Origin of the sequence: Providencia sp. SP181, assembly GCF_050446505.1 — a bacterium.
In the GTDB taxonomy this organism is placed as follows: Bacteria; Pseudomonadota; Gammaproteobacteria; order Enterobacterales; family Enterobacteriaceae; genus Providencia; species Providencia vermicola.
This window is the reverse complement of sequence record NZ_JBBPXM010000002.1, coordinates 288,357-346,027: the sequence shown is the minus strand read 5'-3', so window position 1 is coordinate 346,027 and position 57,671 is coordinate 288,357. Positions and strand designations below refer to the sequence as shown.

Annotated in this window: 59 protein-coding genes, 1 tRNA gene and 2 pseudogenes; 33 read left to right on the top strand and 29 right to left on the bottom strand. The window is 37.8% G+C overall.

Translation table 11 applies throughout. The features are described 5' to 3' along the window. Window positions 1–196: 196 nt before the first annotated feature. Window positions 197–1,096 carry a lipid kinase YegS gene (gene yegS, locus AABS66_RS04935; RefSeq protein WP_206086493.1) on the top strand — a complete coding sequence of 300 codons (900 nt, stop codon included), beginning with the start codon at window positions 197–199 and terminating at the stop codon, window positions 1,094–1,096. A gap of 49 nt (window positions 1,097–1,145) precedes the next feature. Here yegS and thiD read toward each other — a convergent pair whose 3' ends face one another. The 3 genes from thiD to AABS66_RS04920 form a co-directional block, all read right to left on the bottom strand. After that, window positions 1,146–1,943, bottom strand: a complete 798-nt coding sequence (gene thiD, locus AABS66_RS04930; RefSeq protein ID WP_206086490.1) for a bifunctional hydroxymethylpyrimidine kinase/phosphomethylpyrimidine kinase — start codon at window positions 1,941–1,943, stop codon at window positions 1,146–1,148. A 183-nt stretch (window positions 1,944–2,126) separates the two neighbouring features. Next, complete coding sequence (locus AABS66_RS04925; RefSeq protein ID WP_206086488.1) at window positions 2,127–2,993, bottom strand: YjjW family glycine radical enzyme activase; 867 nt, start codon at window positions 2,991–2,993, stop codon at window positions 2,127–2,129. Then, entirely contained in the window at window positions 2,965–4,521 is a 1,557-nt protein-coding gene (locus AABS66_RS04920) for a YjjI family glycine radical enzyme (RefSeq protein WP_430224622.1), read from the bottom strand. The genes AABS66_RS04925 and AABS66_RS04920 overlap by 29 nt, the downstream gene beginning before the upstream one ends. A gap of 574 nt (window positions 4,522–5,095) precedes the next feature. Here AABS66_RS04920 and pagP point away from each other — a divergent pair. Beyond that, window positions 5,096–5,671, top strand: coding sequence for a lipid IV(A) palmitoyltransferase PagP (pagP, locus tag AABS66_RS04915; protein ID WP_206086485.1), 576 nt, complete (start codon window positions 5,096–5,098; stop codon window positions 5,669–5,671). A 62-nt stretch (window positions 5,672–5,733) separates the two neighbouring features. On the opposite strand, the gene AABS66_RS04910 is transcribed toward pagP, so the two are convergent. Further along, window positions 5,734–7,107 (bottom strand): amino acid permease, encoded by a 1,374-nt coding sequence (locus AABS66_RS04910; RefSeq protein WP_206086483.1) that lies wholly within the window; start codon window positions 7,105–7,107, stop codon window positions 5,734–5,736. Window positions 7,108–7,338: 231 nt separating this feature from the next. Then, window positions 7,339–7,470, bottom strand: a complete 132-nt coding sequence (gene mgrB, locus AABS66_RS04905; RefSeq protein WP_371007564.1) for a PhoP/PhoQ regulator MgrB — start codon at window positions 7,468–7,470, stop codon at window positions 7,339–7,341. Between the two features lie 349 nt (window positions 7,471–7,819). Here mgrB and AABS66_RS04900 point away from each other — a divergent pair, with 349 nt between their 5' ends. After that, entirely contained in the window at window positions 7,820–8,203 is a 384-nt protein-coding gene (locus AABS66_RS04900; RefSeq protein ID WP_206086481.1) for a helix-turn-helix domain-containing protein, read from the top strand. Window positions 8,204–8,429: 226 nt separating this feature from the next. Further along, window positions 8,430–9,242: a sugar-phosphatase gene (gene yidA / locus AABS66_RS04895; protein WP_206086479.1), complete on the top strand. Its 813-nt coding sequence runs from the start codon at window positions 8,430–8,432 to the stop codon at window positions 9,240–9,242. Between the two features lie 47 nt (window positions 9,243–9,289). On the opposite strand, the gene yddG is transcribed toward yidA, so the two are convergent. Then, window positions 9,290–10,186, bottom strand: a complete 897-nt coding sequence (yddG, locus tag AABS66_RS04890) for an aromatic amino acid DMT transporter YddG (protein WP_206086477.1) — start codon at window positions 10,184–10,186, stop codon at window positions 9,290–9,292. A gap of 162 nt (window positions 10,187–10,348) precedes the next feature. Continuing rightward, entirely contained in the window at window positions 10,349–11,809 is a 1,461-nt protein-coding gene (locus AABS66_RS04885) for an alanine/glycine:cation symporter family protein (RefSeq protein WP_206086469.1), read from the bottom strand. Between the two features lie 598 nt (window positions 11,810–12,407). Between AABS66_RS04885 and AABS66_RS04880 the strand changes: the two genes are divergently transcribed. Together AABS66_RS04880 and AABS66_RS04875 are read left to right on the top strand one after the other, a co-directional pair. Then, window positions 12,408–12,659: a DinI-like family protein gene (locus AABS66_RS04880; protein WP_206086467.1), complete on the top strand. Its 252-nt coding sequence runs from the start codon at window positions 12,408–12,410 to the stop codon at window positions 12,657–12,659. 357 nt (window positions 12,660–13,016) lie between these two features. Beyond that, a complete protein-coding gene (locus AABS66_RS04875; protein WP_241016902.1) occupies window positions 13,017–13,388 on the top strand; it encodes a hypothetical protein in 372 nt (123 codons plus the stop codon). A 57-nt stretch (window positions 13,389–13,445) separates the two neighbouring features. On the opposite strand, the gene AABS66_RS04870 is transcribed toward AABS66_RS04875, so the two are convergent. Next, a complete protein-coding gene (locus tag AABS66_RS04870) occupies window positions 13,446–13,817 on the bottom strand; it encodes a hypothetical protein (RefSeq protein WP_430224621.1) in 372 nt (123 codons plus the stop codon). A gap of 278 nt (window positions 13,818–14,095) precedes the next feature. Between AABS66_RS04870 and AABS66_RS04865 the strand changes: the two genes are divergently transcribed. Together AABS66_RS04865 and AABS66_RS04860 are read left to right on the top strand one after the other, a co-directional pair. Further along, a complete protein-coding gene (locus AABS66_RS04865; RefSeq protein WP_206086463.1) occupies window positions 14,096–14,320 on the top strand; it encodes a HEAT repeat domain-containing protein in 225 nt (74 codons plus the stop codon). A gap of 165 nt (window positions 14,321–14,485) precedes the next feature. Further along, window positions 14,486–14,836, top strand: a complete 351-nt coding sequence (locus tag AABS66_RS04860; RefSeq protein ID WP_206086461.1) for a hypothetical protein — start codon at window positions 14,486–14,488, stop codon at window positions 14,834–14,836. 54 nt (window positions 14,837–14,890) lie between these two features. Here the strand turns inward: AABS66_RS04860 and AABS66_RS04855 are convergent, their stop codons facing one another. Further along, window positions 14,891–15,394 (bottom strand): DUF1543 domain-containing protein, encoded by a 504-nt coding sequence (locus tag AABS66_RS04855; RefSeq protein WP_430224620.1) that lies wholly within the window; start codon window positions 15,392–15,394, stop codon window positions 14,891–14,893. A gap of 269 nt (window positions 15,395–15,663) precedes the next feature. Here AABS66_RS04855 and AABS66_RS04850 point away from each other — a divergent pair, with 269 nt between their 5' ends. Beyond that, window positions 15,664–16,815, top strand: a complete 1,152-nt coding sequence (locus AABS66_RS04850; protein ID WP_430224619.1) for a pyridoxal phosphate-dependent aminotransferase — start codon at window positions 15,664–15,666, stop codon at window positions 16,813–16,815. Between the two features lie 61 nt (window positions 16,816–16,876). Here AABS66_RS04850 and AABS66_RS04845 read toward each other — a convergent pair whose 3' ends face one another. Further along, the gene (locus AABS66_RS04845; protein ID WP_206086451.1) at window positions 16,877–17,221 is read right to left on the bottom strand and encodes a DMT family protein; all 345 of its coding nucleotides are present in this window, start codon (window positions 17,219–17,221) and stop codon (window positions 16,877–16,879) included. A 127-nt stretch (window positions 17,222–17,348) separates the two neighbouring features. Here AABS66_RS04845 and AABS66_RS04840 point away from each other — a divergent pair, with 127 nt between their 5' ends. Next, on the top strand, window positions 17,349–17,840 hold the full coding sequence (locus AABS66_RS04840; RefSeq protein WP_206086449.1) for an N-acetyltransferase: 492 nt from the start codon (window positions 17,349–17,351) through the stop codon (window positions 17,838–17,840). A gap of 87 nt (window positions 17,841–17,927) precedes the next feature. After that, the gene (locus AABS66_RS04835; RefSeq protein WP_206086447.1) at window positions 17,928–18,710 is read left to right on the top strand and encodes a class I SAM-dependent methyltransferase; all 783 of its coding nucleotides are present in this window, start codon (window positions 17,928–17,930) and stop codon (window positions 18,708–18,710) included. Between the two features lie 54 nt (window positions 18,711–18,764). Here AABS66_RS04835 and AABS66_RS04830 read toward each other — a convergent pair whose 3' ends face one another. Both AABS66_RS04830 and AABS66_RS04825 read right to left on the bottom strand, forming a co-directional pair. Further along, a complete protein-coding gene (locus tag AABS66_RS04830; RefSeq protein ID WP_206086441.1) occupies window positions 18,765–19,166 on the bottom strand; it encodes a hypothetical protein in 402 nt (133 codons plus the stop codon). 98 nt (window positions 19,167–19,264) lie between these two features. After that, window positions 19,265–19,603: a GlpM family protein gene (locus tag AABS66_RS04825; RefSeq protein ID WP_206086439.1), complete on the bottom strand. Its 339-nt coding sequence runs from the start codon at window positions 19,601–19,603 to the stop codon at window positions 19,265–19,267. Between the two features lie 369 nt (window positions 19,604–19,972). On the opposite strand from AABS66_RS04825, the gene AABS66_RS04820 reads away from it, so the two are divergent. Then, on the top strand, window positions 19,973–21,640 hold the full coding sequence (locus tag AABS66_RS04820; protein ID WP_206086437.1) for a methyl-accepting chemotaxis protein: 1,668 nt from the start codon (window positions 19,973–19,975) through the stop codon (window positions 21,638–21,640). A gap of 157 nt (window positions 21,641–21,797) precedes the next feature. Then, window positions 21,798–22,640, top strand: coding sequence for an MBL fold metallo-hydrolase (locus tag AABS66_RS04815; protein WP_206086435.1), 843 nt, complete (start codon window positions 21,798–21,800; stop codon window positions 22,638–22,640). A 98-nt stretch (window positions 22,641–22,738) separates the two neighbouring features. Here the strand turns inward: AABS66_RS04815 and AABS66_RS04810 are convergent, their stop codons facing one another. Then, complete coding sequence (locus AABS66_RS04810; RefSeq protein ID WP_206086433.1) at window positions 22,739–23,128, bottom strand: nuclear transport factor 2 family protein; 390 nt, start codon at window positions 23,126–23,128, stop codon at window positions 22,739–22,741. Between the two features lie 641 nt (window positions 23,129–23,769). On the opposite strand from AABS66_RS04810, the gene nqrE reads away from it, so the two are divergent. The 6 genes from nqrE to AABS66_RS04780 all read left to right on the top strand — a co-directional run bounded on the left by nqrE (window position 23,770) and on the right by AABS66_RS04780 (window position 28,215). Next, window positions 23,770–24,369, top strand: a complete 600-nt coding sequence (gene nqrE, locus AABS66_RS04805; protein ID WP_206086428.1) for an NADH:ubiquinone reductase (Na(+)-transporting) subunit E — start codon at window positions 23,770–23,772, stop codon at window positions 24,367–24,369. A 589-nt stretch (window positions 24,370–24,958) separates the two neighbouring features. Next, window positions 24,959–25,168: a hypothetical protein gene (locus tag AABS66_RS04800; RefSeq protein ID WP_206086420.1), complete on the top strand. Its 210-nt coding sequence runs from the start codon at window positions 24,959–24,961 to the stop codon at window positions 25,166–25,168. Window positions 25,169–25,907: 739 nt separating this feature from the next. Then, window positions 25,908–26,231 carry a helix-turn-helix domain-containing protein gene (locus AABS66_RS04795; protein WP_206086416.1) on the top strand — a complete coding sequence of 108 codons (324 nt, stop codon included), beginning with the start codon at window positions 25,908–25,910 and terminating at the stop codon, window positions 26,229–26,231. 46 nt (window positions 26,232–26,277) lie between these two features. Continuing rightward, the gene (locus AABS66_RS04790; protein ID WP_206086415.1) at window positions 26,278–26,496 is read left to right on the top strand and encodes a helix-turn-helix domain-containing protein; all 219 of its coding nucleotides are present in this window, start codon (window positions 26,278–26,280) and stop codon (window positions 26,494–26,496) included. Between the two features lie 201 nt (window positions 26,497–26,697). After that, on the top strand, window positions 26,698–27,675 hold the full coding sequence (gene aes / locus AABS66_RS04785) for an acetyl esterase (protein WP_430224618.1): 978 nt from the start codon (window positions 26,698–26,700) through the stop codon (window positions 27,673–27,675). Between the two features lie 90 nt (window positions 27,676–27,765). After that, entirely contained in the window at window positions 27,766–28,215 is a 450-nt protein-coding gene (locus AABS66_RS04780) for a GNAT family N-acetyltransferase (protein WP_206086413.1), read from the top strand. Window positions 28,216–28,438: 223 nt separating this feature from the next. Here the strand turns inward: AABS66_RS04780 and AABS66_RS04775 are convergent, their stop codons facing one another. The 10 genes and pseudogenes from AABS66_RS04775 to icd form a co-directional block, all read right to left on the bottom strand. Beyond that, the gene (locus AABS66_RS04775; protein WP_430224617.1) at window positions 28,439–28,747 is read right to left on the bottom strand and encodes a GNAT family N-acetyltransferase; all 309 of its coding nucleotides are present in this window, start codon (window positions 28,745–28,747) and stop codon (window positions 28,439–28,441) included. 16 nt (window positions 28,748–28,763) lie between these two features. Further along, a pseudogene (locus AABS66_RS04770) lies at window positions 28,764–28,844 on the bottom strand (hypothetical protein); the annotation flags it as partial. Between the two features lie 175 nt (window positions 28,845–29,019). Next, a complete protein-coding gene (locus tag AABS66_RS04765) occupies window positions 29,020–29,235 on the bottom strand; it encodes a hypothetical protein (RefSeq protein ID WP_430224616.1) in 216 nt (71 codons plus the stop codon). Window positions 29,236–29,311: 76 nt separating this feature from the next. Next, the gene (locus AABS66_RS04760; RefSeq protein WP_117162315.1) at window positions 29,312–29,506 is read right to left on the bottom strand and encodes a hypothetical protein; all 195 of its coding nucleotides are present in this window, start codon (window positions 29,504–29,506) and stop codon (window positions 29,312–29,314) included. A gap of 300 nt (window positions 29,507–29,806) precedes the next feature. Continuing rightward, window positions 29,807–30,217, bottom strand: coding sequence for a phosphate-starvation-inducible protein PsiE (gene psiE / locus AABS66_RS04755; protein WP_206086410.1), 411 nt, complete (start codon window positions 30,215–30,217; stop codon window positions 29,807–29,809). A 60-nt stretch (window positions 30,218–30,277) separates the two neighbouring features. Beyond that, window positions 30,278–30,355, bottom strand: a tRNA-OTHER gene (locus tag AABS66_RS04750). 737 nt (window positions 30,356–31,092) lie between these two features. Then, window positions 31,093–31,215: pseudogene (locus AABS66_RS04745) on the bottom strand (cold-shock protein); the annotation flags it as partial. Beyond that, window positions 31,212–31,424, bottom strand: a complete 213-nt coding sequence (cspE, locus tag AABS66_RS04740; RefSeq protein ID WP_430224615.1) for a transcription antiterminator/RNA stability regulator CspE — start codon at window positions 31,422–31,424, stop codon at window positions 31,212–31,214. The pseudogene AABS66_RS04745 and the gene cspE, both read right to left, overlap by 4 nt. Window positions 31,425–31,804: 380 nt before the next feature. Then, window positions 31,805–32,011, bottom strand: a complete 207-nt coding sequence (locus AABS66_RS04735) for a hypothetical protein (RefSeq protein WP_206086409.1) — start codon at window positions 32,009–32,011, stop codon at window positions 31,805–31,807. Between the two features lie 1,410 nt (window positions 32,012–33,421). Further along, the gene (gene icd / locus AABS66_RS04730; protein ID WP_206086408.1) at window positions 33,422–34,675 is read right to left on the bottom strand and encodes an NADP-dependent isocitrate dehydrogenase; all 1,254 of its coding nucleotides are present in this window, start codon (window positions 34,673–34,675) and stop codon (window positions 33,422–33,424) included. A 531-nt stretch (window positions 34,676–35,206) separates the two neighbouring features. Between icd and AABS66_RS04725 the strand changes: the two genes are divergently transcribed. The 10 genes from AABS66_RS04725 to AABS66_RS04680 all read left to right on the top strand — a co-directional run bounded on the left by AABS66_RS04725 (window position 35,207) and on the right by AABS66_RS04680 (window position 45,046). Then, the gene (locus AABS66_RS04725) at window positions 35,207–35,860 is read left to right on the top strand and encodes a hypothetical protein (protein ID WP_430224614.1); all 654 of its coding nucleotides are present in this window, start codon (window positions 35,207–35,209) and stop codon (window positions 35,858–35,860) included. Between the two features lie 131 nt (window positions 35,861–35,991). Beyond that, window positions 35,992–36,648 carry a 23S rRNA pseudouridine(2457) synthase RluE gene (gene rluE / locus AABS66_RS04720; protein WP_272573251.1) on the top strand — a complete coding sequence of 219 codons (657 nt, stop codon included), beginning with the start codon at window positions 35,992–35,994 and terminating at the stop codon, window positions 36,646–36,648. Continuing rightward, on the top strand, window positions 36,641–37,090 hold the full coding sequence (locus AABS66_RS04715; protein WP_272539445.1) for an NUDIX domain-containing protein: 450 nt from the start codon (window positions 36,641–36,643) through the stop codon (window positions 37,088–37,090). Before rluE ends, AABS66_RS04715 begins: the two co-directional genes overlap by 8 nt. Before the next feature lie 135 nt (window positions 37,091–37,225). After that, on the top strand, window positions 37,226–38,329 hold the full coding sequence (gene mnmA, locus AABS66_RS04710) for a tRNA 2-thiouridine(34) synthase MnmA (protein WP_430224687.1): 1,104 nt from the start codon (window positions 37,226–37,228) through the stop codon (window positions 38,327–38,329). A gap of 2 nt (window positions 38,330–38,331) precedes the next feature. Next, a complete protein-coding gene (gene hflD, locus AABS66_RS04705; protein WP_206086405.1) occupies window positions 38,332–38,958 on the top strand; it encodes a high frequency lysogenization protein HflD in 627 nt (208 codons plus the stop codon). Window positions 38,959–38,975: 17 nt separating this feature from the next. Beyond that, window positions 38,976–40,346, top strand: coding sequence for an adenylosuccinate lyase (gene purB, locus AABS66_RS04700; RefSeq protein WP_206086404.1), 1,371 nt, complete (start codon window positions 38,976–38,978; stop codon window positions 40,344–40,346). A 243-nt stretch (window positions 40,347–40,589) separates the two neighbouring features. Continuing rightward, complete coding sequence (phoP, locus tag AABS66_RS04695; protein ID WP_206086403.1) at window positions 40,590–41,264, top strand: two-component system response regulator PhoP; 675 nt, start codon at window positions 40,590–40,592, stop codon at window positions 41,262–41,264. Window position 41,265: 1 nt separating this feature from the next. After that, window positions 41,266–42,723 (top strand): two-component system sensor histidine kinase PhoQ, encoded by a 1,458-nt coding sequence (gene phoQ / locus AABS66_RS04690; protein ID WP_206086402.1) that lies wholly within the window; start codon window positions 41,266–41,268, stop codon window positions 42,721–42,723. Window positions 42,724–42,977: 254 nt separating this feature from the next. Next, a complete protein-coding gene (locus tag AABS66_RS04685; RefSeq protein WP_206086401.1) occupies window positions 42,978–44,102 on the top strand; it encodes a cupin domain-containing protein in 1,125 nt (374 codons plus the stop codon). Window positions 44,103–44,446: 344 nt separating this feature from the next. After that, window positions 44,447–45,046, top strand: coding sequence for a LysE family translocator (locus tag AABS66_RS04680; RefSeq protein ID WP_430224613.1), 600 nt, complete (start codon window positions 44,447–44,449; stop codon window positions 45,044–45,046). A gap of 53 nt (window positions 45,047–45,099) precedes the next feature. Here AABS66_RS04680 and pepT read toward each other — a convergent pair whose 3' ends face one another. Further along, window positions 45,100–46,335, bottom strand: coding sequence for a peptidase T (gene pepT / locus AABS66_RS04675; RefSeq protein ID WP_206086399.1), 1,236 nt, complete (start codon window positions 46,333–46,335; stop codon window positions 45,100–45,102). A gap of 324 nt (window positions 46,336–46,659) precedes the next feature. On the opposite strand from pepT, the gene AABS66_RS04670 reads away from it, so the two are divergent. Continuing rightward, the gene (locus AABS66_RS04670; protein ID WP_272539437.1) at window positions 46,660–47,370 is read left to right on the top strand and encodes an SDR family oxidoreductase; all 711 of its coding nucleotides are present in this window, start codon (window positions 46,660–46,662) and stop codon (window positions 47,368–47,370) included. Window positions 47,371–47,419: 49 nt separating this feature from the next. On the opposite strand, the gene cobB is transcribed toward AABS66_RS04670, so the two are convergent. Then, a complete protein-coding gene (gene cobB / locus AABS66_RS04665; RefSeq protein ID WP_206086627.1) occupies window positions 47,420–48,253 on the bottom strand; it encodes a Sir2 family NAD+-dependent deacetylase in 834 nt (277 codons plus the stop codon). A 329-nt stretch (window positions 48,254–48,582) separates the two neighbouring features. Between cobB and AABS66_RS04660 the strand changes: the two genes are divergently transcribed. Next, window positions 48,583–49,071 (top strand): TIGR00645 family protein, encoded by a 489-nt coding sequence (locus AABS66_RS04660; RefSeq protein WP_206086397.1) that lies wholly within the window; start codon window positions 48,583–48,585, stop codon window positions 49,069–49,071. 150 nt (window positions 49,072–49,221) lie between these two features. Further along, entirely contained in the window at window positions 49,222–49,767 is a 546-nt protein-coding gene (locus AABS66_RS04655) for a class IV adenylate cyclase (protein ID WP_206086396.1), read from the top strand. Window positions 49,768–49,829: 62 nt separating this feature from the next. Here the strand turns inward: AABS66_RS04655 and lolE are convergent, their stop codons facing one another. The 3 genes from lolE to lolC are packed head-to-tail and all read right to left on the bottom strand — an operon-like array spanning window position 49,830 to window position 52,973. Beyond that, complete coding sequence (gene lolE, locus AABS66_RS04650) at window positions 49,830–51,077, bottom strand: lipoprotein-releasing ABC transporter permease subunit LolE (RefSeq protein WP_430224612.1); 1,248 nt, start codon at window positions 51,075–51,077, stop codon at window positions 49,830–49,832. Beyond that, entirely contained in the window at window positions 51,077–51,778 is a 702-nt protein-coding gene (lolD, locus tag AABS66_RS04645; protein WP_206086394.1) for a lipoprotein-releasing ABC transporter ATP-binding protein LolD, read from the bottom strand. Before lolD ends, lolE begins: the two co-directional genes overlap by 1 nt. Next, complete coding sequence (gene lolC / locus AABS66_RS04640; RefSeq protein ID WP_206086393.1) at window positions 51,771–52,973, bottom strand: lipoprotein-releasing ABC transporter permease subunit LolC; 1,203 nt, start codon at window positions 52,971–52,973, stop codon at window positions 51,771–51,773. Before lolC ends, lolD begins: the two co-directional genes overlap by 8 nt. A gap of 276 nt (window positions 52,974–53,249) precedes the next feature. Between lolC and mfd the strand changes: the two genes are divergently transcribed. Then, window positions 53,250–56,693, top strand: coding sequence for a transcription-repair coupling factor (gene mfd / locus AABS66_RS04635; protein WP_206086392.1), 3,444 nt, complete (start codon window positions 53,250–53,252; stop codon window positions 56,691–56,693). Window positions 56,694–56,744: 51 nt separating this feature from the next. On the opposite strand, the gene umoD is transcribed toward mfd, so the two are convergent. Continuing rightward, complete coding sequence (gene umoD, locus AABS66_RS04630; protein WP_206086391.1) at window positions 56,745–57,338, bottom strand: UmoD family flagellar biogenesis regulator; 594 nt, start codon at window positions 57,336–57,338, stop codon at window positions 56,745–56,747. Window positions 57,339–57,671: the final 333 nt, after the last annotated feature.

Here is a 57,671-nt window from a genome sequence, read left to right as displayed (position 1 = left end):
AAGAACTAGAAAGTCATAAAATAAGACTAGGAACCACCTCCTTGGCTGGCTCAATCTCCCTTGAGCTAGCCATTTCTTTTATCTAAACCTTTTCTCTTCCTGACCCACTCTTCTGTAAAAAAGATAAAACATTTCCTTTCTTAAATGAAATCCCCTTATACTCATTTTAGATAATAAACCCTATGGATGAGTATTTATGATTAAATATCAGTCAGCTATGATTATCCTCAACGGCAAGCAATCAAATAACCCTGATCTGCGTAAAGCCATCGCCCATTTGCGCCAAGAAAATTATTTAATAACAGTGCGGATTCCATGGGAAATACAAGACACTCATGATTTTATTGCCGATGCCATAGCGAATAATATTGCCACTGTCATTGCTGCTGGCGGAGATGGCACAATCAATGCAGTTGCAAGTACACTCATGCAATTTCCTGCTGAAAAGCGCCCTACTTTAGGTATTCTCCCTATGGGCACCGCAAATGATTTTGCAACGAGTGCAAATATTCCCTTAGATATTGAATCTGCACTCTCCCTCGCAGTGAAAGGCAAAGCCGTTTCCATTGATATTGCTCAGGTTAATGAAAAATACTTTTTTATTAATATGGCAACGGGGGGTTTTGGCACACGGATCACCACAGAAACGCCAGAAGCACTTAAATCTGCACTTGGTGGTGCGGCTTATGTGATAAATGGCCTTTTACGCCCAGATACCCTAAAAACAGATATCTGCCGTATTGAATCAGACAATTTTACTTGGGAAGGTGAAACACTGGTTATCGCAATTGGCAATGGGAAACAGGCGGGTGGAGGCCAACAACTTACCCCTCATGCACTCATCAATGATGGCAAACTTGATTTACTGATAGTCCCTTCAAGAGACGTACTACCCGCTTTATTAAGCAATTTATTTTCAACGGATAAAAATGAGCATTTAATTGAAAAGAGCTTAACCTGGGTAAAAATTTCTTCCCCTCACACGATGGTATTAAACCTAGATGGAGAACCGTTATCAGGGGATTCCTTTACCTTTCATGTTCAAACAAATGCCATACAATGCAGACTACCACCACAATGCCACTTGTTAGCCTAAACGGTCTAATATCAGGAAACCTGACTCGAGTTTCCTGATATTCGTTTTGTTACCACCATGCATGGAAATGATGAACAGGCCCGATCCCTTGCCCCACTTCCAAGCTATCAGCTTGTTCTAGCGCAGCTTGCAGATAGGCTTTTGCCTCACTCACCGTCGACTGCCAATCAAGATGACGTGGGCGCAATGCCGCTAATGCCGCAGACAACGTACAGCCCGTACCGTGTGTATTTTTCGTGTTAATACGTACAGAAGTAAAGCGCCACTCCCCTTGTGGGGTAATTAGCCAGTCAGGGCTTTGCGCATCTGTCAGGTGCCCCCCCTTCATCAGAACAGCTTGGCAGCCCTTTTCAAGGAGCTTATAGCCTTGTGCCAACATTTCACCTTCTGTTTGCGCCACTTTTTCATCTAATAATGCCGCTGCTTCGGGTAAATTTGGGGTAATTAATGAGACTAATGGTAATAATTGCTGGCGCAGAGCATCAACCGCCTCTGGCAACAGTAAGGGATCACCACTTTTTGCAACCATCACGGTATCTAACACCACAAACGGAATAGGATATTGTTTCAATGCGTTCGAGACAACCTCCACATTGGCTTGATTAAATAACATGCCAATTTTAGCAGTATCGATGCGCACATCACTGAGAACGGAATCAAGCTGCGCAGCAACAAATTGTGCAGGTAAATCCTGAACAGATTGTACGCCACGCGTATTTTGCGCCACTAATGCTGTCATCACGCTGGTTCCATAAGCCCCAAGTGCCGAGAACGTTTTTAAATCCGCTTGGACACCTGCACCACCTGATGGGTCTGTTCCAGCAATGGTTAACGCATTAATACGCATGAGTGACTCCCCTTTCTAATTAGAAAATACGTCAATATCATCGATGTAAGATATGGTTTATAACAAACAATAAAACCGCGTTAATTGTCTCATAACATTTAACAAATGCCAGCGGTTACTGACTGAAATTTAATGAGTTAGTGAATTAAAACCGTATTTTTATATCAGAAGGGTCAGCTTGTCTTATAAATAAACATTCGGTAAATGAATATTTTCAACACCGCGCGCGCGCAACTGAGCCGCAAACGCCTCCACTTCAGTTTGCGTGGCAGCGAGCCAATTTGCCGCTTCATTTTTAACACCGTGCTGCTGAAATGCGTTAATTTTTATTCGTGTTGCTGATGGCAATGTGTTGATGAATTCCGCCAACACATCGATGTGTTCTTGATAGTCCGTTTGCTGCGGAATATACAATAAGCGCAGTTCGTATAATTTTCCTGCATTTGCTAATAATTGAATTGTTTCAAAAACGCGCTGATTATCTTTCCCTGTTAATCGTAATGCACATTCATCGCTCCAGGCCTTTAAATCCACCATCACTCCATCGGTGTAGTCTATCACCCGTGCCCACCCCGCTTTTGCAAGATGACCATTGGTATCAATAAAACAGGTTAAATGATTTAGTAATGGTGATGCTTTAATGGCTTTAAACAAATCAATAATAAAGGGAAGCTGGGTTGTCGCTTCCCCACCACTGATCGTAACGCCATTTAAAAACATCACATTTTTATTCAAGCTGCTGATGGCCTCGCTCACGCTCAATGGTATTGTCATTGGGCTTGAGTTTTTTGTACAGGTTTGCAGGCACGTATCACAAAGCTGGCAAGCCACATTGTCCCAAATGACTTTACCATCCACCATGGATAGACCACCATGGGGACAGGTAGCGACACAATCCCCACAGTCATCACACAACGCCATGGTGTATGGGTTATGGCAATTTAGGCAACGCAAATTGCAACCTTGCAAGAAAATAACTTGCCGATTACCAGGCCCATCAACACACGAGAAGGGAATGATTTTATTCAGTGTAGCGCATCGATTGCTCATGGCTAATCACTCGCTGTTGCCTTGCCGTAATTTTGCAATTTTTTGTCGCTTCCTCCCCTAACCATGTGGTATTACTTCTCGACCCTTCTATTTTGAATTTTTCAATATCGGACAAACGTACCATATACCCCGTAACGCGCACTAAATCATTGCTAGCCACATTTGCCGTAAACTCACGCATTCCACAGCTAAATGCCCCTTTACACAACTGCAAGAGCGCTTGCGGATTTTGCTTGATAGTTTCATCGATCGTTAAGATGTCGCTGATCCCAGATAGGTAGTGTTTATGATGCGGCGCGACGGCTTGAATGTGTGAAACGGGGTCTGGTTCTTCCCCATAAGGCAACCGCGCTCCTGGCGTGGTGCCAATATCTGAACTGATCCCAGATTGAGCATGCAGCATCGCCCGCTGTTTATAACCATATTTAACGGGGGTCGACTCAACATAATCAGCAAGTTGTTCACTGATTTGATAAGATAACGGCAACGCGGGTGAATTTGGCTCATATTGGCCTTTTCGCCCATCTTTTTCCATTAACAGATTGACGGCTTCTGCTAAACCAAAAATACCAAACATCGGCGCAAAACGCCGTGGCTCAATCAATCCTTCGTGCACAAGGAAGCTAGTTTGGAAGAAGTTAGACTCTTCAAATAAAAACGCACTGCGCGTTTCAATGAGCTCCATTTGTAAATCACAATACTTTTTCAGTTGATTTTGCAGGAAGTCATCTGAGTTTTGGCTGCGTAAAGCCACTTCACGCAGGTTGATTCGCACCAATGTGCTCCCCCCACCCGCAACAGGCAAAGAGTTATAGCAACTGACAATACCATAACCTTGCTCATCGAATGCTGCACTATGCACAAGGTCATTGGCAATATGCGGCTTACTGCATTCACAAATGTTCTCAATGGCTTGTAAAAAAAGCGATTCAGGGGTTCTTTGCGGGTGATAAACAAACGTTAAATTTGGCGCAACCTGCTTTAATTCCGCATCAATACGCAGAATAAGACGACAAATAATGTTGTCATCAGGCCCAATATTCGCGTGCATAAATGCATCAGGTAACGTGCGATCCAACATTACCCAAAAGCGTTTTAATTTCGGATAAAGTTGCTCTTCCGTCAACTCCCCCACATAAGGCATTAAAATTTTATCAAGGTACCCAAGAAAAACGGGGAATCCAGTGACAGAAGGCACATGGTTATAAATAATCATCAAATGATTAAGTGCATCGTCAAAGTCTTCTGCTGGGGCTAACTCTAAGTAGCTGGAGCCCTGTTTAAGAAACTTCACATAATCAGGTAAAACATAACGTGGCTTATAAGGCGCATTCCCTTCATACATGTCGCAAATAACACGCTCATTTAACGCTTCAGTTAAGGGCTTGCTCATTGAAAGATAGGGGATATTGCTTTCCGCCTCAATGGCTAAAAAGTTAGCTTTTTGTCTGGGTGATAATAACTTGTCCGTGGCGATGGCCAAACATTTGGCTTGGTAATCGGTTAAAGGTTCTTGGCGCTTCATCATAGGAGTTCCTTATATGTCTAGGTGCAGTAGCACACCTTGGGCAGTCAATATGCCGCCTATAGACGCATTTCATCCCATTGAGCGCTTTCTTGGTTTGACGCCCGTCATACTTTTTTGAATTGTTTGCACGTTTTTTCTCATAAATGTCTACGGCGTCAAGATTATTAATAACAACACCGTAAAAGCCTAAAATATTTTGAAATTACAATCTATTAGTAACAAGCAATATGTGTAGTAATCGTCATTTCTTATCGAGCCATGATGTAATTGAAGTCTAGAAACTGACCTCCCCCTCAAAATATCGCTCAAGCCCTCCGTGAACACTTTTTAGGAAAGCTATACACTGAAATAATGTGAATTTAGGCTAATATATACCCCATGAATAATTTTACTTGTATAACCTTGTTAGGATAGCCTCACTTAATTATTTTTTCTTAACAATTGAATAAATACTGTCATCTTTTGTGTATCTTAATTAAAATAATTCAGCTAATAATTATTATAAAAATGCTAATCTAACAATCATTAGCGAGCTAATTATCATTTATATCAGCGATAAAGAACTGGATCTTCAATGAGAGTTTATAAAAAAAGACAATGGGTCATCGGTGCCTCAATATTAATGGGTGCTTCCGTCTGCATGTCAACACCTGCATTGGCACAAAACCAATCAACCAATCTTTGGGATACTTTCAAAGGGAATGTCAGTTCCACTTGGGATTCCGATAAGTATGAACTGTATGTTCCTGCGGTCACATGGCACAACCGTGCCATGTATGACAAGAAGAAAACAGATGAATACAACGAACGTCCTTGGGGAATTGGTTTTGGTAAATACCGTTATGATGAAGATAATGACTGGCACGCTATTTATGCAATGGCCTTTAAAGATTCACATAACGACTGGGAGCCAATTGGTGGCTACGCCTACCAAAAAATGTGGATCCCTGGCGATCTTGATGGTTTTCGAATGGGAGCAGGTTTCACGCTAAGTGTCACAGCACGCAAGGACATGTATTACATTCCAATCCCTGCACCGCTTCCTTTAGTTTCGGTGGAATATGACAGGCTTTCACTTCAAGCAACGTATATTCCAGGAACCTACAATAACGGAAACGTCTTGTTTGCATGGTTGCGTTGGCAGTGGTAAAAACCCTGTGATACAAAAAAGGCCAGAGATTTTATCTACTGGCCTTTTTTTAACGTTTAATTCTAGCTTTGTTGGCGTTTCGCGACATCTTGCTTCTTCGCACCAGAGAATTGATAGCCAATCCACAGCACACCAATCCATACCGGGATCATCAGAACAGAAACGCGTAACCCGTCCATCGTTAAAATAATCCCTAGAATTAACAATAAGAAAGCTAAGCACAGGTAGTTACCAAATGGATACCAGATACTCTTAAACTTAGTTGCTACACCTTGTTTATTCATTGCCGCTCTGAATTTCAAGTTCGAAACGCAAATCATAATCCAGTTCAATACTAATGTGGTGACGACTAAAGACATTAATAATTCAAATGCCTTTCCTTCCATCACAAAGCTAATCAGTATCCCACCTGATGTTGCAATACCTGAAACCAGCAATGCCATAATAGGAACCCCACCTTTATTCACTTTAGATAAGAATTTTGGGGCATTATTTTGTTGAGCCAAACCAAATAGCATGCGGCTTGTCGCGTAAGCGCCACTGTTATACACAGAAAGCGCCGCAACCAAGATGACAAAGTTTAAGGTGTTCGCAACCAGCAAGTCACCTAATTCATGGAAAATTAAGACAAATGGACTCGTTTTCCCATCAAGGTCAACCCATGGGTAAAGCGCTAACAGCACTGCAAGTGAACCGATATAGAAAATCAGGATGCGGTAAACAACTTGGTTGATGGCTTTTGGAATGCTTTTTTCAGGGTCTTCCGCTTCTGCCGCCGTGATCCCCACCAGCTCTAAACCACCAAACGAAAACATGATAATGGCAAGTGCCATCAGGAGACCATGAAAATCTTTCGCAAAGAAGCCGCCATATTCCCACAAGTTACTCACTTTAGCTTGTGGCCCACCGTGACCACTTAGCAGGAGGTAACAACCAAAGATAATCATACCGACAACTGCAATCACTTTAATTAATGCAAACCAGAATTCAGTTTCACCGTAAGAACGAACATTAATCAAGTTTACCGCATTAACGGCGATAAAAAATATCACTGCTGATACCCAAATTGGTAGCTCAGGCCACCAATGTTGCATGTATTTCCCTGCCGCAGTTAACTCCGTCATGCCGACAAGAATAAACATAAACCAGTAGTTCCAGCCAGATAAAAAACCCGCAAAACCACCCCAATATTTAAAAGCAAAATGGCTAAAAGAACCTGCAACGGGTTCTTGAACAATCATCTCGCCCAGTTGACGCATAATAAGAAAGGCGATAACGCCACACAATGCATAACCTAAAAGAACAGATGGCCCTGCCATTTGTATGGTTGTTGCAATCCCAAGGAATAAGCCTGTACCAACGGCGCCCCCCAATGCAATCAACTGGATATGCCTATTTTTCAATCCCCGCTTTAGCATTTGCTGCTCTTGCGCCATAACTTTACCCTTTTGTCCTATTACTTGCTTTTTATCGTCCAAAATTATAATAATCGGACAAGTTTATTTGAATTTTCTTATTAAAACCACATTCTTATGATGCTGTTTTTGCATTTAAAATACTTAAAGGTATTTTTGATTTATTGCCTACCTTTATTCATCCATTACGCAACGATACTGAATAATTATTATCGCGCTTCAATATCAAGTATTGTGCATTAAAAAGCAAATTCAAAATGGTAACAAGTCGGTTACACGACAAATTCCAACAATAAAGTTATCCCCACCTTGATCGCACACGTTATCCATAGCAAGTAAGTAAAGAAACAAGCAAACTAACAAAACACTCACGGTGATAACAATGATACGGCTGAACACTGGGCATTCCTTCAGAATAACAAAGATGATTTTTATCTTTCAAATGATTACAATGCTTATGCACTATCATTTTATGACTGTGCATTTTGGCTGCATTGCGGGTAAATTTTCGAATAACGAATAGTACGCCAATTCATTACTTGAAATTTGAGGAAAATAAGCAATTGGCACATCTTTACAATAATTATGCTTATTTTAAGCGCTATCCTTTGTTAACTTATTCTGTTTGTGCTTTTTTTATTCAAAAATTGCTGAATATCGCACAACCAGCCTTTGTCATGGGGAAATGAAGTTGTGTATACTTCTACTACCGTAAAACAAGAAATTATTTGAGATGCCACAAGATAACCACTTAGCACTTGTCTATGCGTTGAGTAAATGGATAGAAGAACATTTGGGTCGAGTCATACATCTAGAAGAGCTCGCAGCCTACTCTGGCTACTCACTTTGGCATATGCAAAAAATATTCAAAGAAGTCACCGGAATTTCCTTAGGAAAATACATTCGCCAGCGCCGTTTAGCAGGGGCTGTTAATTTATTACGTAATAGTAGCCAATCTATCTTTGATATCGCTCTCGATTTTGGTTTTGGTTCCCAATCTCACTTTACCTATATGTTCCGTAAAGAGTATGGCATTACACCCTTTGATTTTAGGCAAAATGACCAAATTCAACTCGATGTAAAACAACCACTGCACTTAACCCGAGAGTATGAGTGAACATGTGTTAATCACATTAATTCTTTGAATTTACTAATTAATGTTCTAACACATTGTCATTTCAACCAAGCATCCAGTTTAATACCTTGAACAGCCGCTGAAATTATGCACTGTTCAAGGACACTTTTGCGTATCCATAACTTAATTTATACCCACTTAGATAATTTACATTCCGAATAATTAGAGTAAGGTACTGTGGTAATGTATTAACTTCAGGAGGCAGTGGATGTCTATCAAACTGGTTGCTATTGATTTAGATGGCACATTACTCAATCCCCAACACCAAATCTCCCCAGCAGTTAAAGATGCCGTCATACAAGCCAGTCAAAAAGGGGTTTATGTTGTACTCGCATCAGGACGCCCTTTTTCAGGGATCGCCCCTTACCTTAAAGAGTTAGGCTTAAATACCGCTAATAACTATTGCATAAGCAATAATGGCAGTGTTATCCATCAAGCTAGCGATGGCAGCCATTTAGTGGAAGTACCGTTAGATTTTGATGATTTTCAGTATTTTGAAGAACTTGCCAGAAATGTAGGTATTCACATGCATGCACTTGCGGACAATACGATGTTCACTGCTAATCGTCATATTAGCCACTACACTGTGATGGATGCCTATCTCACTAATACCCCATTGGTTTATTGTCCTGTCAATGAAATGGACACGTCCCTTGCTTTCACGAAGTTTATGATGATTGACCATCCTGAAACCCTAGAAACAGGTATTAGTTACATTCCTGAAAATGTCTTCGACAATTATGCCTTAACGAGAACCAGCCCTTATTTTCTTGAAATATCTAATAAAGCAGCGAATAAAGGTGCTGCACTTCAGATTATTTGTGAAAAATTAGGCCTTACACCCGATAAAGTCATGAGTATTGGCGATCAAAATAATGATATTCAAATGCTGCAATATGCCAGCGTTTCTGTCGCGATGGAAAATGCGGCTGAGCCCATACGGAGAATGGCAAAATTTGTCACCACAACCAATGAAGAAGATGGTGTGGCGATCGCCATAAATAAATTTATTAATGTGTAATCTCTAAATCAAACAGAAAACAGCCCACCTTTTGAGCTGTTTTCTCTCTATTTAACCTGCTTTTGCCTGGTCGCAAGAAAACAAATAATTGAACCAATTGTTACCATTAATACCCCTTGCCAAAAACCGAGTGTTAATGCAGTACTCAATAAAATGGATGCAAAGGCTGTTGAAATAACGGGTGTGAAATATGAAAGTGTGCCTAAAAAGGCCACATTGCCTTTGATAACAGCGAAAGTCCACAATGCATTCGCCCCACCTGTCGCAATAGCAGCGATAAGGAGAAGCGTCAGGCTATTTGTCGTAAGATTAAATTCACTTGGTGTGCTAAATAAATAAAGAATCCACAGCCCTATTGCCGTCATTATAAAAAATAACACCATTCCATTGTGCCCACCTGAAATACGTTTCGTTACATTGCTATAAAATGACCAGAAGATCGCGCCAATAAAGGCTAGAAAATAACAGAGTGGGTTACTTTGAATATTGGCTAAAATAGACTCAGTGGAAAGTGGCTGATCGCCAGAAATAACCCAGACAAGCCCCATAAACGCAAGAATTAACCCTATAGCAAGTAATACGGTAAAACGCTGGCGATTAAAAAAAACAGCTAAAGCGATAGTAAAACTTGGCCATAGATAATTCACCATTCCTAGCTCAATCGCTTGCTGACGATTATTGGCTAAACCCAGTGCTAGCACAAAACATATTTCATAGCTAACAAACAGTAATGTCCCCCAAAATAAATAACGTTTAGGGTATTGTTTTATCTTTGGAAGGCCCATTGCTAAAACTAAAACAATCGAACCAATGGTATACACTAATGCCGCGCCACCGACAGGGCCGAAGTTTTCGCTAACACTACGGATCAGCCCAACCATGGTGCTCCACAATAGGATAGAAATAACCCCATACAGTGTCGCTGCGTATTGACCTAATTTCATGATTTTCTCTGCCAGTTACCCCAAACAATATGTCCGATAACAAAATGGTTATTCTTTTAAAAAACCTTATAGCTCAACACATTGGAATGCAAGCACTTTTCTTTACATAAAAAAAATTCCTAGGTATTACCCTAAGAATTTTATGATTTAATATCTTATTAATTAACGGGAGCTTTCTTTTTCAACCCATTTTTCAACCTGATCTTTTTCCCAAATCCCTTCTTCAAATTGTTTTTTTAATTCAGGATGTTGGTTGATATCAAATGTGGGAATTTTCCCCGCGGCTAATTGTTGGTTGTAATCTTTGGCTAGTTTAAATGCGATCCCCGATAATAAAAGAATTGCAATGAGGTTTGTCACAGCCATTAACCCCATAGATAAATCAGCTAACTTCCAGATAAATGGCATTTCAGCCAACGCACCAAACATCACCATACCAAGTGCCGCTATACGGAAAATAAATAGCCCCGCAGTATGGTTATTCTCCAAAAAGATCATATTACTTTCTGCGTAAGCATAATTTGCAATGATTGACGTAAAAGCAAAGAAAAATATCGCAATCGCAATAAATGTGCTCCCCCAACTTCCCACCGCTGATGACAATGCTAACTGTGTCAATTCAATGCCATTAATTTTATCAACCCCACTATCTAATACCCCAGACGATAAAATAATAATCGCTGTTGCGCTACAAATCACGATTGTATCCATAAAGACCCCAAGCATTTGAATATATCCTTGGGAAGCTGGATGAGGTGGGTAAGGAGAGGCTGATGCTGCTGCATTTGGTGCTGACCCCATTCCCGCTTCATTAGAAAATAAGCCCCGCTGAATGCCTTGAGTCATCGCTTGGGCGACACCATAACCCACTGCGCCTCCTGCAGCTTCTTGTAGCCCAAAGGCATTACGAATAATCATCATAAACACATCGGGTAAGCGTTCGATATGGTGTCCAACAACCCAGAAAGCTAAAAGCAGGTAAGCGAGCGCCATAATAGGTACAACAAGCTCTGCCACTTTTGCTATTGATTTTAATCCACCAAAAATAATCACACCACTCAGAATAACTAAGCTGATACCGACATAAAGTGGGTTGAAGTCAAAAGCAACTGCGGTCGCTTGAGCGATTGAATTAGCCTGAACGGCATTAAATACTAACCCAAATGCAATAATAAGAAAAACAGAAAAAAGGATACCCATCCAACGTTGATTCAGGCCCTTTTGCATATAATAAGAAGGCCCGCCACGATAGTTTCCTTGGTCATCTTTTGTTTTATACAGCTGTGCTAGTGTACATTCGACAAATGACGTTGCCATTCCAAGTAAAGCCACTACCCACATCCAAAATATCGCACCAGGCCCCCCTGCTGTTAATGCGATAGCGACACCCGTTAAATTTCCTGTTCCAACGCGCGCTGCTAGGCTGGTACATAATGCCTGGAATGAAGAAATCCCAGAACTATCAGATTGTTTACTATTTTTCAGAATACCAAACATATGACTAAAATGCCTAATTTGAATAAAACCTGAACGAATCGTGAAATACAACCCTGCACCGAGTAGCAAATAAATGAGTAGCGAACCCCAAATAATATTCGTTAATGAATTTATAAATTCTATCAAATTACTCTCCTTTTTTATTAAATAAGCTAACGTAACTCGTTAGCAATTAATTTTGCCCCATATCAGCTAAACATTTAAATATAACCACTAAAATAAAAACAAAAATATAATTAATGTAAAATCCAATCTGTCATGAAATTATATTTTTTTATCTTTAATGTAAATTCATTTCTCTTCTCACTGTTCATTAACCGCCAAAAATACAAAAAACCCAATTAAGCCAAATGCAGAAAAAATAAAATAATCAAAAAAATCAAAGGTATAAAAACAAGAGAAAATTACCCGACTTAAAAAATCAATCGTTTGATTTTTAGCTGATTATTTAAACCATTAACTATTTTAGTTAATGGTTAATCTTAATTCATTACATAAAATTAAATTAAATTTATTATTTTAAATATAAAACTTGCTTTTAAATTAAATTAAAAATAAGCAATAACCATTTTTATTTTAAATTTAAAATAGTGCTATTTTATTATTTCATAAAAAAACTCAGCACCTAAAATCACATTATGACAATCAAAAAACGAATATTGCTTATACTTTCTGATAACAATACACTGAACGTAAATTCGCTTTATTGACAAGAGGTTAACATATGGAAATTACGATTAAAGTATCTGATGACTCAATTGAACAGCTCCCTGCTAAAACTTATGATGCGTTTTGTGCAGAGCTAAAAGCGCGTGTTTTAGAGGTCTACCCTAGCAGTAACTTATTGATCACCCATGATAGTGGGCCAACAACTTTCTCAACTAAGGGTTTTCATAACGATAATGAAGCTCATATCGTTTTACATGAGCTTGTTGAAGATGTTTTAAAACACGGCCATTGGCTAAAAAATAATTAATCACCATTATTCACAGCAGCTGACAGTCGCTTTATAGCAACAGTCAGCTTCTTATCTCTTCCCTCCCAACTTTTATCTTCATATCCCTAAAGCCTGATCAAGATCATAGTTAACAAGGTATTTTCACTCTCTTCACTAAAATCGCTTTACCCTTAATCGTTATATGATAAAGTATATAACGTAATTTTCATTTACATTGCTTTTGCTAATTTATAGCGGCCAGTATTTATACTGGCTCTTTTTTATGAAATGGTGCGAAATGCAACACAACATCCCCGTTTTAGTCCTAATCTGCTATAGTAATTTCTAGATATTATTTAGAATAACTATTCATTGAGTGCAAACAGAGGTATGACTATGAAGCGTTTATTACTGGCTCTTTGCCTGTCACCAGCTATAACCATGGCAGCCAATGCCCCTTTAAATATTAGTGAACTGGCCAAGGATTATTGTGAAATAACAGGTCAAGCGCTAAACGAAGCATACAGCACTAACAAAAGCAGTAGTGACCTAACCCTTGAAACAATTGCAAAATTAAAAAATGAAAATGTCGATTTGAAAAAGCTGGAGACAGTTGAGACAGACCTTCGCCAAAACCTCACATCCGCTATTGATGCAATTCGTAGCAATAAATCTCAGTTCAAGAATGACGAAGAGTTTGCTAAATCATTAAATGACTCAATCTCTGCGTGTAAAATTCAAACTGAGTTACTCCTGAACAAGTCGTAATCAGAATAAATCTCATCGAGATAAGAGCGCAACAGTAAAATTGCGCTCTTTTTCATATTAAGGTGCTTTAGCACATAATTTTTCTATTGATAATTTTAGCTCTGATGTTTCACTCACAATCAGTTGAGTATGCTCTGAAATTTTACCTTCTTGCACACTCACGTTGGCAACGAATGGAAGCATCTCATCTTGCGAAGACGTACGATATAGCCCACAAACTCGGTAGCTATTTCCCTCTTTATATTCACTCTTCAAAGCGATTCTGACGTCCTTAAATGTAATCTCGCCTGATTGGTTTAACTTCTTATCTACCAACTGCTTAGCTGTACTTTCAATGTCTGAATCACCAATAGTGCTATAAAAATGATAGGCAAAAACCCCCAGAGCTAACAATAAAACGATCAAGAGCTTTGTTTTTATACGTTTCAACCAGTTATCCTTCATATGATATGTTTGCTTAACTCATTATAATGACATACGTGCCATAACAGTGAACAAAATGAGCCTTTGAGGTCGCTAGTTTGTGACTTCTTGTACGCATTTTATTATTTAATAACCAATAACATTTTTTCATGAAAATCATTTATTTTCATTAGCATTAGTTGTTTTTATATTATTTTATTAATCATTGATAAAAAAAACATTTTAAGTTTTTTCTTATCGATTTATACTTAACACATTCCAATATCTTTATTGCTAATTAATTTATGAAAGAAAAAATCGTTAAAAATTTAGTTGAATTAACTTATGGTACAAACAATGATGTTAAAATCGCAGCAATTAATGCACTCGGTGATTATAAATGTTCTATTGAACAGCAACATGCCATAGACCGCTTATTAAATCTATGCGACGATTACAATAAAGATATTGCTGTTGCATCAATCACCTCACTCAGCAAACTTGCTAAATTCTTTTCAGAAAACCCATAAATTAACGGTAATTTAATTATTTTAACAATTCATCTTCATTATGAAGAAATAATGAATTAAAGTTGTATGAAATATGATTTATTCATTTATATAAGTAAATTAAATTGAATTAATTTATTTAACTGCCAATATAATAATTAATAAATATTCTAAAGGGGATTAAATATGAATATTCTTAAACCGTTAATTATTTCGACAAGTTTATTGGCAGCAAGTTTCTCAACATTCGCATATCATGGTGATGGCTACGGAAATAGTAATGGTTCTTGGCATCGAGGCGGGTACCAAAATCAGCAACAGTATAATAATCGCCCTTGCGATAACTATCGCAATAATAACTATAATAGACACCACCAAGGTATGATGCAATATTCAACGTCAATACAAACAAGTCAACCAGAAGAAGCTCTTAAAAAAATAGTTGCAGATGTTCCTAAAGGTGAAAACGGCAAACAATATATGGTTAAAGTTGCCGTGGTCGAAATCACACCGAATACACCAGTACAAGCCCAGTAATTGAAAACTCAGGGTAGTAAATGCTACCCTGTTAGTTATTTGACCTGATTATTCTTACAGGCCAATAGGCTGATAACCTTGCAACTGTGGGACAAAGTGTTCTCCCTGTTTGTTTTCTGTTAGGTGAATATAAAAATCACCAACTTGCTCTAGGAATACGCAGTCATCCACATCTTTCAAATTATCTTTATGTTGTTGTTCACTGTTAACTAGCAACTTTTTAATTGCCTTTTGTTTTGCATCATCCGCTGTTTTCGCAACAAAAAGATCAAACTCATGTAATTCTGCTAAGCTGTTTGGAGTATACCCGCCGACATTAACAAAATATAATTTATGGCTAGTTTTTGATGGTTCTCGGCTTAGGATCACATCAAAACCATCAGCCCATGTAATAACTGCATAGCCGTCAATATGAATCTTATCTTTATCACCAAACCAAGCTTCTCTCAATGTAGGCCAAGCATCCTCTGGTTTTTCTGCAATAACAAACTGGATATCGTGAACCTCTATATTTGATTTGCCTGCATTACCACCAATGTAAAACATAAATAATTTCATTCTTACTCCAATTTACCACCTTGTTATATAATAAATTATATAACCATTAAAATTCAATTTGCAATCTTCCATTTTGCAGAAAATAACAACCTAAATTTTTATCTATGGTTTTCATCATATTAGCTTTATTAGCATTACTCCTTCTACCCGAGATCACTATCAGCAACATAAAAAGTGAATAAAAAGTCATTTTAACCATATAATTATTTACTTTGAGGTTATTTTGAGTAATCTAATGAGCTCAAGAATAATAATTTCAGGGAATAATTATGGATCGTCGTTCATTTCTAAAATCCACTTCATTAGTAGCAGGTGGATTAGCGCTAAATACATTTATAAATCAAGCTTCTGCTAACACAGCATCGGTAAAACTACCTGATGCTAAGCATCCTTTATTGCTTAATTTCAATGAAAACTCATTAGGGATGTCACCAAAGGCTAAAGATGCAATTATTGCCGCGTTACCTAATTCTTTTCGCTATCCTGACGATGCTAGAGCTGAATTAATCACCAGTATTGGCTCTCTTTATGATTTATCTGATAAACATGTCAGCATCGGTAATGGCTCATCAGAAACCATTCAAGCCACTGTTGCCATGTTGGCAAATAAAGCTAGAAACCAAGGGATCAAAATTCAACTGGTTACCCCTGATCCTACATTTAATTATGCCGAGCTGTACTCACTTCCACTTGGTGTACAAATTACAAAGGTTCCTCTAAAAGCAGATTTATCTTTTGATTTACAAAAAATGGAGCAAGCGGCAAATAATTTTGATGGTTTATCCATGATTTATATCTGTAATCCAAACAACCCGACTGCCATGATTACCCCTCATAGCCAGTTAGATGGCTGGATGAGTAAAGCTCCCGATAACCAATTTTTTATTGTTGATGAGGCTTATGCTGAGTTTGTCGAAGACCCTAGCTTTGTCAGTGCAATAGAATTAGTTAAAAAAGGCCAAAAAAATCTTATTGTTACACGAACATTTTCAAAAATATTTGCGCTAGCGGGATTACGTGTTGGTTATGGAATAGCGATACCAGAGGTTACTACTGCCGTAGATGAATTTTTATCTATTGATAACACAAATACAGCAGGGGCTGTTGCTGCCCTCGCCTCATTAAAAGATAAAACCTTTATCGCAAACAGTCTTAAATCCAATAATTTATCGCGTAAAATTGTCGAAACTGCACTAAAAGAAATTGGACTCGAATATGCCCCATCACAGGCAAACTTTATTTTCCATAAAGTAAAAGGTGATGTAAAAGCCTATAAGCAACGCATGGCAGATGCAAATGTGATGGTAGGAAGAGAATTCCCACCTGCTGTAGGCTGGAACCGTTTAACATTAGGAACTCCTGAAGAAATGGAACAATTCGTCACAGTCCTAAAAGAATTTCACAAAAAAGGTTGGGCATAACATAGCCCCTCCAGCGCTACCAAAATAAAAGGAACAGGTATTGATCTCCCCCTTTTATTTTTTAAAAAGGGCCTTTGAAAATAAAGAAGGCCCCCACAAAAATAAGGGCAAAACCAATAATATGATTAACTGTTATACTCTCTCCTAAATATAAAACTGAAAAGAGCACAAAAACACAAAGAGTGATAACTTCCTGCATTGTTTTCAATTCTGCAGCACTATAAAACTGATGCCCCAACCGGTTTGCAGGTACAGCAAAGCAATATTCAACAAAAGCAATTAGCCAACTAAAAAATACCACCACATATAAAGGTTTCGTCGTAAACTTCAAATGTCCATACCAAGCAAACATCATGAACACATTTGAAATGATAAGTAAAAATACAGGATATAATTTTGCTAGCATGTTAATTTCATAGTAAGAAGATAATTTTCATCATTATGAAATGAAAAAATCACGATTTCAATAAGGTGTAATTAGGCTAATTATTTCATTCTAAAATTTATTTCAGCTAAGACAAATGGAGAGTTAAATGTTTATTCAATATCGCTTAATGGATCTGACAGATAGCCTCAAAGTCGCTCATTTATTACAAGCTAATGCCCCTTCTAACCATGGTGAGCTTCTTGGCGAATTTCCACTTCCTAAGGTTAAGGATATGTTGATGGGAAGCACAGGAACCATTATTGCGGTAGCGGCTCAAGACGTTATCGGTGTGGTTTTTAGCTTTAGGTCGTCATCGGCCACACTACCCCCTTTAGCTTCATTTATTATCGAACAGTTTCCTCACCTAGTTAAAAATAATTGGTTTTATGGGCCTGTTTGTATCAATAAAGAATACAGAGGCAAAGATATCCTCAAAACTTTATATGACAAAGTTTGCGCACTCAATACAGGTAAACCCGTTGCTTTTATTAACACAAAAAATTTACGTTCATTAGCGGCTCACCAGAAATTAGGTATGAGTGTTGTCGCTAACTTTATTTTCGATGAAATAGAATACTATTTAGTTATCGGCAGATAATTTTTTAGTACCATCTAGTACATTTTTATTTTAATTTGCTCACGTTTTGATAAACTAGATACATTATTGTATTAAAGAGTACATTTTATGACAGATTTTCTTACTGTAAACCAAAAGGCATGGGACAAACAGGCAGAGTCGCAACAAGCTTGGTCGACACCTGTGGATTCACAAACTATTCATGATGCTAAACAAGGTCACTGGCAAGTTCACCTTACCCCTACCCCAGTATCAAAAGATTGGCTAGGTGATATTAAAGGGAAAAAAATTCTTTGCCTTGCATCTGGCGGTGGTCAGCAAGCTCCTGTATTAGCAGCTGCGGGTGCTAAAGTTACCGTTTTTGACTTTTCAATAAAACAACTTGAACAGGATATAATGGTCGCAGAACGCGATCATTTAACATTAGAAACTGTACAAGGTGATATGCGTTCGTTATCTATGTTTGCTCGCGAAGAATTTGATATTATTTTCCACCCTATATCTAACCTATATATTCCAGATGTAAATCCTGTATGGCAAGAATGCCATCGTGTATTAAAAACAGAAGGAAAATTATTATCTAGCTTTTTTAACCCCGTAGTTTTTATTGGCGACCGGGATAAAAAATACCATGAGCAAGGCCTTATAAAACCAAGTTATACTATGCCTTTTTCGGAATTAAGCACTTTATCTGAAGAGCAAATTGCATACAAGACTGAACACCAAGAAGCCTTTGTGTTTGGCCATTCTTTAAATGATTTAATTGGTGGACAAATTAAAGCTGGCTTTCATATTGCAGGATTTGAGGAAGATTGGCAGCCACATCCACGTTTTATTGTTGACCGTTATTTACCAACATTCCTATCAACATTAGCGATTAAAATTCGCTAAAAATCCTACATTAGTTAGACTGTTGGCTAATCAATGTTAATTTTCTAAGATAGGCTATTCACCACGGTGGCAATAGCGCTCCCAAACAGATTCAAATTGTTCAGGGGGAATAATATCATCTGTCTTTTCAACAAATGGAATTGAAATCATCACCTTACCCGTTTTATTCTTATGTAGCCTAACAATAAATCGCTTATAGCCATGGGGTAATTCATTTTCAAAACCAAAGACTTCACCGCAATAGTATCCTGTTTCCTCACCTTCATCACTTTTCGTTAGTACATAATATTTTACATTTTTGTACGTTGCTGCCGACGGATATGCCAAGAAGTCTTCAACTGAGCTTCTCACTCTACTATCCGTATCTAATTCTGGGTCAATAGTCACTTCGGTCATGATCCCCGCTATGTATGCACACCCAGCAACAAGTAATAGAACTAAAGATCTTAATAACATTTTATATAGATAATCCATGAGAAAACAGTAAACATCATTATAGTTTATACTTATTGTTTTGCGACCTCAAAGCGAATCAGGCCATTCATTTTTATAATCTACTGAATAAGTTGCCAAATATAAACTAAAATAGCAGCAGTAATTATCCATATTATTGTTGCTAAACTCAAACTACCCCAAGCCGTCATTTTCGTTGCAAATATATAAACTGTAAGTAGATACATAGCATAAGGAATTAATGACCATAACCCAAATAATGCAGTTTTTCTTAATGCCTCAGTGCCTTGCTCCTGCACAACAATCACATGTGCGATAAGCGCAAAAGTTGGAAATAAAGGCACCAATCCAGCAATATAATAAACTTTACTCCGTGAAAATAATGCAATGATAAGTACAGCTACAGCACCAATTAGACATTTTAAGAATAATGAAAACATAAGAGTTCAATTCCTTTTTACATTTAGCTTATTATCCTTTCTTACTATTGAAAAGTTAACAGCATTATCAATTCAAACAATAGCTCATAAATTTTCTTTTCATTTTGTTAACCATTCCAAAAAATAAGTAAACACACTTAGATTTCATTCATTTTTATGAACTAAGTCATATTATTGCATGTAAAGTATCCATCACGAGTGCCGATACATTGAGTTAGTCCCTACGCCTGATGCTTTCGCGTGACTATATATAACATTTTAGTCTATAGGATAATTTTGATTCACTTATCGCTAACAATGTTATGTCTGAAAGTCGTTATTTGTATGTATTCAAAACATACTGCTCGATGGTATGAAAGGAAATAATCAATGATGTCTGATACTTCAAAAAAAATTAAATTTAACTCAGCTAAATTTACCTTCACTGGCCTCAAAACGACGACGTTGGTCTGGTTTATTTCAGGACTGCTGATCACACTACTACTGTCTACTTGCTGGTTTTTCTTTAGCTCGTTAAAACAGTATCAAGCAACACTCAATGACCTGGATATAATTTATAATGAGCAAACTGAATTAAACAATACGTGGCAATCTCTACTTCAAGCACGCAATACCTTAAACCGCGCAAGCTCTCGCCATTTATTGATCATCAATAAAATGAAAACGTCGAATACTGACATCGACAGCCTTATTCAGTTTTACCATCAAAAAATGACACAAACCAATACATATTGGAAAAATTTTTCTGAAAGTTCCATGTATCAAAACAATGCAGCTTTCACCGATTTAGAAAAATCGTATAATACATTATATGCCGCACTGAATGAACTTTCTGTGTTCTTAGTTGAAGGAAAAACCTACGATTTTTTAAATCAACCCACACAATCATTTCAAGATGCATTTGAAAAAAATTACATAAATTATCACCAACAGCTTAATAAAAATTACCATGACATCGCTATTTCAAGCGAAAAGCTTTATCACCAAAGCATAATTGGTCTTATTGTGATCATTACAATAATCTCCATTGTCACGCTATTCATCCGTTTTATTTTGCAATTTTTCTTTATCCGCCCTCTCAACCAAGTTATTGATGGTATCGAAAAAGTCAGCCAAGGTATTCTTTATCATCAATTTGATAATAAAGGTCTTTCTGAAATAAAACTGCTCAAAATGCATGTCTCTAATATGCAAAGTAAGCTTATTGAAATTGTAAAAAATATTTATGACAACACTCACCATATTAAAGTTGAGTTGAATGATATTACGCAAATGAACCATGATTTGTCCATCCGAGCAGACCAGCAAGCCGCAGCAATTGTTGAAACTGCCGCCAGCGTTGAAGAACTCGACTCTTCATTTAAGCTCAATACAGCACATACAAATCAATCTTGTCAGCTTATGTCTGCAACGAGTATCACCATAGATAAGAGCAATGAGCTAATTTCTGATGTCGTCGAGAATATGGATGATATCGTCGACTTCTCTAAAGAAATCAGCAAAATTACATCTACAATTGATAATATTGCCTTCCAAACGAATTTGTTGGCGCTTAATGCAGCTGTTGAAGCCGCTCGAGTGGGTGAACATGGGAAAGGTTTTGCTGTCGTCGCTAATGAGGTTCGCGAGTTATCAATAAGCTGTACGCAAGCATCCAAAGAGATTAAATTACTAATCAATAATTCAAATGATAAAATTAATCATTGTTTCCAACTGGCGGCAGATGCTAACGATAATATTGTCTCTATTGCTCAAGATACCTCTAATATTAACGAAATGATCCAAAGCGTTGCCCTTGCCTCTAATGAGCAAACTCACGGTGTAAGCCAGATCCACCTAGCTATCAACGAATTAGATAACACGACTCAAGCGAATGCTTCAATGACACGTGAATTACAATCTTCACTAAAAGCACTCGAGTCTCAATCCAATTTACTGGAAGAGATAATTTCTATCTTCCACGTTGAAGCCGAAGATACACAACAATCTGACAGTATTGAGCAAAAAAAAGATCTACCAATTAAAAAACTCCACTAAATTAAATTATTAAACCGTTGGGCACTATTCATGGTGCCCATATTTTTATTTTCTTTCGTATTTTTTCTTCTTTATTCATGTTTGACTACCATTGAATATTTCTAACAAATTATCTGATATAACATGTAACGATTATTTCGAATAACGACGAGCCAATATGACAATTAAAATTACCGTTCTTGTTGATAATAACACTCTCATCGACAGTTATTTTTGCGGTGAGCCAGGTGTCTGCTATCACATTGAAGCTGATGACAAAAAAATATTATTTGATACAGGTTACTCTGATATTTTTATTAATAATGCCCATATACTCAATATTGACCTAGCCGATATTACCGACCTTGTACTGTCTCATGGCCACAATGATCACACATGGGGATTAGGTCATTTGATTCAGTATTTTGACCGTCGTAACGTTGAGGAAAACCACCCCAAACAGCTTATTTATCATCCAGATGCATTAAAACCAAAACAGTTTCAATCGAAAGTGATTGGAGCAAACACCCCAAAAAATGTACTCGATGCCTACTTCACTTGTATAGAATCTATAAAGCCATACTATTTATCTGATAACGTTATATTTTTAGGTCAAATACCTCGGAATAATAATTTTGAAGGAAAAGACCCAATCGGTATTATGGTTAATGAAAACCAACAACACGTTGATGACTATGTCCTTGATGACACCGCTCTGGCAGTTACAACAACAGAAGGACTGATTGTAATAACAGGTTGTTCTCATTCAGGTATTTGCAATATTGTTGAATATGCGAAACACGTCACTGGGATAAATAAAATAGTCACTGTAATTGGTGGTTTTCACTTACAACAAGCCTCAGATGATCTTTTAGAACAGACTGGCAACTACTTTACTCAACAGGACTTATTGCACATCCACCCATGCCACTGTACTGACCTTGCAGCAAAGATACACTTAGCTAAGCATGCTCCTGTTAAAGAGGTTGGTGCTGGCTTACAGCTCACTTATTCAAGTTAACTTGATTGCCCAGTAGTAAGCTGGGCATATTCTTGCAGCTAATCTGATGAACAAAAAAATCACCTTTCCATTCAGAAAATTATCTACATATAAATACGTTAAGTTCTTGACCCTAAATCACTGTCGTGTTTATTACCTTGAGTCATCCGCGTAAGCTCCTCGCAACGTACTATTTTATTATCTAAGACAGTAAAACAGGCAAATACTTCATACTCGCTGTAAGAGCCGTCTTTTTTCATTGCCTTTGCAATATGTTGAGTATGAACGCAGTTATCTCCCTCTGCGATAGATTTAATTGTTATCGTAATTGATTCAGTTGCTTCCTCTAACACCTTCATATGCGCAACGAACTCATCAAAGCCAATTTCTTTACCATCGACTATTTGAATGTAATCTCTAGAGAAAAACTGCTCTATAACAGATAGTGATCCGATTTGCGTTCCTAACACAGAGTCTAAAGCTTGTTTAACCAACTGTATTTTTCCCACTATTTACCTCTTGTTTTTTATAAATGCCTTTACTCTGTTATATGTTGTAAACCAACGATTTCAAGGGAACACTTATATTTAATTAAGCATTCTATTAACTTCAGCATTTTATGCTTTTTATAGCCCAAATATTCCCTCCACATTAAATCAGGCTCATGTTATTTCTTTTAGATACATTTTGTTTTTTTAACATTAAAACCATTTAACGCATATTAACACCAATAAATAACCTTATAATTCATACTAGTATATGGATTGATTTTATAAAAATTACTCATGAAAACAAATAAAATACGGAAAAAATCATTTATTTTTAAGCCATTTACTACATTTTTCGCTTTAGATCACAAAATTCATGTGTAATATCATATTCTTCGTAAATTTCACGCTTTTATAAAATAATGTATCTTGCTAATTCTTATGCTTTTATCCATAATCTTAAGCTATAGTATTTACCACTTTCAGTAACTTCATAGACTCAGTTTTTCCAAGTAATCTTGGATAAGTCCTGAAAACGATATCCCTAATTTATTGGGGGGGCAGTTTTATACATATCCCCCCCCTACTTATATAGGAAACATTTAATATAATCGTATGTTTTTACTGTTAAATGTAATCATGACATATATAAAGGAGGATTTGTGCTGGAAAATCATTTAAACATATTTATTCGAGCTGCATTTATTGAAAATATGGCCTTGAGCTTTTTCCTCGGAATGTGTACTTTCCTCGCGGTATCCAAAGAGGTTAAAACCTCGTTTAAATTAGGTCTAACCGTTGTTGTCTTACTCACTATCGCTACGCCCATCAATAACTTGATCTATAACTATGTTCTTCGAGACGGAGCTATAGCTGAAGGTATTGACTTATCATTTTTATCCTTTGTCACATTTATTGCTGTTCTAGCCGCTTTAGTCCAGATCTTAGAAATGTTCCTAGATAAATTTATACCTTCCCTCTATCACTCACTGGGGGTCTTCTTACCACTCTTAACTATTCACTGTGCTATTTTTGGAGCAACCATTTTTATGGTTGAAAGGAACTATACATTCACAGAATCTGTTGTTTATGGTGCTGGTTGTGGGATAGGTTGGATGTTGGCTATTATTGCGCTTGCGGGTCTTCGTGAAAAAATGAAATACTCTGATATTCCAAAAGGATTAAGAGGATTAGGAATAACATTTATTACCGTAGGTTTAATGTCCCTTGGCTTTATGTCTTTTTCAGGTATTTCGCTCTAATTTTGCATTGAATAGCACATTTCTAAAATCATCTCATTCTATAATGTTAAAAAGCCAATAAGGACATTACTTTTTAACATTTAAAACTTGTTTGCTAAGAGGCTACCCCTTTCTTTCGTCCTAGCTTTTTCTCAATCCCCCTACTCTTTCTATCCGATCTGTAACTTCTATCACTTTTTTATTTTTACTCTAAATTGGATTAAAAGATAAATACTGGTATGATTCAATTGCCGACTCAAACGATAGGCACTTTATAACTATAATTATACAGATACATTTCCATTAGATACCCCTGCTTGCAGGGGCTTTTTTATAAAGAACAGTATTCACGTTGAAGTGCTATATTTGCTAATTACATTTTATACAACGAATAATATTGTAAAATTAGTCATATAATTAGATGAGAACATTTCTCTTTTCACTATATCCCTTTAGAACCCCTGTCCCCCTAGATGTCATTTCATCTTTCTTTTCATGCTACTTGTTACATTATTTAACCCTTTGTTAAGGTAATACATGGTTATTTAGCATACAGTAATACCAACTTTATCAAAATCATCAATTGGATATTTACAATTAAGGTGGCACTATGCGATTTAATTTGACCCAAATAAGTATCTTAGAAGAAAACTCCAAAATAATTGGTTTAGACCTCATTCTAAGTGGAGATGATAAATCTACTCACCATTTAAAAATGGATATCAAAGGGTTGGATATGATGAATCTCACATTAAGAGATATTGAGAAACAAGCAATTAAACAGGTTAAACATAATTTTGAACATTGCTCCAATGGATAAACTAGGCACCACATTCACTTTATCCCAATACATCTATCTCATACTGGCTTAGGCCAGACAAAACTCACCTTTTAATCAGAGGGTCATCTGAACCCCACCATCATCTAATACCCTCTAGGTATATGAGTATCTATGATTGAAAAATAATTAGTTAAAATCATCAAGTTTTAAAATGACATACCGATAAACTAAACTATTACGCCCAATTTTGATATAGAGCATCGATACGTTCCGATACAATGAACTCATTCCAAATAAGTAACAAAGCAACTAATACCTATTCTAGAAAATATTTGTAACAAATCTTTTCTACTGGTAAACTTTCATTTCAATATTGTTTTATCTATGTAAAAAATAATAATAAATTTTGTCTCAAATTGATAAAAAAGAATAATAAAAATATTGAATAAATAAAAAACCAAACAAGCATCATAAAATAATAGTTCATATTATTATTTATTAATACATGAAAAATGCTATCGCATATACGCGTGATAAGAGTATTTGCGATAATCACAAAATTCGCTGTATAAAATACATAAAATTAACAAATTGGTTTATAAACTTATTTATCAATATGTTGAGACTACCTTACCACTAAAATCAAACGATTGTTTAATTTCATTTGATAGCTACCACCAATTAAAAATTGGAAAACAAGTATTTAAAACGATTGTACTTGATATAAATATTTGACTAGTTTTTATCTCAGAAAATTCTTAATAAAAAAGAGGTTGATATGAATCGTGCTATTTTAAATAGCAAAGTTAATACCTTAGTGGGAAATTATTTAAGGCAAAAACGGATTGAAAATGATATGACTGGTGCTGAAGTTAGCGAATTACTTCATGTTAGTCAGCAACAAATTTCACGTTATGAAAATGGTATTAATACAATTTCATTCAGTTTAATCCTACTGTTTCTTATCAAATTAAATATCAGTGTAGAATCTTTTTTTGTTTCTTTACTGAAGGAGCTGGAAAATGAAGGTGATATTATAGACTTAGGATTAAGTTTATATTTAAATCCATCATCTAGAGAAAATCAATATCTTTATATATAAAATGCCTCATCAACATCAGGATCAATAACTAAATCAGAACATATAAATGTTAAAAAACAATAAAAATCTTGGCCTATACATACAAAAAAACAGAATAACTAACCATATTTCAATTGAAAAAATGGCAAATTTATTAGACATATCAACAGATTTTTATCTGTCTTATGAAAATGGTGAAAAATCCATTTATGCAGACCATTTATTTTATATCGCTAAAATTTTAAATATCGATATCAGCCAGTTAGTTAACGTTTATTTAGAATAGCTAACTTATAGCATTTAAGCGTCAGAGGTTTATTAAAACCTCTGACCTTCAATAGTAAACCCACTAATAGCTCTTCTCCTCCTATTTTGTGAAAATATATCAATATGCAATAAAAAAACATGTCTTTTAATATTGGATAACGAGGTCACAACTTCGCATTTTATGTCTTCTACAATGTACAGCCTAAAAGTAGGAGAAAAAATGAACCCTAATAACAAAGTAAACGTGCTTAAACTCATTTCGGCAGAAATGAATAAAGTCATTGATTATTACTCAAAAAACACATCTAGCTCACCGCAAAGTACTGATTTAATATCATTACGTGAAGCTTATAATGAAGATAGAAAGTATTGGAATGCAGATGCCCCCATCATGCAATCAACTTATGATATTAACATTCAAACGCCTTATGGTTGTATCCTTACACGCATATTTCAGCCTACAATAACTACACCTGCGACATTATTTTATATCCATGGTGGTGGGTTTATTTTAGGTAATCTTGATACCCATGACAGAATAATGCGGTTACTAGCGCTATATACTGGCTGTACCATCATTGGTGTAGACTATTCTTTATCACCCGAAGCCCGTTACCCTCAAGCAATTGAGGAAATATCTATGGCATATCAGTTTTATGCCCATAATGCCGAGAAGTATAATATTAACATGGATCAGACAGGCTTTGCGGGGGATTCCGCTGGCGCAATGTTATCATTAGCGACAACACTTTGGCTTCGTGATAATAATATTGTAAATCATGAAATTAAAGCTAATTTACTTTGGTACGGACTTTATGGTTTACAAGATTCAGTGAGCCGTCGACTTTATGGCGGTGAGTGGGATGGATTAACACAGAAAGACCTTGAAGGATATGACAGCGCCTATCTTGGTGAGTCAGGAAGTCGCGAAGCACCTTACTACTGTTTATTCAATAACGATTTAACTCATCATATTCCACCTTGCTTTATTGCCAGTGCGGAATTTGACCCACTTTTAGATGATAGCATCGCATTATTCAATACATTAAAAAGCAATAAGATATCCTGCAAATATAAGATGTACCCAGGTACATTACATGCTTTTTTACATTATAGCCGTATGATGAATATTGCTGATGAAGCAATTAGAGATGGTGCTGAGTATTTTAAAAGACTTACCTCTGAAAATAGCCTCTAGAGCTAAATTCTGTCATTCAATTTTCTGTATTGTTTTATTTGATTAATACTTACAAGTAAAATTATCTTACAGAGCAAAACAGAGGTTATTATGCTAATTAGCCTAAAAGCGGTTACAAAAGAAAACTATGAATCCATTTGTCTTTTAGATGTATCTGATGAGCAAGAAAAATATGTTGCTTCAAACACTTGGTCACTGGTTGAAGCCGCTTATAATGAAAATTATACCGTAAGAGCTATTTACTGTGATGATGACCCAGTTGGTTTCTTTATGTGGGTACAAGAAAGCCCAATAAGAATATCAATTTGGCGGTTTATGATTGACCAACATCACCAAAATAAAGGAATAGGTAGACAAGCGCTTAGCCTCGCGCTTACAGAGATAAAACAAACACAATCAATCATAGAGATTGAAATATGTTATAACCCAAACAACCCTGTCGCCAAAAATTTTTATTCCTCATTTGGTTTCAGCGAGGTCGGTATGGATAAAAATAATGAAGATATGCTCGCGTTAATTTACCTTAAAAAAGAGCGATGAATTTTCCCCTTAATCTAGAGAAAAAACCTCTGCAGCAGTAGCCATTATCTCAATATATGCATATCGCCCTCCTGCAAGGTATTCCTATTTATTAAGTTAATAGGTAAACACACACCTATTAAAGTAATTAATCTGTGAGAGTGATATTCGGTAGCTATAGACGAATAAAGGCCGCATTAGTGTTGTGATCCCACTAATTGGACGACTAATTACTGAAGGCTTTTTACTGTCGTAATTCATCTTTCCAATGTATAAATACAGTCATCAAAGATAACTCCTCCAATAGTGTAGTTATCTTTAATAACGTCTGTAAGGATAAACCCATTTTTTCTAGAACGCTAACTGATGCCTTGTTTCCATCCGTAACCACAGCTTGATACCGTGAAATGGCGGATAATTCAGGGAGTGCCAATAAGGCGGCCAATGAATCAGTAGCCAAAGACTTACCTGAGAACTCACACGCTATCATGTAACCAACTTCAGCCACTAGCTCACAGCTTTCTTGAACTATCATTAAACCCGTTAAACCCATCGGAATACCATCAACTAGTCTTAGCCGCGATTGCGCCTTCCATACCTTTAACGATTAAGTCAGCAGCTTCAGTCCAACCCATATGGCGCAGCAATACATAGCCTAATAGTTTATAACTAACTGATATTTATTATTATTAATGATTTATTGTCTTTAGTATGGTAAAAACATATTTTTTAAGCCCTTGATAACATAAACAATTAATTTAGTTTTGATAGCCACTATTTATTAAAATATAAGATATTATTATTGCGCTTAATACTAGTTATTGATTAAAACCTACCCCCCCAACGCCTAGACTCCATTAAATCAATTGCTATCGCATATATAGCAATCATGTGTTTTTCTTGCTCACCTTCTCTCTGCTCCTTCAAAATTGCAGATATGCGCTCTCCTGTGATGTTATGCTTTGACTCATTTAGCAACATAACAGCCCTGCCAACTACTTGGCATATCCGCATATAAATTACATCTTTATCTGTGTCCATAATCACCTCTGTGTATTCACTCAACACTAACACCTTGTTGAAATAATACCCAGATAAGATTTGTATAGTTTTCAATCTAACCAACATTTCTATGCAAAAACTCAATGGACTCATTCAAAAGTTTTTTATATTCATCATCTCCTGATGCCACCATCCTTTCGGTTAACTCGTTCACTAGTGTCGACTTAAATACCATCATATTTCCAAACAACAACTTGACGGTTGCATATCCGATTTCAATCATTATTTCACTTGTTCGGCTATCAGCCATAACTCACACCTCTTTATTGTATGAAGCTTAGACAATTATTATCGAATTTCGTTTGTTTTAAATGCGTTACCACTATGAAGTTAGCCTTTGATAACAAATACCACCTAAAGAATAATAAAAATTCCTTATAGAACATAATTTATAACAAATTATATATTTCCACACCGAAAAATTATTCTTGCTACCGCATTATATTTATAAAAGAAATTTAATTTTTACGCTGTTAACTAAAATAATGCTAAATAAACTATAACTAGTTAAATATTTTTTAAGATAAAAATAGCCATCTTATTACAAATTTTATTCTTTGGGTTTCAGTCTATCAGCATTAGCAATGTACAGGGCAATAATAAGTATTAGTATTGAAACAGAGTAAATAATAAACAGCTGAGGGTCCTTATGTTCAACTATAATAAGCCGAATTACAGCTGTAATTGCAATATAAATAAAATATTGTAATGGAAAATGGTAATTTGACTGAAAGTACTTGATAATCAACGCAACAAATTCAAAATATAGAAAATATATAATAAGCTCATCGACCAGCAAATAAATCGAAATGGAATCACTAGCGGAAAATAGTAGTTTCGATAAAACAATAGTTTCTTTTACTAAAAAAGAAATTAATATAATAGCAAGTAAAATCAGCGCAGCACTGCTAATCCACTGTAACACTCTACATATTAATTTTGATTGACTTAGCCCTGACATGGTAACTCCTCAGGAGTTTAACCTTTCTCATTAAAAATATAGCATCATTAAATATTTAAATGGACCACCATCGAGGCCTCGAACCTCGACTTTTAGTTTTGTCAGGACTAAATACTCTTCCAATTGAGCTAATGGTGGAATAAATTTATTTAGCTAAGTTTATAATATATGCGATAATTAGAATAAATATGATAATCAGTACAATAACAACAAGCATGTTTTGTGAAAAATTCAAAATACTTTGATAAAGATATGACCATTTCATAAATAATACCTTAGAAATCTCACTTACCTTTCAGATAATATTTTTTAAATGCAAGAGTTATGGTAATGAGATACTTTAAATTGCTAACACTCAGAGAATTGTAATTTTTTCAATTAATTACTATAAGAACTGAATTAAGAATGCTACTCGCTTTAAAACATGACATAGAGCATACACTGATTAATAGGATCTTTATTCACAACAACATAACACTTTAGAAAAGCTATTACACTCGATTGGTGTTAGTTTTTTGGGAAAATGTATCCACCACCGAGCTGGCTCCATGATGAACTATCGAACAAATAAATGACACCAAGAACGACGATAATTAGTACAGCCACAATGAGGATTTTTTTATAGATACTTAGAACTCGACTATAAAATGTTTGCTTTTTCATTCGTGTTTCCTTAGGAAAGTGATCCCCTTGGATACCACATCTATTTTTTAGATAAAAGCTTGCGGAGGCAAGATTTGCTACTCATAGCAATGGGGTATAATTATCAAACAAGCATACCACGTCAGCTTAAATAAATACGATTAATGCGATAAAACCTCTTTAAAAAGAGGTTTAAATGTGAATCAAATTATTTATCAGCTAACTTGAGCTTTCATGACGCTTTTACAAAAGATACATTTTGCACCATGTGGATTATTGGCCGAAACATCAAACTGTGAAGTTCTATACTGGGATCCACTACAGCAAGGACATTTAAAATACAAATAAATTTTTATAGTACCACCACGTTTCCAGCTGCTGGGCCTTTCATTCCATTCTCGATGGTAAATGAGACTTGTTGGCCTTCAATTAACGATTTAAAGTCATCGCTCTGAATAGCAGAAAAATGGACAAATACATCTTTACTACCATCTGCTGGAGTAATAAAACCGAAGCCTTTATCGTCGTTAAACCATTTTACTGAACCAGTTAATATATTAGACATAGAAATTCCTTTAATTATTTAATATTTGCCATAAGGCATAATAGAGTTTGTTTTTAATTTTTACTTATGGGAATTAATTAGAAGGAATTCGCGATGAAGTGATATCAGGGATAACGCTAAATGGTGAACAACTTGAAACTGACTAACATAAATAGGTTTGTACTTCCAAAACAGTAAGGGCATTAAGCCACACCCCCCCGACTATAGCAAGTTTTATTTTTCACTCCACTTTAAGATAAATGATTATTTAACGAATTCCTTTTCAATACAAATCTTAAAAAGTAATTACTTTGAAAATAACGACTTTTTCTCTGAGTTAACACCTGTTTCACTAGAATAAATATAAAAAATCTACAATTTTTAATTTTATTACTTATAATTTAGTGTTTCATGCTATTTTTTATGCAATCAGAGCATATCTTAACAATCTTATAGTGTGATTTTTTAGCAGCTTCAATAGCTTGCATAGCATTAAAAAAGTTACCAAGGTAAAATCTATTTGAAGCCATAGGCATATTCTTGCATCCAAGCTTATGTATTTTATAACCACCCTGTGGTTCAACTATAGTCTGAATATAATAATTCATTTATCTCTCCTTTATTTTTCAAAGGTGCTATACCAATATTTTTCCACCATAAATTAGTCCTCGAATCTCAGCGTTGTTAAAACTCATTACTCATTTAGTTTTAGCTAACTGTGGAATAATTTTACATCCAATATACAAGTGCAAATGTAGCCAGAAGTAATACCGTTATAATTAGCACATTTTCTGTAAGTGATAAAATCCGATGATATAATGCAGATAAATTCATAGGTAATTCCTTAGGAAACAATTCCTTTGGATACCACATCTATTTATTAGATAAAAACTTGCGAATGCAAGGTTTGCTTTTTATGGCAATGGGGTATAATGATTTAAACCACTATAACACATTACCTATACTTTTACTTGGTTAATAACCTCTGAATACCAACTTTCATCGCAGAGTGATTTAATTGAAGTAATTATCTAATTGATTTAGCTCACTATTACCATAATAAAAAGATTAAATATCGTAAGTTAACTGTTTTATTCTTACTACTTTTTTATTCATCGTAACTAATCTTTAATATAAATAAAAAACAATTATGGCTCTTTTAATCAGAAAGAAAGCCATAATTCCTAACCATGTCATAGCATATTTAGGATGGAGTAACTTTATAGAAAAAAATTCTTGGCGTACATTATATTTACTAACACTTTGTTTTTGCGATATGCAACGTATCTTAGACTGTTAATTTTATTTTAAATTCAAAACCTAATTAGATATTTATCAACATACTGTTTAAACTAAAATTTCTCAAAGGTTCATGTGCATGATGTGTGCCTAAAAAACACGATCTCCTGTATAAATCTATCCTATAAACAATACATTTTCTGCAATATGTTATCGCCTTATATCTAGCTCACTAAAGATCATATAGTTACACTCCATACAAAAACAACCATCGAAGACTAATCGATAAGGTTATACATTTACAAATATTAACTGGCTATTATTTAAACAAAGGCGTAGATTTAAATGGCTCACTTAATAAGCTAATACTTACAGCGAGCATGCACGACCTGTCTACTCGACAATACATAATAAAACATCAGTAAACCTAGAACGTTTAGATCCCTATCTAACATAGGGGTCTTTTTTATTCTTTAAAGATGCTTTTCCCCATCTTTTCATAAAGAATTATAAAAATTAATAACTCTACACATACACCTATTAATTCTGGAACAATATTTCCTATAATATAATTATTTTCATCACAATAGTAAGCAAGTCCAACACATATAGTTAAAACCAATAAAAGAAAAATAAAAAAATGTTTTTTCTCTATTTTGCTTGGTTTTTTGAGAAAATTTTGATAATTCGTTTTGATAACTTTTTGATAACCGTTTCAAATGTGACAATAAAAAACGGGAACTATTAAGTTCCCGTTCTTAATCACAACACGTAATAAATTACATGTGTGCGATCATTGCATCGCCGAATTCGCTACATTTCAGTAATTTAGCGCCTTCTAACTGACGTTCGAAATCGTAAGTTACAGTCTTAGCCGCGATTGCGCCTTCCATACCTTTAACGATTAGGTCAGCCGCTTCAGTCCAGCCCATATGGCGCAGCATCATTTCAGCAGAAAGGATGATAGAACCAGGGTTTACTTTATCCTGACCTGCGTATTTAGGTGCAGTACCGTGAGTTGCTTCGAATAATGCACACTCAGAACCAATGTTAGCGCCTGGCGCAATACCGATACCACCAACTTGTGCTGCTAATGCATCAGAAATGTAGTCACCGTTTAGGTTCATACACGCTATAACATCATATTCCGCAGGACGCAGCAGGATTTGTTGTAAGAATGCATCTGCAATCACATCTTTAACGATGATATCTTTGCCTGTTTTAGGGTTTTTAATTTTAACCCATGGGCCGCCATCTAATAATTCGCCGCCGAATTCTTCTTGTGCTAATTGGTAACCCCAATCTTTAAACGCACCTTCAGTGAATTTCATAATGTTGCCTTTATGAACTAAAGTCACTGAATCACGACCATTATCAATTGCATATTCAATTGCCGCGCGAACTAAACGCTTTGTTCCTTCTTCTGAACATGGTTTGATACCGATACCACAATCTTGTGGGAAACGGATTTTTGTCACACCCATTTCATCTTGCAGGAATTTAATGACTTTGTCAGCTTCTGCGCTACCTGCTTTCCACTCAATCCCTGCGTAAATATCCTCCGAGTTTTCACGGAAAATAACCATATCGGTCAGTTCGGGCTGTTTAACTGGGCTTGGTGTGCCTTTGTAGTAACGTACTGGACGTAAGCAGATGTACAGGTCAAGTTGTTGACGTAGTGCAACGTTCAAAGAACGAATACCACCACCAACTGGAGTTGTTAAAGGACCTTTAATTGAAACGCGGTAATCACGGATTAAATCGAGAGTTTCTTCTGGTAACCAAACATCTTTACCATAAATTTGTGTAGATTTTTCGCCAGTGTAAATTTCCATCCAAGAAATTTTGCGCTCACCGTTGTAAGCTTTTTTAACTGCCGCATCAACCACTTTTAACATTGCTGGAGTGACATCAACACCAATGCCGTCACCTTCGATATAAGGGATAATTGGGTTGTTCGGAACGTTTAGTTTGCCTTTTGCATCAATGGTAATTTTAGCGCCTTCTGCCGGAACTACTACTTTGCTTTCCATTAACCTCTCCTTTCACTTGCGTATTTTGCTTGTTAATTTTTTGTAAGAGACGTGTCAATACTACTTCAATCTGCGTCGAACGCCAATGATTACTCACCTAAGCTTTAGTATGGATCGCATTAAACGCACTAACACGTGAATAAAAACAGAATAATTCCTTATAAAATCATATCATTACTGAAAAAGATAACTCACTCATACCCTACAAATCATCGAAACCCAATAACACTGCCTTGACGACTTTGAAACTCAATTCACATTAATTTTATCTGGAATAACATTAATAAACATTCGAACTGCTCACATAAATTGAGTTGTTTGTTATTTTTTCCTTTAATAAACAATAACTTTAATTAACAAATCCTCAATTTATTAATTTTATGATTTTAATGTTTTTAATCTCTAGTAAAGGTGAGCAAATAAAGAGCACGAATAAGCTAAGAAATAACTCCCACTAATAAATATCGCAATATAGGCAAATATAAAATGAATATAAAATCATTAATAACCAACTCATAAAAAGGTGATTATATGAAAAAACTTTCTATTTTTATTCAAAAAAAGAAAAATGAATATGCTCAACACCCTTTTTTCTTAAAACCCATCGACCCGCAGCGCCCTACAGCTGAATCTTTAGAGTTTCTGCCTAAAATAGCTTTTTTTATTATGAGCTTTGGTGATTTAAATAAATTTATTTTGCCTTTTACTTTTCCACAAAATACGTTAGAGGCAGCTGTTAATACACACGCACTTGAAGATGAAAATCATTGGCCATGGTATCTCAGTGATTTATGCACATTGAAAATGAATAAGCCACAACCTATAACAGATACTCTAGCGTGGCTGTGGTCACCACAAATGGAAGCCAATCGTAAACTCACTTACCAACTCATTGAAATGTTATCAAACCAGCCTGCAAAAATTCGATTAGTCATCATTGAATCAATAGAAGCCACAGGTCGTGTATTTTTTACTTATTTAAATGAAATTGCACAACATTCCCCTAATGCGTTAGTTTATTGTGGTGATCTTCATTTAAGTCGTGAAAGCGGTCATACCATGGGTAGTGAAGTTGAACTTATTGATACTATTCCTTTTAGTCATCAAGAATATACAATTTGCTTAGGTCTCATTGAGCGGATATTCGATATATTTAGTGAGTTCATTGATGAGATCAGGGAATAATTAATTAAAATATGAGTCATAATGCTTTGTGACTCATATTTCCCTACCCCCTAAGAATATTTTTTTTCGTTGATTTCCATTATACTTTCAGACGTACCTTTTTACTGGCACTACTATCTGGCTAACGACAAATGAATATACCCCCTAAGAAACGGGCTAAATTTGGCTCATCCCCTATAAAACAAAAACACGCCAAATCCACCAAGCATTTAGCAATTTCAGCTAGTCGCCAACCCGCTAAAGTACGCAAAGTTATTCTGTTCAACAAACCCTTTGATGTACTGCCACAATTTACCGATGAACAAGGCCGCCACACCCTAAAAAACTATATTCCTATTACGGATGTTTATGCCGCGGGTCGCCTTGATAGAGATAGCGAAGGCTTGTTAATTCTAACTAACGATGGAAAATTACAAGCGCGTTTAACACAACCCCAGAAAAAAACAGGGAAAATATACTATGCTCAAGTAGAGGGGATCCCTGATGAAAGTGCATTGGTACGATTTCGCCAAGGGCTGACGTTAAATGATGGCCCTACGCTTCCCGCAGGGATTGAGTTAGTCGAAGAACCTAAATGGTTGTGGCCCCGCAATCCGCCAATTAGAGAACGCAGAAATATTCCAACAAGTTGGCTTAAAATTACATTATACGAAGGCCGTAATCGACAAGTGCGTCGTATGACGGCAAATATCGGATTCCCAACGCTGCGCTTAATTCGCTATCAAATGGGTGAATTTAATTTAGGGGATTTATCAGTAGGTGAATGGATGGAGGTCAATGTTGTTTAAACCCAATGTCACTGTCGCAACAATTGTGCATGCTGAAGGCAAATTTCTAGTCGTCGAAGAGTGGATTAATGATAAACCCACTTGGAACCAACCCGCAGGCCACTTAGAGGCTAACGAAACTCTCTTGCAAGCTGCTGAACGTGAGTTACTTGAAGAAACTGGCATACAAGCGACGCCAACTCAATTAATTCAAATCCATCAATGGATTGCACCTGACAGCACTCAATTTATTCGCTTTTTATTTGCTGTCGAACTTGATGCTATTTGTGAAACCCACCCGCAAGATAGCGATATCGCCTGTTGTCACTGGGTCGACGCGCAAGACATTTTAGAAAGTGACTGCTTACGTTCCCCTTTAGTCGCTGAAAGCTTGCGTTGCTTTCAAACTGGAAATAATTATCCACTAGATATTCTTTCAGCTTATGGCTCCCACTATCAATAATCCCCCTTTGCTTGGTGAAATTGTCACCAAGCAATAATATTCTCTCTAACGCTGGTGCAACAAGGGGTCAACATGCTAAAGTATGGGGCTTGATTTTTCCGCAGTGAGACTATTTCCATGTCAAATAACAGTACCATGTCAGATAACAGCCAGAAAAAAGTCATCGTCGGTATGTCCGGTGGTGTTGACTCATCCGTATCCGCCTATTTGCTGCAGCAGCAAGGATATCAGGTGGCTGGCCTGTTTATGAAGAACTGGGAAGAAGATGACGATACGGAATATTGCTCCGCTGCAACTGACCTTGCTGATGCGCAAGCTGTGTGTGACAAACTCGGCATCGAGTTACACACCATCAACTTTGCCGCAGAGTATTGGGACAATGTATTCGAACATTTTTTAACCGAATACAAAGCGGGCCGCACGCCAAACCCTGATATCCTGTGTAACAAAGAAATCAAATTTAAAGCCTTCTTAGAATTTGCTGCTGAAGATTTAGGGGCAGATTATATTGCAACAGGTCACTATGTACGCCGCCGTGATGTCGACGGAAAAAGCCAGTTACTCCGTGGTTTAGATGGTAATAAAGACCAAAGCTATTTCCTGTATACACTCAGCCATGAACAAGTGGCAAAAAGCCTGTTCCCTGTCGGTGAGCTTGAAAAGCCTGAAGTCCGCCGTATTGCTGAAGAAATCGGTTTAATCACCGCAAAGAAAAAAGACTCAACGGGCATTTGCTTTATTGGTGAACGTAAATTCCGCGACTTCCTCGGTCGTTACCTTCCTGCTCAACCAGGTCAGATTGTCACGGTTGATGGTGAAACAATTGGTCAACATGAAGGCCTGATGTATCACACATTAGGCCAACGCAAGGGCTTAGGTATTGGTGGAACGAAAGAAGGTTCAGAAGAACCTTGGTATGTTGTCGATAAAGATGTTGAAAACAATATATTAATTGTTGCACAAGGCCATGAGCATCCACGGTTGATGTCTATCGGCTTGATTGCGCAGCAATTACACTGGGTTGATAGAAAAACGCTAACCCAACCATTGCGCTGTGTGGTCAAAACGCGTTACCGTCAAGGGGATATCCCTTGTACAATTACGCCTATTGATGCAGAGCGAATCGAAGTCACATTTGATTACCCAGTTGCTGCTGTCACCCCAGGGCAATCTGCCGTGTTCTATATTGACGAAGTCTGCCTTGGTGGCGGCATTATTGAAGCGCGTATTCAGGAGTAGTTGTGGCGAAAAATTATTACGACATTACGCTTGCCTTAGCGGGGATCTGCCAAGCAGGTGCTATGGTTCAAAAGCTGGCCCACGAAGGCACATGCCTTGATAGCGATGCCGAAACAATGGTCAATAGCCTGACCAACATGAACCCAAGCTCCACATTAGATGTGTATGGTAATGCCCCTGCAAATCTCAAAACAGGTTTAGGTGCAATGTTAGGCATGCTAACAGGTGGTAACAGTGGTTTATCCGCCGAGATGACGCGTTATATGCTGAGCATGATGGCCCTTGAGCGTCGTCTAAATAAAGACGATGAAGCGATGAATAAGCTTGGGCAACGTATTGAGCAATTCGAGCGCCAAGCGAGCTATTTTGAACCTCTTTCTGAAGGTGTGTTTAATGCATTAGCAGGAATCTATGTTGATGTCGTCAGCCCTGCTGGCCCACGCATTCAAGTAACGGGTTCCCCTGACATTCTGAAAAACACCTTAGTTCAGGCTAAAGTTCGCGCAATTTTGCTGGCGGGTATTCGTTCCGCAGTACTTTGGCAGCAAGTGGGTGGAAGTCGCATCCAACTTATGTTTTCTCGCAATCGTCTGGCAAATCAGGCGAAAGAAATTTTGTCTCACCTTTAAATCTGGAGTTGCTACCAATGGAATTATCCTCACTGACCGCTGTATCCCCGATTGACGGCCGTTACGGTGATAAAGTCAGCGCTTTACGCACTATTTTTAGTGAGTTTGGCTTACTGAAATTTCGCGTGCAAGTTGAAGTTCGCTGGCTGCAAAAACTGGCTGCAACCGCTCAAATCAAAGAAGTTCCTTCATTTGATGCTGACGCAATCGCTTACTTAGATGAAATTGTTGCGAACTTCTGCGAAAAAGACGCAATGCGGATTAAAGAAATTGAACGCACAACCAACCACGATGTTAAAGCCGTTGAGTATTTTCTCAAAGAAAAAGTAGAACATATTCCTGCCCTGCATTCGGTTTCTGAATTCATTCACTTTGCATGTACATCAGAAGATATCAATAACCTTTCTCATGCATTGATGCTCAAAACAGCACGTGAAGAGGTGCTTTTACCTCAATGGCGTCAAATTATTGATAAAATAAAAGCAATGGCGCATGAATACCGCGACCTGCCATTGCTCTCTCGGACTCACGGTCAACCTGCTACGCCATCAACCATTGGTAAAGAGTTTGCCAACGTTGCTTACCGTTTAGAACGTCAATTCCGTCAACTACAACATGTTGAAATTTTAGGTAAAATTAACGGCGCAGTGGGTAACTATAATGCGCATATGGTTGCTTACCCTGAAGTGAACTGGCACGAATTTAGCGAAACGTTTGTGACTTCATTAGGCATTCAGTGGAACCCATTCACTACGCAAATTGAACCACATGATTACATTGCTGAACTCTTTGATTGCGTCGCACGTTTTAACACAATTGTGTTAGATTTCGACCGTGATATTTGGGGATATGTCGCATTAAATCACTTTAAACAAAAAACTATCGCTGGCGAAATCGGCTCTTCTACCATGCCACACAAAGTTAACCCTATCGACTTCGAAAACTCCGAAGGTAACTTGGGTTTAGCAAATGCTGTTTTAGGTCATTTAGCGAGCAAACTGCCTGTTTCCCGCTGGCAACGTGACTTAACGGATTCAACTGTACTACGTAACTTGGGTGTAGGCTTAGGTTATGCCTTAATTGCCTATCAATCTACTATGAAAGGCTTAAACAAGCTGGAAGTTAACGAACAGCACTTACTGGACGAGTTAGACCAAAATTGGGAAGTGTTAGCGGAGCCTATCCAAACTGTTATGCGTCGCTATGGTATCGAAAAACCGTATGAAAAACTGAAAGAATTAACGCGTGGTAAGCGTGTTACCGCTGAAGGCATGAAACAGTTTATTGATGGTTTAGAGTTACCTGAGCATGAAAAAGTGCGCTTAAAAGCAATGACACCCGCTAACTACATTGGTTACGCTGTCACTTTTATTGATGAACTGAAATAATCTTAGTTGATTTATTCAGGCGGCCAATGTGCCGCCTTTTTTATTAGCTCTATTTCTATATTAACCATAAATTCCCCAAAACAGCCTAATCACTCGAAAAAAACCGCTTTTTTTTTGCTTTGTTTGACTTATATTTACTTAATCCCTTGTCGTGGCTGAGATCTCTTTTTACCATGACGTTTCTAGTGCATGATTCATAATTATCTCGGTAGGCACTTTAATTTTTTACTATGAGGGTTTCAGATGCGTATTCTTATCGTCGAAGACAATGCGTTACTTCGTCATCACTTAACAGTTCAACTTAAAGAACTGGGTCATCAGGTTGATTCAGCTGAAGACGCAAAAGAAGCTGACTATTTTTTGCATGAAAGCTGCCCAGACATCGCCGTTGTCGATTTAGGCTTACCCGATGAAGATGGCCTATCAATGATCAAACGTTGGCGCAGTAATCATGTAAATATCCCCCTCCTAGTACTGACCGCCCGCGAAAGTTGGCAAGAAAAAGTCCAAGCATTAAATAGCGGAGCAGATGACTACGTCACCAAACCTTTTCAATTAGAAGAGCTTGTCGCTCGCATGCAAGCACTAATGCGCAGAAACAGCGGGTTAGCCTCTCAAGTATTGGAGTTGAATAACTTTGTTATCGACCTGTCTCGTAAAGAATTCACTGTAAATGGTGAAGCCGTTAAACTAACAGCTTTTGAATATACCATTATTGAAACCTTATTACGCAATAATGGTAAGGTTGTTAGCAAAGATTCATTAATGCGCCAACTTTATCCAGACGCAGAGCTTAGAGAAAGCCATACCATTGATGTTTTAATGGGAAGATTGAGAAAGAAAATTCAACAATTTCATAGTGATGAAGTTATCGTGACGGTTCGTGGCCAAGGCTACCGTTTTGATGTGAATGGCTAACATGTGGCTAAGTAAATTTAAAGTTAAACCGCTTTCGTTACGTGCTCGATTTTTGTGCGCAACGTCTGCTGTTATCCTTGCGTTAACACTGTCCTATGGCATCGTGGCCATACTTGGTTATTTAATCAGTTTCGATAAAACCACCTACACCCTACTACGGAGCCAAAGTAACCTAATTTATAGTCTGGCTCAGTGGCAAAACGATAAAATTGATATTCGTGTTCCTCCAAATTTCACGTTAAATAACCCTACATTAATCATTATTTACGATGAACAAGGGCAAGTATTATGGCGCCAGCGTGATGTACCTAGTGTTGAGCGCTTGATCCGCAATGATTGGTTAAAAAAAGAAGGTTTATACGAAATTGATACCGATATTCGTGAAACCCGCCAACTCCTTGATGACAATCCAGAATACAACAACAAGTTGGATAAAATAGAAAGTGATGATGAGCCGCTCACTCACTCCGTTTCAGTTAACCAATATGCCGCTGGAGAGAACCTGCCTCCTTTAACTATTGTTGTTGTCGATACATTGCCACAAGATTTACAAAATACAGGGCTAGTATGGGAATGGTTTGGTTATGTATTGCTCGCTAACTTAATTTTAGTCATTCCTTTACTGTGGCTCGCCGCCTATTGGAGCTTGCGTCCCATCAAGTCCTTAGTTTCTCAGCTAAGTAGTCTTGAAAAAGGCGAAAGGGATACCCTAGATGAAAACCCGCCTTCTGAGCTCAGAGGATTAGTGCGTAATTTGAATATTTTGTTAACTAACGAACGAAAACGCTATAGCAAATACCGCACCACTTTGTCTGATTTAACCCATAGCTTGAAAACACCACTTGCTGTTTTACAATCCACGTTGCGCTTACTTCGTTCAGGTAAACAAATGAACATCGACCAAGCTGAGCCCATCATGCTGGAACAAATTGGCCGAATTTCACAACAAGTCGGTTATTATTTGCATCGTGCGTCGACACAAGGTGATGAAAACCTGATGCTCAGAGAAATTTCATCTGTTCCATCAATATTAGATAGCTTAGCAAGCGCATTACACAAAGTTTATCAACACAAAGGCGTTTCGATTACCGTCGATATTTCCCCTGAAGTAACTTGGTTAGGTCAACCTAATGATTTTATGGAAGTGATGGGTAATATTATGGAGAACGCCTGCAAATATTGTTTGGAGTTTGTTGAAGTGACCGCCATTGTTGAACAAGACAGCCTAACATTAATTGTGGACGACGATGGCCCAGGTGTTCCTGAAAGCAAACGTAGCCTCATTTTCGTTCGTGGGCAACGTGCAGATACACTTCGACCAGGCCAAGGATTAGGCTTGTCTATCGCAGTGGATATCATTGATCAATATGATGGGGAAATCACCATTTGTGATAGCCCTCTCGGTGGGGCACGATTAGCCGTCACATTTCGGCAGCAATCTATGATTGAAGATAGTTAATATGTGATGTGAATCCGTTTATTCCCTACTTTACAAACCATTTCAGGTATACTATTTAAGAGGTTTTTTTCGCAGAGCTGTTATATTTTGATAATGCTTTTTCAATCAAAATCATCACACAGTTCCCACTTATTTAAGATAAGATCGATAGAGTAAAATAAGCCTTACTTAGGTTATTAAGACTAGAACAGCCATATTAATCTAGACATTGTAAAAGTTATCAGGAAAGCTCAACAGCTCCTAGGGACAATAAGATGGACTATACACTCAATCTTGACTGGCAGAGTTTTCTCGACAGTCACTGGCAGAAGCGCCCACTGCTTATCAAAAAAGGGTTTGCGCGTTTTATTGATCCTATCTCACCAGACGAACTTGCTGGTTTAGCGATGGAAGATGAGGTTGATAGCCGTTTAGTCAGCCATAAAGAGGGAGTTTGGCAAGTCGGCCATGGCCCATTTGAAAGTTATGATCACCTCGGTGAGGAAAATTGGTCTATTTTAGTGCAAGCTGTGGATCATTGGCATCATCCAAGTGCCGCCTTAATGAAGCCATTTCGTGTCTTATCCGACTGGCGTATGGATGACTTGATGATTTCTTATTCCGTACCTGGTGGCGGTGTTGGCCCTCATCTTGATCAATACGACGTATTTATCATTCAAGGAGAAGGCCGTCGTCGTTGGCGTGTTGGGGAAAAAATCCCAATGAAACAACATTGTCCTCACCCTGACCTTCTGCAAGTGCAGCCTTTTGACGCTATCATTGATGAAGAAATGGAGCCAGGTGATATCCTATATATCCCACCTGGATTCCCACATGAAGGCTATGCTATTGAGCCCTCATTAAACTACTCTGTTGGTTTCCGGGCACCCAATACACGCGAACTGATGAGCAGCTTTGCTGACCATTTAATTTCTAATGATTTAGGCAGTTATCGTTATAGTGATCCTGATTTATCGTTCCGTGATAACCCTGCTGAGATTTTACAAGGTGAGCAAATCAAACTGCGTGAAATGATGGAATCACTGATTAACGACCCTGATTTGTTTCGTCAGTGGCTAGGTGAGTTTATTTCTCAATCACGCCATGAATTAGATATTGCACCACCAGAACCGCCTTACGAACACGATGAAATCTATGATTTGCTAAAAACACAGCAAGAGACTTTATATAAACTTAACGGTCTTAGAGCATTACGTGTCGGCGATCAATTCTTCGTAAATGGTGAATGTTTAGAAACCACTTGCTATGAAGCTGCAGACAGCTTATGTCGTTATGATTCCGTTAATAGCCAAACTCTGGGCGAAGCTATTGATGATGTCAATTTTATCGCTCTTATGACAGCCTTAGTGAATAATGGTTATTGGTATTTTGACGACTAATTCGCTTTATTAAAAATAACATCTAAATAATATACAAGCTCATCCTAAAATGATGAGCTTGTAATTCTATAAATAAGAAATATTACTTCAAAAAATACGCTCTCTCTGCTGGAAAAAACCAGTCATAGAACCACTTTTCTTTACTTACCTCTATTTAATGGGCTTTATTGTCTATTTTATCACTAATAAATCGTCATTATTTAGCCTATTACCACCAAAAATGGCATCCATAGATAAAGCATTTTCAAAATTCATTTCTAAAATACTTTAAATTAACAACCAACTACCTTTGCAGACTTGCAATATAAACTTAATTTATATATTTCACGCTAGCATACAACATCATGAATATAGAAGTTTTTTTAGCTTTATCGATATTTTCGTTTGCTACATCAATCACCCCTGGCCCCAATAACGTCATGTTACTCGCTTCAGGTGTTAATTTTGGATTTAAACGTACTATTCCCCATAGCATTGGCGTTTCATGTGGCTTTTTTATTATGTTACTCGCTGTCGGCTTAGGTATGGGGACCATCATTCAATCTTCACCGTTGCTATACGCCATTTTGAAATATCTCGGTATTATCTATTTGCTTTGGTTAGCATGGAAAACAGCAATTAGTCACGCTATGACCAAAGCGAATAATAAAAAAAATAAACCATTAACTTTCATAGAAGCTGCGCTTTTTCAATGGATAAACCCAAAAGCTTGGATCATGGCAGTTGGAGGTATGGCAATGTATACCAACACTGTGGAACCCTATTTTTCAATATTGTTAGTCGCTGTGGTCTTCGCCTTGATAAATTGGCCTTGCGTTGCGATTTGGGCTTTGTTTGGTCATCAATTACGTGAACGATTATCGCAACCTCGCATATTAAGAAGATTTAACTTAGTGATGGGGATACTTTTGGCACTGAGTGGTATTTCTGTATTATTTCAATAAATCCGTGAAGCACACTCTAATAAATTTTGAGTGTGCTTCCTTAGATAAATAGTTTATGGCTGACGAGCATGAATTGCTGTTAATTCAGCGATTCGCATAATAACGTCTACCGCCTGTTCCATGCCCTCTTGGGTGATAAACTCATGTTTACTATGGAAGTTATATCCCCCAGTGAAAATATTTGGACAAGGTAAACCACGATGAGAAAGCTGAGCGCCGTCCGTTCCGCCACGAATTGGCTGAACAACAGGTTCAATACCACAATCAATCATGGCCTGTTTTGCTAACTCAACAACATGGGGATATTTCATCACCTCTCTTTGCATGTTGTAGTAAGTGTCATCTAATGTCAGCTCAATATAGCAACTTGGGTGAAGGTTTTCTCCAACCTTTTCAGCAATACGAATAATATTTTTCTTTCTCGCTTCAAAACTGGCGAGATCAAAATCACGAATAATATAGTTTAGTTCGGCCTTTTCTACCGTTCCCTTCATAGATGTGAGGTGGTAAAATCCTTCGTAACCATCTGTATTTTCAGGTACTTCATCCGCAGGTAACATGGAATGAATTCGGTTAGCTAAATTGAGCGCATTTACCATTACCCCTTTTGCATTACCAGGATGAGTATTATTGCCAACAATTTTGATACCTACGTTTGCCGCATTGAAATTTTCATACTCTAATTCCCCTACACCACCGCCATCAACGGTGTAAGCCCACAATGCATCAAACTGCTTAAAATCAATATGACGGGCACCACGGCCAATTTCCTCATCAGGGGTAAATGCTAAGCATATTTTCCCATGTGGGATTTTATTGCCCTTTAAACGTACCAGAGCCGTGATAATTTCAGCGATCCCCGCCTTATCATCCGCACCTAATAATGTTTTACCGTCAGTCATTATCAGTGTTTTGCCAATCATTTCATGTAATACAGGGAACATGACTGGCGATAAGACTTCGTCACCAATACCTAGCGCAATATCACCACCACGATAGTTTTCTAAAACTTGTGGGCAAACATTTTTACCCGAAAAATCAGGCGCTGTGTCTAAATGAGAAATAAAACCAATGGTAGGAACATCCCAATCAACGTTCGATGGCAAAAAGGCCATTAAGCAACCTTGATCGGTTAACGTCACCTGATCAAATCCTAATTCATTCAGTTCTTTAGCTAGTGCTCGGGCAAATTTTAGCTGGCCTGTGCTACTAGGTACTGTTTTTGCATTCAGTTTTGATTGTGTATCAAAAGCAGTATATTCAAAAAACCGCTCCAAGAGTTTGTCCATACCCATCCCCCTAAAATATCAATAGCTATATTATGGGAAAGATCACAGATTCAATTATTGTTTCAAATCAGCTTTGCGGTTATTGCTGGTGCTTTTTTAGCATAATGCGTAAATTATATTTAATTCACGCATTTTATTTTATATACCTGTTTGCATTTTGCCCACAAAAGAACCCATAAATAATAAAGATAATACTCAATGTGTATTATCTCGTCGGTAATCAGTTATTTTTTTAAACAACTGTGCTATACAAGGTAAATAATTATTTGCTTATCATTTAGCAAATAAACAACATTAATTTGTTTCAGGGTAATTAAGGATATTATGTCAAATACTTGTTTAATTTATGGTGTTAGCAAAGGATTAGGTAAAGCACTTGTTGAGGGTGTACCTGGTCCTAATGATGTTATTTATGGCGTTTCACGCTCAAAACCGCCATTCGAGCAGAGCAACTTTTATTGGATCCAAGCAGATTTAAGTGATAACCAGTCCGCTAACATAATTAAAAACACCATTAAGCAACAACCTATTAATACCTTAATTTATAATGTTGGTATCTGGGAAAAGTTAGCCTTTAGTGATAAATATCAATTTGAAACAAGCGATGATATTGAAATACTGAATATGATCCAAACCAACATCAGTGCTTGCTTGCTCAATTTGAAAGCATTATTACCTAACTTACGTTTAGCAAAAAATAGCAAAATTATTTTAATTGGCTCAACCTGGGGATTAGATAACCATAAAGGCAAAGAGGTTACCTTTTCTGCCACTAAATATGCATTAAGGGGTATTATTCAGTCATTAAGGGAAACTTTAAGGGAAGACAAAATTGCTATTTCAATACTGAATTTAGGCTATTTAGCAACTGAATACCCGCTGTCTTTGCCTGTAGATGATGTTATTGAACAAAGTGGAGGTCAACTGATCCCCCTACAGGATGTGGTTAGTGCTGTGCGGTTTATACTCAGCACCAGTAATGCAACATGCGTAAAAGAAATCACTATGCCAGCCATGATGGATGAAAATGTTTAACTGATTTTTATAAAAAATCTGAAAAGGGAAACTTCGTTTCCCTTAATGCTTACTGCGCGATGTCTTTAACCTGTAATTCCATTATCAACTGGTTTATATACTCCACCACCACCTGACTTGCCAAACCGTAATGTTTTTCATCGAATTCACTTTCGACTTGGCTTGGCTCTAAGTTAAGCTCAACAGTATGAGCACCATGCAATTTTGCTTCATGGACGAAACCTGCTGCTGGGTATACATGTCCAGATGTCCCAATAGAAATAAAAATTGTCGCGTTTTCAAGGGACTGATAAATATAATCCATACCAATAGGCATTTCACCAAACCATACAATATGCGGTCGCAATGGTTGAGGAAATTGGCAACAATGGCAACGGTCTTCTACCGTTAAATCCCCTTTCCACTCCAATACTTGATTGGACCAATTACAACGTACTTTTAATAATTCACCATGCATATGGACTATGCGTTTACTTCCCGCTCTTTCATGTAAATTATCAATATTTTGTGTGATCAACAAAAAATGGTCACCTAACAACTCTTCCAGTTGCGCTAACGCAAAATGTGCCGCATTGGGTTTGATATTGTCCTGCTGAAGTTGTTTACGCCTTTCATTATAAAAACGTTGCACTAATTGAGGATCCCTTTCGAAACCTTCAGGTGTCGCAACATCTTCAACACGGTGTTCTTCCCATAATCCATCCGCAGAGCGGAATGTTTGAATACCTGACTCAGCCGAAATACCTGCACCAGTTAATACAACAATGTTCACTTTTTTCATATCATTTAGTCTGTTATCTATATAAAAAGACCGGTTGCGAAGTCGCTGGCGGCGTACACATTTATTTTTACGAGCTTTTTTTAATCTATGACGATATCGCAACATCGAAAGCTTCCCTTCATTCAAGCAACCAATGTATAACAACTCAGATAATTAAATTTGTTCTCTATCGCTGTTAATACACCACTTTTCTATATTATTTAAACATTAATATACTAGAGCGCATCACGCAGTTGAATGCAAATAAAAATATCGAGGGTATCGATTTTGTCACCTTTTTATCATAAATATTTCATCATTTATTCATAATTGAGCCACAAAAATCGCGCAACCGTAAAACAATAAAAAAACCTTTCTTGATAGTACCCCATACAGTTAGAATACATCCCGCAGATTTACTGCGATGATTATTCACCATTTAAAGGGGTTTCATGGAAAAGTTTTTCGAAAGAGCAATGTATGCTTCGCGTTGGATCTTAGCACCTATCTATTTTGGGTTGTCACTGACATTATTAGCTTTAACGATTAAGTTCTTCCAAGAACTCTACCATATTCTACCTAACATATTATCCATCCCTGAGGCAGACTTAATCCTTATGCTGCTCTCATTGATTGATATGGCATTAGTTGGTGGTCTATTAGTGATGGTGATGTTTTCAGGCTATGAGAACTTTGTTTCTCAGATGGATATTCCTGATAGCAGCGAAAAACTGGGTTGGTTAGGCAAAATGGATGCCTCTTCCCTAAAAAATAAAGTTGCCGCTTCAATTGTAGCGATCTCATCTATTCACTTACTGAAAATCTTTATGGATTTAAAAAGTGTCGAAAATGACAAGCTCATGTGGTACGTCATTATCCACCTGACCTTTGTGTTATCAGCCTTTGTCATGGGCTACTTAGACAAAATGACGAAAAAGTAATTTTCTTTTGTCCTTGTTGTGCCTGTTTTTCATACGATACGAATAATCGGCCATCAATTAATTTGTTAGCACACATTTAACTCGATGTCGTTGTTCCTGCTGTGCTACGATCTCGCCTAAATAATTTGATGGCACAATAAGGACGTTAATATGAGCGAGCATTTTATCGGTAAATATGAAGCTGAAATTAAGTTTCGCTTAGTAGATCACGCGACATTCCTGCAAAAAATAAAAACCGACCACGCAGAACCTTTCACAGAGAATAATTCAGAAACAGACTATTTCTATGAAAGTACTCACCAGCCTCTTGTCAATAATAATATCAGTATGTGTGTCCGTGAAATGATCCCTTCTGGAATCAAACTGTGGATAGTCAAAGGCCCTTCGTCTTCAGAATGCAAAGCCATTAATATCGATGACTGCCAACACGTACAAAATATGCTAGTCACTTTGGGCTATCATTGCCATTTAACGACGACGAAAGTCCGTAGTATTTATTTTCTTGGGGATGTCCACATTACAGTAGACCACCTTGACGGCATCGGTTGGTTTGCTGAATTTGCCATTATGACGGATGATGAATGCCTACTTGGGCACTACTATCAAAAATTAATGTTGCTCGCAAAAAGGTATGATTTTACTGAAGAAATGATTGAAAAACGCAGCTATAAGCAAATGTTTTTAGAGAAAAAATAAAAAAACGCCAAGTATCATCATCTCGATGAGAAAGATACCTTGGCGTCTAGTCTATTATAGCATTATTGGCCGCTTAAAATACGAGCGGGGTCTAATTTACTTGCACGGCGTGCAGGATACCAGCTTGCTAATAAACTTAAAATAATGGTAGTAATTAATACATACACCACATCCATAATATGCAATTCAGAAGGCAAGAAATCGATAAAATACACATCCCCAGAAAGAATTGGATGCCCTAAAACAATCTCTAATCCTTTAATAATACTAGTTAAATTAACCGAAACCAAAACACCAAGCACGACCCCAATCAATGAACCAACTAAACCACCGAGCAAGCCATACCATAAGAAAATGGCACGAATTTGCCCGTCCTTCGCCCCGAGAGTCCGTAATACGGCAATATCGCTGCTTTTATCTTTAACTGCCATGACTAACGTCGATACAATATTAAAGCATGCCACGCCAATCACTAAAATCATCGCTAAGTACATAATACTACGTACCATTTGGATATCATTGTACATATAGCCATAATCACCAATCCAACTTTTCACAATAACGTGGTGCATTGTCTTTAGGCCAGCATCATAGACAACTTTATCCGCCTCAAAAGGATTTTCTGCTTTAATTTCAAAGCCACTAATACCATCACCGTAATCCAGATATTGCTGAGCATCCTCTAATGGTATTAACGCTAATTGGTGATCAAGTAACCCCCTGAGTTTAAAAATACCCGCAACTTGCACACGTATACGTTTAGGTTGTTGAATTTTTAAGCTTTCATCAGTGTTGGGGATCATGATGGTCACCCAATCCCCTTGCTTCACATTCAATGCGTCTGCAACTCCTTGGCCTAAAATAATCGATTGATTACCTGCGGCAAAATCTTTCCAAGCATCATTCAACACAAATTGCGGCAATGCACTGACCTGTGACTGAGTTTCTGGGGAAACCCCCATCACTTGAATCGCCTTTAAGTTTGCACCGCGCTCAAGCAACCCCGTAAAATTCACATACGGACTAACGCCTTCAACACCTGGTGTTTTGCGAATAACCTGCTCAGCAAAATCCCAATCTTTATACGGCGGTTTTACTGCGTAAATTTGCCCATGAGGCACCACGGATAGCACGCGATTATTCAATTCGCGCTCAAAACCATTCATGGCACTGAGACCGATAATAAGCACCGCAACACCCAGCACGATCCCTAATGTTGAGACAATCGACACCAAAGATACCATGCCTGTACGCCGACGCCCGCGGCTAAAGCGTATCGCCGCAAGGAGTGTAAGAGGTAACTGAAACATTACCGCGCCCCCAACGTAATTTCCTGCTGTAAATGGCCATCACGCATTTCTAATTGACGAGATAACCGACGAGCGAGCGTCATATCATGGGTTACCACCAAAAATGCCGTGCGTTGCGTGCGATTCAATTCGCCTAATAGCTCAAAAATGGCATCTGCATTGCGCAAATCGAGATTCCCAGTCGGCTCATCCGCTAGTACCAACGCAGGTTCATTCACCAGCGCCCTTGCAATCGCAACACGTTGACGCTCCCCGCCAGATAACTCGGAAGGGCGGTGATCTGCACGATGTTCTAGCCCCACGGCTTTGAGCATTTCTTTCGCTTTAGTAAATGCAATCTCTTTTGCTGTAGCGCCAATCAACAACGGCATTGCTACGTTCTCAAGTGCAGTAAAATCAGGTAAAAGGTGGTGAAACTGATAAATAAAGCCTAAATCTTTATTACGAATGGCTGCGCGTTCATCAGAGGACAATTGATTAATATGTTGGCCACGGAAAATCACATTACCTTCTGATGGCGTATCTAACCCACCCAATAAATGTAATAACGTACTTTTCCCTGAACCTGAACTACCGACAATCGCCATCATTTCCCCTTGCCCCATAGAGAAACTGACATTTTTCAACACTTGCGTCGACAATGAACCTTCTTGATAGGTTTTACTTAAATGTTCACAGACAAGAAGTGGTTGTTTATTCATAACGTAAAGCCTCAGCAGGTTGAACTGCTGCTGCACGCCAAGAAGGATAAAGCGTCGCAAGCAGTGAAATAAGCATCGCAGAAACTGCAATAATTAAAATACCTGAATAATCAAGTACAATTGGCAAAGAAACCCCTTTGGGTAATAACCCAATTAACGGCATAATGACATTGAGTTGGCTTGACAAAAGCGTCCCTAAAACCGTTCCAATCAACGTACCGATAATACCAGCCCCTGCACCTTGGATCATAAATATTGCCAAAATACGCCAACGCTTTAAACCCAGTGTTTTTAAAATTGCCACTTCACCTTGTTTCTCCATGACAAGCAAAGAAAGTGAGGTGATGATATTAAAGGCCGCAACAGCAATAATTAGGCTCAGGAGCAAACCCATCATATTTTTTTCCATGCGAACCGCTTGGAAAAACTCCCCTTTGCGTTCACGCCAGTCCGTCCACACAAGTCCATCAGGCAAAACCTGCTTACTGAGTGTGTCAACTTTCAATGGTTCATTTAAATACAATCGCCACCCCGTGATATTCCCTGTGGGATAACGCAGCATTCTCGCTGCATCTTGAGCAGCAACAATCAATTCGCTAGTATCAGCTTCACCATTTGTTTGGAAAATACCTGCAACCGTAAATAAACGCTGGCTTGGAATACGCCCCATCGGAGTCAGTTGGCTAACACCTGGAATAATTAAACGGACATCGTCACCTCGTTTTACGCCCAATGTGTCTGCTAATTTGCTCCCCAAAAAAACATGGTAGCGTCCTTCTTTGAGGTCACTCCTGTTACCACTAATAAGTTTATCTAATAGCAGTGAGTCCGCATCAGGTTCGATACCCGCCATTACCCCAACCCCAACATTAGTGCGACTTTGCAGTACCACGTCGGACTGGACGATGGGCGCAATATGGCTCACGCCTTGTAAATGTTGCAAGCCTGTAATAGGGTGTTTTGCTGGGTCAATATTTCCAGAAGCCGATGTTAAAATAGCCTGCGGCATATAGGCAAGTATGCTATCTTGTAGCGAACGTTCGAAGCCGTTCATCACGGATGTCACCGTAATTAAGGCCATGACCCCCAGAGTGATACCAATAGCCGATAAACTGGAAACAAAGCGTCCAAATTTATCCGCTGCGCGCCCACGCAAATAGCGCAGACCTATAAATAATGAGACAGATTGGTGCATGAAATCTTTAATGCCCCTGTTGCCAAAGCGAAGTGTTCAGCGATAATAAAGGCTACGATTGATGAATGGAACCACTCAACGGTTTTTTTTCTGCTTTCCCCCCTTTTTTGTCTGAATTTCAGACAAATTACAGGCTGAAATGAGTTGTTTTGCTGTTAATTTTATAGTTTAACTATCGGTTAATTTATTTAAGTGTTAATTATCTAAAGACTGTCTATTATTGTTCTGATGTTTGTTTAACTGCTAACTAATCGCTGTGAGATACCAAAGATTTCTATGTCCTCAAAATTTCGTTATGAACTCCCTAGTCGTAGTGGCGATGTTCGCCATTTAGGTTGCCTTATTGGGGCGGCTGGTGCACTTGAATGTGGAGAAATGATACAACGTCATCACGGGCCTGTTGTCATTGTGACGCGAGATATGCAAAATGCATTACGCTTACGAGATGAAATTCAACAGTTTACATATCACCCTGTAGAGACGCTTTCTGATTGGGAAACATTGCCTTATGATAATTTCTCTCCACATCAAGAAATCATTTCTCATCGTTTATCAACACTTTACCGTCTATCTTCTTTGCAAAAAGGGGCATTAATTCTTCCTGTTAATACCTTGATGCAAAAAGTCTGCCCACCTGATTTCTTAACGAGCCATGCACTCGTCATGTCAAAAGGTGACAAATTATCACGTGACAATTTACGTGATGAATTGGATAAAGCAGGCTATCGTCATGTAGAGCAAGTGTTAGAACACGGCGAGTATGCAACCCGCGGCGCTTTGCTTGATTTGTTCCCAATGGGGAGTTCACTGCCCTTTCGCATTGATTTCTTTGATGATGAAATCGACAGTCTGCGTACCTTCGATGTGGATACACAAAGAACATTAGAAGAAGTCGCTCGCATCAATTTGCTACCCGCTCACGAATTTCCAACAGACAAGGACGCGATTGAACGTTTCCGAAGTCAGTGGCGTGAACGTTTTGAAGTACGCCGCGACCCTGAGCATATTTATCAACAAGTTAGCAAAAATACATTACCTACAGGTATTGAGTATTGGCAGCCATTATTTTTTGCTCAACCATTACCATCACTGTTCGACTACTTACCGTCCTCAAGCCTGATTGTTTCACAGAATTTACAAGAAGCCGCTGAGCGTTTTCAAATTGACACTCAACAACGTTATGAAAGCCGTGGTGTTGACCCTATGCGTCCTCTGCTCCCTCCAGCAGATTTATGGCTTACCGTTGAGCAACTCAACCAAAATTTAAAACAATGGCCACGAATTCAACTTTCTTCTGAGGCGCTACCTAAAAAAGCGGCAAATACCAATTTGGATTATTTGCCATTACCTGATATCAGCACTCAAGCGCAAAGCAAAACACCATTAGAAAAGCTTCGCCAATTTAGTGAGCAATTTGACGGCACGCTCGTTTTTTCTGTAGAAAGTGAAGGCCGCCGTGAAACAGTAACAGAGTTATTAGCACGGTTAAAAATTCGCCCTGAAATCATTGAAAGCTATACAAGCCCAATTACCTCACGCTTTGCGATTACTATTGGTGCAGCCGAACGCGGCTTTATTCAATCTGATGCGAATAAAGCGCTGATCTGTGAAAGTGATTTATTAGGTGAACGCGTAGTTCGTCGTCGTACAGATAACCGCCGGGCGATTAACACAGATACCTTAATTCGTAACCTCGCAGAGCTGCGTCCAGGGCAACCCGTTGTGCATATTGAACACGGTGTTGGCCGTTACCAAGGGCTAATCACCCTTGAGGCTGGCGGTATTAAAGCAGAGTATTTAATTCTCACCTATGCAGGAGAAGATAAGCTATATGTTCCTGTTTCTTCACTGCATTTAATTAGCCGTTATGCTGGTGGGGCCGACGAAAATGCGCCACTGCATAAATTGGGCAGTGATAGTTGGGGACGTGCTCGCCAAAAAGCAGCCGAAAAGGTACGTGATGTTGCTGCTGAGCTTCTTGACATTTATGCACAACGTGCAGCAAAAGCAGGTTTTGCATTCAAACATGACAAGCAGCAATACCAAGAATTTTGCCAAGGTTTCCCCTTTGAAACAACGCCTGACCAAGAAATGGCCATCAATGCCGTTTTGAGTGATATGTGTCAGCCACTGGCAATGGATAGGCTCGTCTGTGGGGATGTTGGTTTCGGTAAAACTGAAGTTGCCATGAGAGCGGCGTTCCTTGCTATCAATAATAATAAGCAAGTCGCTGTTTTAGTACCAACCACCCTGCTTGCTCAACAGCACTATGATAACTTTAGGGATAGATTTGCAAACTGGCCCGTTCGTATCGAAATGCTTTCTCGCTTTAAAACCGCTAAAGAGCAACAACAAATTATTGCTGATGCTGCTGATGGCAAAGTCGATATTTTGATTGGGACACACAAATTATTGCAAAGCGATATTGTCTGGAAAGATTTAGGCTTACTGGTTGTCGATGAAGAGCACCGGTTTGGCGTTCGCCACAAAGAACGTATTAAAGCAATGCGTGCGGATGTGGATATTTTAACGCTTACCGCAACACCTATTCCTCGCACGCTGAATATGGCCATGAGCGGAATGCGAGATTTATCCATTATTGCGACCCCACCAGCACGTCGATTAGCCGTAAAAACCTTTGTTCGTCAATATGATGAGTTAGTTGTCCGTGAGGCAATTTTGCGTGAAACTTTACGGGGGGGGCAAGTTTATTATCTGTATAATGATGTAGAAAATATCGAAAAAGCCAAAGCACGACTTGAAACGTTAGTTCCTGAAGCCCGTTTTGTTGTCGGGCACGGACAGATGCGCGAGCGCGAGTTAGAAAGAGTCATGACCGACTTCCACCATCAGCGTTTTAACGTTTTAATCTGTACCACCATTATTGAAACGGGTATTGATATTCCAACGGCTAATACAATTATTATTGAACGCGCAGATCACTTTGGTTTAGCACAATTGCATCAATTACGTGGCCGTGTCGGCCGCTCGCATCACCAAGCCTATGCCTATTTGCTGACGCCTCATCCGAAGGCAATGACGACTGATGCCCAAAAACGCCTTGAAGCGATTTCATCTTTAGAAGATTTAGGCGCAGGCTTTGCGCTCGCAACTCATGACCTCGAGATCCGTGGTGCAGGCGAGTTGCTGGGCGAAGACCAGAGCGGCCAAATGACCACTATCGGCTTTACATTGTATATGGAATTATTAGAAAGTGCAGTCGATGCGTTAAAAGAAGGTCGTGAGCCGTCATTAGAAGACTTAACGAATCAACAAACTGAAATTGAATTACGAATGCCTGTCTTATTGCCAGATGACTATATCCATGATGTGAATATGCGTCTTTCATTTTATAAACGCATTGCCAGTGCTAAAGACAATCAGGAACTGAATGAATTACGCACAGAACTCATCGACCGCTTTGGTAGCCTACCCGATGCAGGGAAATTTCTACTGACCTCTGCTGCTATTCGTCTACAAGCACAATCTCTGGGAGTGAAACGTATTGAAGCCCATGAAAAAGGTGGCTTTGTTGAGTTTGGTGAAAAGAACAAAGTTGACCCAAGCTTCTTGATCAGCTTGTTACAAAACCAACCAAAAACGTATCGTTTAGATGGCCCTGTACGCTTGAAGTTTTTCCATGATTTAGCCGATAGAGTCACGCGCCTTGACTTTATCAAACAGTTATTGACTGATTTTGAAGAACACCTGCTTGCTTAACTTATAAAAATAGCGGCCATCAATTTGGTGGCCCTTGTCCTTAAATCGAATTTACTCAAAAAAGCCTAAAGTATTTTTATTAGGTTGTAGCCTCAAGACACCAGAAGTACTGGAGAGTGGCTGTTCGTTTTGGTGTAAACAATAGAATGGTAAAAGTTCTTTAACATCACTACGTACGGTTTCACAAATTGAATTTGAAGGCGATAAATCTAAGCGCCCATCTTCATTTAAGGGTATAAAAATCGAAGGTGCATAAGATGTTCTAACCTTACCAATCGTTTTACCTATCTGATAAACTACATCATAACCAACGGTCACCAGCTCCATCCTTTGTGTCTTCACGCATGTTTTATTTTGATTATCAAATAGAGATGGAACGCCTTTACCTTGGAGGGCTTCAATCATAAAAATTATTTTGCACTCATTTTGTGCAGGATGAAAACGCGATAAAGACTGCTGATTAAAAGAACCAAGTACCCCCGTTAGCGTACAGTTTTCATATTCAACCAAACGATTCGCCTTTATTGGTTCAACAGATAGGACTGTGGCGAGCTTTGCTTCAGGCTCTCGAATAAACGATGAGACAGCAAACGAAACAAGACAAATCGCTACTACCGCTAATAACAACTTAAATTTTAGCTTCATCAATTTGCCCTTATTAAATACCCGTATATCTATTGTAACGACTAAGTGAGAGAATTCGAACGTTGCTAAGATAATTCACATTTTTTTAGAATTATCCTAACTTAGTGTCAATAAACTATAATGATTTTATTATTCTGATATTCATTATTAGTGTAATATTTAACAAAGTAAATTAACTAGCTGGCACTCAACGTTCATAAACTCGGCCTAGTGTTTTTTCAGTTCTATCTTTGTTTATAAACATACCGCTATATAAAATATAAATAATAAATTTAATAAAACTATTTGTTATTCATAATATATTTCTTAAAACAATTATTAACATTAATAATT

Bases quoted from the DNA above. Each gene is read 5' to 3' on its own strand.
- mnmA (WP_430224687.1), top strand. From the start codon at position 37,226: ATGTCAGATAACAGCCAGAAAAAAGTCATCGTCGGTATGTCCGGTGGT.
- umoD (WP_206086391.1), bottom strand. From the start codon at position 57,338: ATGAAGCTAAAATTTAAGTTGTTATTAGCGGTAGTAGCGATTTGTCTT.
- AABS66_RS04865 (WP_206086463.1), top strand. From the start codon at position 14,096: ATGAAAGAAAAAATCGTTAAAAATTTAGTTGAATTAACTTATGGTACA.
- phoQ (WP_206086402.1), top strand. From the start codon at position 41,266: ATGTGGCTAAGTAAATTTAAAGTTAAACCGCTTTCGTTACGTGCTCGA.
- AABS66_RS04825 (WP_206086439.1), bottom strand. From the start codon at position 19,603: ATGTTTTCATTATTCTTAAAATGTCTAATTGGTGCTGTAGCTGTACTT.
- AABS66_RS04875 (WP_241016902.1), top strand. From the start codon at position 13,017: ATGAAGCGTTTATTACTGGCTCTTTGCCTGTCACCAGCTATAACCATG.
- AABS66_RS04835 (WP_206086447.1), top strand. From the start codon at position 17,928: ATGACAGATTTTCTTACTGTAAACCAAAAGGCATGGGACAAACAGGCA.
- AABS66_RS04760 (WP_117162315.1), bottom strand. From the start codon at position 29,506: ATGGCTGATAGCCGAACAAGTGAAATAATGATTGAAATCGGATATGCA.
- AABS66_RS04920 (WP_430224622.1), bottom strand. From the start codon at position 4,521: ATGATGAAGCGCCAAGAACCTTTAACCGATTACCAAGCCAAATGTTTG.
- icd (WP_206086408.1), bottom strand. From the start codon at position 34,675: ATGGAAAGCAAAGTAGTAGTTCCGGCAGAAGGCGCTAAAATTACCATT.
- lolC (WP_206086393.1), bottom strand. From the start codon at position 52,973: ATGCACCAATCTGTCTCATTATTTATAGGTCTGCGCTATTTGCGTGGG.
- yidA (WP_206086479.1), top strand. From the start codon at position 8,430: ATGTCTATCAAACTGGTTGCTATTGATTTAGATGGCACATTACTCAAT.
- lolE (WP_430224612.1), bottom strand. From the start codon at position 51,077: ATGTTTCAGTTACCTCTTACACTCCTTGCGGCGATACGCTTTAGCCGC.
- AABS66_RS04800 (WP_206086420.1), top strand. From the start codon at position 24,959: ATGCGATTTAATTTGACCCAAATAAGTATCTTAGAAGAAAACTCCAAA.
- AABS66_RS04660 (WP_206086397.1), top strand. From the start codon at position 48,583: ATGGAAAAGTTTTTCGAAAGAGCAATGTATGCTTCGCGTTGGATCTTA.
- AABS66_RS04795 (WP_206086416.1), top strand. From the start codon at position 25,908: ATGAATCGTGCTATTTTAAATAGCAAAGTTAATACCTTAGTGGGAAAT.
- yddG (WP_206086477.1), bottom strand. From the start codon at position 10,186: ATGAAATTAGGTCAATACGCAGCGACACTGTATGGGGTTATTTCTATC.
- AABS66_RS04725 (WP_430224614.1), top strand. From the start codon at position 35,207: ATGAAAAAACTTTCTATTTTTATTCAAAAAAAGAAAAATGAATATGCT.
- AABS66_RS04655 (WP_206086396.1), top strand. From the start codon at position 49,222: ATGAGCGAGCATTTTATCGGTAAATATGAAGCTGAAATTAAGTTTCGC.
- AABS66_RS04780 (WP_206086413.1), top strand. From the start codon at position 27,766: ATGCTAATTAGCCTAAAAGCGGTTACAAAAGAAAACTATGAATCCATT.
- AABS66_RS04815 (WP_206086435.1), top strand. From the start codon at position 21,798: ATGACAATTAAAATTACCGTTCTTGTTGATAATAACACTCTCATCGAC.
- AABS66_RS04925 (WP_206086488.1), bottom strand. From the start codon at position 2,993: ATGAGCAATCGATGCGCTACACTGAATAAAATCATTCCCTTCTCGTGT.
- pepT (WP_206086399.1), bottom strand. From the start codon at position 46,335: ATGGACAAACTCTTGGAGCGGTTTTTTGAATATACTGCTTTTGATACA.
- mfd (WP_206086392.1), top strand. From the start codon at position 53,250: ATGTCCTCAAAATTTCGTTATGAACTCCCTAGTCGTAGTGGCGATGTT.
- yegS (WP_206086493.1), top strand. From the start codon at position 197: ATGATTAAATATCAGTCAGCTATGATTATCCTCAACGGCAAGCAATCA.
- AABS66_RS04855 (WP_430224620.1), bottom strand. From the start codon at position 15,394: ATGAAATTATTTATGTTTTACATTGGTGGTAATGCAGGCAAATCAAAT.
- AABS66_RS04850 (WP_430224619.1), top strand. From the start codon at position 15,664: ATGGATCGTCGTTCATTTCTAAAATCCACTTCATTAGTAGCAGGTGGA.
- aes (WP_430224618.1), top strand. From the start codon at position 26,698: ATGAACCCTAATAACAAAGTAAACGTGCTTAAACTCATTTCGGCAGAA.
- AABS66_RS04830 (WP_206086441.1), bottom strand. From the start codon at position 19,166: ATGTTATTAAGATCTTTAGTTCTATTACTTGTTGCTGGGTGTGCATAC.
- AABS66_RS04910 (WP_206086483.1), bottom strand. From the start codon at position 7,107: ATGGCGCAAGAGCAGCAAATGCTAAAGCGGGGATTGAAAAATAGGCAT.
- AABS66_RS04680 (WP_430224613.1), top strand. From the start codon at position 44,447: ATGAATATAGAAGTTTTTTTAGCTTTATCGATATTTTCGTTTGCTACA.
- AABS66_RS04860 (WP_206086461.1), top strand. From the start codon at position 14,486: ATGAATATTCTTAAACCGTTAATTATTTCGACAAGTTTATTGGCAGCA.
- AABS66_RS04900 (WP_206086481.1), top strand. From the start codon at position 7,820: ATGCCACAAGATAACCACTTAGCACTTGTCTATGCGTTGAGTAAATGG.
- purB (WP_206086404.1), top strand. From the start codon at position 38,976: ATGGAATTATCCTCACTGACCGCTGTATCCCCGATTGACGGCCGTTAC.
- rluE (WP_272573251.1), top strand. From the start codon at position 35,992: ATGAATATACCCCCTAAGAAACGGGCTAAATTTGGCTCATCCCCTATA.
- psiE (WP_206086410.1), bottom strand. From the start codon at position 30,217: ATGTCAGGGCTAAGTCAATCAAAATTAATATGTAGAGTGTTACAGTGG.
- AABS66_RS04880 (WP_206086467.1), top strand. From the start codon at position 12,408: ATGGAAATTACGATTAAAGTATCTGATGACTCAATTGAACAGCTCCCT.
- AABS66_RS04840 (WP_206086449.1), top strand. From the start codon at position 17,349: ATGTTTATTCAATATCGCTTAATGGATCTGACAGATAGCCTCAAAGTC.
- AABS66_RS04845 (WP_206086451.1), bottom strand. From the start codon at position 17,221: ATGCTAGCAAAATTATATCCTGTATTTTTACTTATCATTTCAAATGTG.
- thiD (WP_206086490.1), bottom strand. From the start codon at position 1,943: ATGCGTATTAATGCGTTAACCATTGCTGGAACAGACCCATCAGGTGGT.
- AABS66_RS04735 (WP_206086409.1), bottom strand. From the start codon at position 32,011: ATGAATTATTATATTCAGACTATAGTTGAACCACAGGGTGGTTATAAA.
- lolD (WP_206086394.1), bottom strand. From the start codon at position 51,778: ATGAATAAACAACCACTTCTTGTCTGTGAACATTTAAGTAAAACCTAT.
- AABS66_RS04790 (WP_206086415.1), top strand. From the start codon at position 26,278: ATGTTAAAAAACAATAAAAATCTTGGCCTATACATACAAAAAAACAGA.
- AABS66_RS04765 (WP_430224616.1), bottom strand. From the start codon at position 29,235: ATGGACACAGATAAAGATGTAATTTATATGCGGATATGCCAAGTAGTT.
- AABS66_RS04670 (WP_272539437.1), top strand. From the start codon at position 46,660: ATGTCAAATACTTGTTTAATTTATGGTGTTAGCAAAGGATTAGGTAAA.
- AABS66_RS04685 (WP_206086401.1), top strand. From the start codon at position 42,978: ATGGACTATACACTCAATCTTGACTGGCAGAGTTTTCTCGACAGTCAC.
- AABS66_RS04820 (WP_206086437.1), top strand. From the start codon at position 19,973: ATGATGTCTGATACTTCAAAAAAAATTAAATTTAACTCAGCTAAATTT.
- pagP (WP_206086485.1), top strand. From the start codon at position 5,096: ATGAGAGTTTATAAAAAAAGACAATGGGTCATCGGTGCCTCAATATTA.
- cspE (WP_430224615.1), bottom strand. From the start codon at position 31,424: ATGTCTAATATATTAACTGGTTCAGTAAAATGGTTTAACGACGATAAA.
- phoP (WP_206086403.1), top strand. From the start codon at position 40,590: ATGCGTATTCTTATCGTCGAAGACAATGCGTTACTTCGTCATCACTTA.
- AABS66_RS04775 (WP_430224617.1), bottom strand. From the start codon at position 28,747: ATGGGTTTAACGGGTTTAATGATAGTTCAAGAAAGCTGTGAGCTAGTG.